This is a genomic window from Halapricum hydrolyticum, assembly GCF_025517535.1.
GTDB lineage: Archaea > Halobacteriota > Halobacteria > Halobacteriales > Haloarculaceae > Halapricum > Halapricum hydrolyticum.
In genome coordinates, this window is the sequence record NZ_JAOPKC010000007.1 from 57672 (window position 1) to 114094 (window position 56423).

The 56423-nt window shown below is 58.9% G+C and carries 59 protein-coding genes and 3 pseudogenes (2 of these 62 cut by a window edge); 23 read left to right on the forward strand and 39 right to left on the reverse strand.

The genetic code is table 11. The features are described from left to right. From OB916_RS08395 to OB916_RS08405, 3 genes are all read left to right on the forward strand, one after another. On the forward strand, positions 1 to 235 hold the 3' portion of the coding sequence (locus OB916_RS08395; protein ID WP_315908844.1) for a hypothetical protein. The gene continues 170 nt to the left of window position 1, outside the view; the window shows 235 of its 405 coding nt (coding positions 171–405); its start codon lies beyond the left edge, outside the window; its stop codon occupies positions 233 to 235. Positions 236 to 290: 55 nt separating this feature from the next. Continuing rightward, positions 291 to 689 (forward strand): hypothetical protein, encoded by a 399-nt coding sequence (locus OB916_RS08400; RefSeq protein ID WP_315908845.1) that lies wholly within the window; start codon positions 291 to 293, stop codon positions 687 to 689. Positions 690 to 767: 78 nt separating this feature from the next. After that, entirely contained in the window at positions 768 to 2300 is a 1533-nt protein-coding gene (locus OB916_RS08405; protein WP_315908846.1) for a potassium channel family protein, read from the forward strand. A 5-nt stretch (positions 2301 to 2305) separates the two neighbouring features. Here OB916_RS08405 and OB916_RS08410 read toward each other — a convergent pair whose 3' ends face one another. The 3 genes from OB916_RS08410 to OB916_RS08420 form a co-directional block, all read right to left on the reverse strand. After that, positions 2306 to 3538 (reverse strand): cation:proton antiporter, encoded by a 1233-nt coding sequence (locus OB916_RS08410; RefSeq protein ID WP_315908847.1) that lies wholly within the window; start codon positions 3536 to 3538, stop codon positions 2306 to 2308. Positions 3539 to 3581: 43 nt separating this feature from the next. Continuing rightward, positions 3582 to 5567, reverse strand: a complete 1986-nt coding sequence (locus OB916_RS08415) for a thiamine pyrophosphate-binding protein (RefSeq protein ID WP_315910557.1) — start codon at positions 5565 to 5567, stop codon at positions 3582 to 3584. 119 nt (positions 5568 to 5686) lie between these two features. Further along, positions 5687 to 6766, reverse strand: a complete 1080-nt coding sequence (locus OB916_RS08420; RefSeq protein WP_315910556.1) for a two-component system sensor histidine kinase NtrB — start codon at positions 6764 to 6766, stop codon at positions 5687 to 5689. Between the two features lie 109 nt (positions 6767 to 6875). Here OB916_RS08420 and OB916_RS08425 point away from each other — a divergent pair, with 109 nt between their 5' ends. Then, positions 6876 to 8111 (forward strand): MFS transporter, encoded by a 1236-nt coding sequence (locus tag OB916_RS08425; RefSeq protein WP_315908850.1) that lies wholly within the window; start codon positions 6876 to 6878, stop codon positions 8109 to 8111. A gap of 151 nt (positions 8112 to 8262) precedes the next feature. Here the strand turns inward: OB916_RS08425 and OB916_RS08430 are convergent, their stop codons facing one another. From OB916_RS08430 to OB916_RS17085, 5 genes are all read right to left on the reverse strand, one after another. Then, a complete protein-coding gene (locus OB916_RS08430; protein WP_390884067.1) occupies positions 8263 to 8619 on the reverse strand; it encodes a hypothetical protein in 357 nt (118 codons plus the stop codon). 169 nt (positions 8620 to 8788) lie between these two features. Continuing rightward, positions 8789 to 9280 carry an SRPBCC family protein gene (locus OB916_RS08435; RefSeq protein ID WP_315908852.1) on the reverse strand — a complete coding sequence of 164 codons (492 nt, stop codon included), beginning with the start codon at positions 9278 to 9280 and terminating at the stop codon, positions 8789 to 8791. Between the two features lie 158 nt (positions 9281 to 9438). Continuing rightward, a complete protein-coding gene (locus tag OB916_RS08440) occupies positions 9439 to 9837 on the reverse strand; it encodes a putative quinol monooxygenase (RefSeq protein WP_315908853.1) in 399 nt (132 codons plus the stop codon). A 78-nt stretch (positions 9838 to 9915) separates the two neighbouring features. Next, positions 9916 to 11337: a dihydrolipoyl dehydrogenase gene (locus tag OB916_RS08445; RefSeq protein ID WP_315908854.1), complete on the reverse strand. Its 1422-nt coding sequence runs from the start codon at positions 11335 to 11337 to the stop codon at positions 9916 to 9918. A 96-nt stretch (positions 11338 to 11433) separates the two neighbouring features. Continuing rightward, complete coding sequence (locus tag OB916_RS17085) at positions 11434 to 11586, reverse strand: DUF7837 family putative zinc-binding protein (RefSeq protein WP_449267323.1); 153 nt, start codon at positions 11584 to 11586, stop codon at positions 11434 to 11436. A gap of 284 nt (positions 11587 to 11870) precedes the next feature. Between OB916_RS17085 and OB916_RS08450 the strand changes: the two genes are divergently transcribed. Next, the gene (locus OB916_RS08450) at positions 11871 to 12173 is read left to right on the forward strand and encodes a HalOD1 output domain-containing protein (protein WP_315908855.1); all 303 of its coding nucleotides are present in this window, start codon (positions 11871 to 11873) and stop codon (positions 12171 to 12173) included. 30 nt (positions 12174 to 12203) lie between these two features. Here the strand turns inward: OB916_RS08450 and OB916_RS08455 are convergent, their stop codons facing one another. Then, positions 12204 to 13007: a TrmB family transcriptional regulator gene (locus OB916_RS08455; protein WP_315908856.1), complete on the reverse strand. Its 804-nt coding sequence runs from the start codon at positions 13005 to 13007 to the stop codon at positions 12204 to 12206. 388 nt (positions 13008 to 13395) lie between these two features. On the opposite strand from OB916_RS08455, the pseudogene OB916_RS08460 reads away from it, so the two are divergent. The 4 genes and pseudogenes from OB916_RS08460 to OB916_RS08475 all read left to right on the forward strand — a co-directional run. Further along, positions 13396 to 13887: pseudogene (locus tag OB916_RS08460) on the forward strand (TrmB family transcriptional regulator); the annotation flags it as partial. A 96-nt stretch (positions 13888 to 13983) separates the two neighbouring features. Beyond that, positions 13984 to 14703, forward strand: coding sequence for an NAD(P)H-hydrate epimerase (locus OB916_RS08465; RefSeq protein ID WP_315908858.1), 720 nt, complete (start codon positions 13984 to 13986; stop codon positions 14701 to 14703). 315 nt (positions 14704 to 15018) lie between these two features. Then, the gene (locus OB916_RS08470) at positions 15019 to 16239 is read left to right on the forward strand and encodes an RNA-guided endonuclease InsQ/TnpB family protein (protein WP_315908859.1); all 1221 of its coding nucleotides are present in this window, start codon (positions 15019 to 15021) and stop codon (positions 16237 to 16239) included. Between the two features lie 265 nt (positions 16240 to 16504). Beyond that, positions 16505 to 17113 carry a MarR family transcriptional regulator gene (locus OB916_RS08475; protein WP_315908860.1) on the forward strand — a complete coding sequence of 203 codons (609 nt, stop codon included), beginning with the start codon at positions 16505 to 16507 and terminating at the stop codon, positions 17111 to 17113. A 326-nt stretch (positions 17114 to 17439) separates the two neighbouring features. Here OB916_RS08475 and OB916_RS08480 read toward each other — a convergent pair whose 3' ends face one another. From OB916_RS08480 to OB916_RS08490, 3 genes are all read right to left on the reverse strand, one after another. Beyond that, positions 17440 to 18462, reverse strand: coding sequence for an NAD(P)/FAD-dependent oxidoreductase (locus OB916_RS08480; protein ID WP_315908861.1), 1023 nt, complete (start codon positions 18460 to 18462; stop codon positions 17440 to 17442). A gap of 153 nt (positions 18463 to 18615) precedes the next feature. Continuing rightward, on the reverse strand, positions 18616 to 19410 hold the full coding sequence (locus tag OB916_RS08485; RefSeq protein ID WP_315908862.1) for an iron-sulfur cluster assembly protein: 795 nt from the start codon (positions 19408 to 19410) through the stop codon (positions 18616 to 18618). Positions 19411 to 19413: 3 nt separating this feature from the next. Next, positions 19414 to 20466, reverse strand: a complete 1053-nt coding sequence (locus tag OB916_RS08490) for an amidohydrolase family protein (RefSeq protein ID WP_315908863.1) — start codon at positions 20464 to 20466, stop codon at positions 19414 to 19416. A 96-nt stretch (positions 20467 to 20562) separates the two neighbouring features. Between OB916_RS08490 and OB916_RS08495 the strand changes: the two genes are divergently transcribed. Continuing rightward, positions 20563 to 21603 (forward strand): NAD(P)-dependent alcohol dehydrogenase, encoded by a 1041-nt coding sequence (locus tag OB916_RS08495; RefSeq protein WP_315908864.1) that lies wholly within the window; start codon positions 20563 to 20565, stop codon positions 21601 to 21603. Positions 21604 to 21621: 18 nt separating this feature from the next. Here OB916_RS08495 and OB916_RS08500 read toward each other — a convergent pair whose 3' ends face one another. The 3 genes from OB916_RS08500 to OB916_RS08510 form a co-directional block, all read right to left on the reverse strand. Next, a complete protein-coding gene (locus OB916_RS08500) occupies positions 21622 to 22116 on the reverse strand; it encodes a cupin domain-containing protein (RefSeq protein ID WP_315908865.1) in 495 nt (164 codons plus the stop codon). A 75-nt stretch (positions 22117 to 22191) separates the two neighbouring features. Further along, on the reverse strand, positions 22192 to 23022 hold the full coding sequence (locus OB916_RS08505; RefSeq protein WP_390884068.1) for an alpha/beta fold hydrolase: 831 nt from the start codon (positions 23020 to 23022) through the stop codon (positions 22192 to 22194). Between the two features lie 144 nt (positions 23023 to 23166). Then, a complete protein-coding gene (locus tag OB916_RS08510) occupies positions 23167 to 23871 on the reverse strand; it encodes a bacterio-opsin activator domain-containing protein (protein ID WP_315908867.1) in 705 nt (234 codons plus the stop codon). A 298-nt stretch (positions 23872 to 24169) separates the two neighbouring features. Here OB916_RS08510 and OB916_RS08515 point away from each other — a divergent pair, with 298 nt between their 5' ends. From OB916_RS08515 to OB916_RS08535, 5 genes are all read left to right on the forward strand, one after another. Further along, positions 24170 to 24592: a hypothetical protein gene (locus OB916_RS08515; RefSeq protein WP_315908868.1), complete on the forward strand. Its 423-nt coding sequence runs from the start codon at positions 24170 to 24172 to the stop codon at positions 24590 to 24592. 77 nt (positions 24593 to 24669) lie between these two features. After that, positions 24670 to 25227, forward strand: coding sequence for a carboxymuconolactone decarboxylase family protein (locus OB916_RS08520; protein WP_315908869.1), 558 nt, complete (start codon positions 24670 to 24672; stop codon positions 25225 to 25227). A 146-nt stretch (positions 25228 to 25373) separates the two neighbouring features. Then, entirely contained in the window at positions 25374 to 26339 is a 966-nt protein-coding gene (locus tag OB916_RS08525; protein WP_315908870.1) for a sulfite exporter TauE/SafE family protein, read from the forward strand. 103 nt (positions 26340 to 26442) lie between these two features. Continuing rightward, complete coding sequence (locus tag OB916_RS08530; protein ID WP_315908871.1) at positions 26443 to 27306, forward strand: SDR family oxidoreductase; 864 nt, start codon at positions 26443 to 26445, stop codon at positions 27304 to 27306. Then, entirely contained in the window at positions 27299 to 28264 is a 966-nt protein-coding gene (locus OB916_RS08535) for a patatin-like phospholipase family protein (RefSeq protein WP_315908872.1), read from the forward strand. Before OB916_RS08530 ends, OB916_RS08535 begins: the two co-directional genes overlap by 8 nt. A gap of 175 nt (positions 28265 to 28439) precedes the next feature. Here OB916_RS08535 and OB916_RS08540 read toward each other — a convergent pair whose 3' ends face one another. The 8 genes from OB916_RS08540 to OB916_RS08575 form a co-directional block, all read right to left on the reverse strand. Continuing rightward, positions 28440 to 29324, reverse strand: a complete 885-nt coding sequence (locus OB916_RS08540) for a hypothetical protein (protein WP_315908873.1) — start codon at positions 29322 to 29324, stop codon at positions 28440 to 28442. Between the two features lie 72 nt (positions 29325 to 29396). Beyond that, complete coding sequence (locus tag OB916_RS08545) at positions 29397 to 30758, reverse strand: dihydrolipoyl dehydrogenase family protein (RefSeq protein ID WP_315908874.1); 1362 nt, start codon at positions 30756 to 30758, stop codon at positions 29397 to 29399. A 269-nt stretch (positions 30759 to 31027) separates the two neighbouring features. Beyond that, entirely contained in the window at positions 31028 to 31903 is an 876-nt protein-coding gene (gene epsC, locus OB916_RS08550) for a serine O-acetyltransferase EpsC (protein WP_315908875.1), read from the reverse strand. Between the two features lie 68 nt (positions 31904 to 31971). Further along, the gene (locus OB916_RS08555; RefSeq protein ID WP_315908876.1) at positions 31972 to 32226 is read right to left on the reverse strand and encodes a hypothetical protein; all 255 of its coding nucleotides are present in this window, start codon (positions 32224 to 32226) and stop codon (positions 31972 to 31974) included. A gap of 179 nt (positions 32227 to 32405) precedes the next feature. Beyond that, a complete protein-coding gene (locus OB916_RS08560; protein WP_315908877.1) occupies positions 32406 to 34382 on the reverse strand; it encodes a glycoside hydrolase family 15 protein in 1977 nt (658 codons plus the stop codon). Positions 34383 to 34602: 220 nt separating this feature from the next. After that, complete coding sequence (locus tag OB916_RS08565; RefSeq protein WP_315908878.1) at positions 34603 to 35205, reverse strand: helix-turn-helix domain-containing protein; 603 nt, start codon at positions 35203 to 35205, stop codon at positions 34603 to 34605. 79 nt (positions 35206 to 35284) lie between these two features. Next, positions 35285 to 35539 (reverse strand): hypothetical protein, encoded by a 255-nt coding sequence (locus OB916_RS08570; protein WP_315908879.1) that lies wholly within the window; start codon positions 35537 to 35539, stop codon positions 35285 to 35287. Positions 35540 to 35677: 138 nt separating this feature from the next. Further along, positions 35678 to 37063 carry a putative ATP-dependent zinc protease gene (locus tag OB916_RS08575; RefSeq protein WP_315908880.1) on the reverse strand — a complete coding sequence of 462 codons (1386 nt, stop codon included), beginning with the start codon at positions 37061 to 37063 and terminating at the stop codon, positions 35678 to 35680. A gap of 115 nt (positions 37064 to 37178) precedes the next feature. Here OB916_RS08575 and OB916_RS08580 point away from each other — a divergent pair, with 115 nt between their 5' ends. The 7 genes from OB916_RS08580 to OB916_RS08610 all read left to right on the forward strand — a co-directional run bounded on the left by OB916_RS08580 (position 37179) and on the right by OB916_RS08610 (position 43518). After that, on the forward strand, positions 37179 to 38201 hold the full coding sequence (locus OB916_RS08580; protein WP_315908881.1) for a succinylglutamate desuccinylase/aspartoacylase family protein: 1023 nt from the start codon (positions 37179 to 37181) through the stop codon (positions 38199 to 38201). Positions 38202 to 38427: 226 nt separating this feature from the next. After that, a complete protein-coding gene (locus OB916_RS08585; RefSeq protein ID WP_315908882.1) occupies positions 38428 to 39828 on the forward strand; it encodes an NAD-dependent succinate-semialdehyde dehydrogenase in 1401 nt (466 codons plus the stop codon). Beyond that, positions 39825 to 41411 carry an acetolactate synthase large subunit gene (locus OB916_RS08590; RefSeq protein WP_315908883.1) on the forward strand — a complete coding sequence of 529 codons (1587 nt, stop codon included), beginning with the start codon at positions 39825 to 39827 and terminating at the stop codon, positions 41409 to 41411. Before OB916_RS08585 ends, OB916_RS08590 begins: the two co-directional genes overlap by 4 nt. A gap of 50 nt (positions 41412 to 41461) precedes the next feature. After that, positions 41462 to 42097, forward strand: coding sequence for a DsbA family oxidoreductase (locus OB916_RS08595; protein ID WP_315908884.1), 636 nt, complete (start codon positions 41462 to 41464; stop codon positions 42095 to 42097). Between the two features lie 76 nt (positions 42098 to 42173). After that, complete coding sequence (locus OB916_RS08600) at positions 42174 to 42668, forward strand: redoxin domain-containing protein (RefSeq protein WP_315908885.1); 495 nt, start codon at positions 42174 to 42176, stop codon at positions 42666 to 42668. Between the two features lie 55 nt (positions 42669 to 42723). Next, positions 42724 to 42999: a glutathione S-transferase N-terminal domain-containing protein gene (locus OB916_RS08605; protein WP_315908886.1), complete on the forward strand. Its 276-nt coding sequence runs from the start codon at positions 42724 to 42726 to the stop codon at positions 42997 to 42999. A 3-nt stretch (positions 43000 to 43002) separates the two neighbouring features. After that, a complete protein-coding gene (locus OB916_RS08610; RefSeq protein WP_315908887.1) occupies positions 43003 to 43518 on the forward strand; it encodes a redoxin domain-containing protein in 516 nt (171 codons plus the stop codon). A 45-nt stretch (positions 43519 to 43563) separates the two neighbouring features. Here the strand turns inward: OB916_RS08610 and OB916_RS08615 are convergent, their stop codons facing one another. Next, positions 43564 to 43722 (reverse strand): DUF7559 family protein, encoded by a 159-nt coding sequence (locus tag OB916_RS08615; RefSeq protein WP_315908888.1) that lies wholly within the window; start codon positions 43720 to 43722, stop codon positions 43564 to 43566. 103 nt (positions 43723 to 43825) lie between these two features. After that, positions 43826 to 44242 (reverse strand): CoA-binding protein, encoded by a 417-nt coding sequence (locus OB916_RS08620; protein ID WP_315908889.1) that lies wholly within the window; start codon positions 44240 to 44242, stop codon positions 43826 to 43828. A gap of 132 nt (positions 44243 to 44374) precedes the next feature. Here OB916_RS08620 and OB916_RS08625 point away from each other — a divergent pair, with 132 nt between their 5' ends. Next, a complete protein-coding gene (locus OB916_RS08625) occupies positions 44375 to 44962 on the forward strand; it encodes an FAD-dependent oxidoreductase (protein ID WP_315908890.1) in 588 nt (195 codons plus the stop codon). 304 nt (positions 44963 to 45266) lie between these two features. Here the strand turns inward: OB916_RS08625 and OB916_RS08630 are convergent. The 14 genes and pseudogenes from OB916_RS08630 to OB916_RS08695 all read right to left on the reverse strand — a co-directional run. Beyond that, positions 45267 to 45734, reverse strand: a pseudogene (locus tag OB916_RS08630) (DUF6610 family protein); the annotation flags it as partial. A 50-nt stretch (positions 45735 to 45784) separates the two neighbouring features. Continuing rightward, complete coding sequence (locus OB916_RS08635; protein WP_390884063.1) at positions 45785 to 47023, reverse strand: RNA-guided endonuclease InsQ/TnpB family protein; 1239 nt, start codon at positions 47021 to 47023, stop codon at positions 45785 to 45787. Positions 47024 to 47079: 56 nt separating this feature from the next. Then, positions 47080 to 47190 (reverse strand): annotated as a pseudogene (locus OB916_RS08640) (DUF6610 family protein); the annotation flags it as partial. A gap of 230 nt (positions 47191 to 47420) precedes the next feature. Further along, on the reverse strand, positions 47421 to 47642 hold the full coding sequence (locus tag OB916_RS08645; RefSeq protein WP_315908892.1) for a hypothetical protein: 222 nt from the start codon (positions 47640 to 47642) through the stop codon (positions 47421 to 47423). A 122-nt stretch (positions 47643 to 47764) separates the two neighbouring features. After that, positions 47765 to 48424 carry a helix-turn-helix domain-containing protein gene (locus OB916_RS08650; protein WP_315908893.1) on the reverse strand — a complete coding sequence of 220 codons (660 nt, stop codon included), beginning with the start codon at positions 48422 to 48424 and terminating at the stop codon, positions 47765 to 47767. Between the two features lie 40 nt (positions 48425 to 48464). Then, positions 48465 to 48743, reverse strand: a complete 279-nt coding sequence (locus OB916_RS08655; protein ID WP_390884064.1) for a DUF7389 domain-containing protein — start codon at positions 48741 to 48743, stop codon at positions 48465 to 48467. A gap of 111 nt (positions 48744 to 48854) precedes the next feature. Then, the gene (locus tag OB916_RS08660) at positions 48855 to 49262 is read right to left on the reverse strand and encodes a DUF6166 domain-containing protein (RefSeq protein WP_315908895.1); all 408 of its coding nucleotides are present in this window, start codon (positions 49260 to 49262) and stop codon (positions 48855 to 48857) included. Between the two features lie 354 nt (positions 49263 to 49616). Continuing rightward, positions 49617 to 51086, reverse strand: coding sequence for a hypothetical protein (locus tag OB916_RS08665; RefSeq protein ID WP_315908896.1), 1470 nt, complete (start codon positions 51084 to 51086; stop codon positions 49617 to 49619). A 166-nt stretch (positions 51087 to 51252) separates the two neighbouring features. After that, positions 51253 to 51744 (reverse strand): hypothetical protein, encoded by a 492-nt coding sequence (locus OB916_RS08670; RefSeq protein WP_315908897.1) that lies wholly within the window; start codon positions 51742 to 51744, stop codon positions 51253 to 51255. Between the two features lie 105 nt (positions 51745 to 51849). After that, positions 51850 to 52290, reverse strand: a complete 441-nt coding sequence (locus OB916_RS08675; RefSeq protein ID WP_315908898.1) for a hypothetical protein — start codon at positions 52288 to 52290, stop codon at positions 51850 to 51852. Between the two features lie 89 nt (positions 52291 to 52379). Beyond that, positions 52380 to 52859 carry a hypothetical protein gene (locus tag OB916_RS08680; RefSeq protein ID WP_315908899.1) on the reverse strand — a complete coding sequence of 160 codons (480 nt, stop codon included), beginning with the start codon at positions 52857 to 52859 and terminating at the stop codon, positions 52380 to 52382. A gap of 75 nt (positions 52860 to 52934) precedes the next feature. Further along, a complete protein-coding gene (locus OB916_RS08685) occupies positions 52935 to 53315 on the reverse strand; it encodes a hypothetical protein (RefSeq protein ID WP_315908900.1) in 381 nt (126 codons plus the stop codon). Positions 53316 to 53596: 281 nt separating this feature from the next. Further along, complete coding sequence (locus tag OB916_RS08690) at positions 53597 to 54481, reverse strand: biosurfactant protein 1 (RefSeq protein ID WP_390884065.1); 885 nt, start codon at positions 54479 to 54481, stop codon at positions 53597 to 53599. Positions 54482 to 54703: 222 nt separating this feature from the next. After that, positions 54704 to 56423, reverse strand: partial view of a hypothetical protein gene (locus OB916_RS08695; protein ID WP_315908902.1) — the 3' portion only. Its footprint extends 77 nt past the window's final position; only the last 1720 of its 1797 coding nucleotides appear in the window; the start codon falls outside the window, past its right edge; it ends in the stop codon at positions 54704 to 54706.

Genomic DNA, 56423 nt, shown 5'->3' on the forward strand with positions numbered 1-56423 from the left:
CTTCAGCACGTACACCGACACGAGCCTCGCCGGCGGGAGCGGCGGGACCCGCGGCGCCGCGGTCAACGGCGCACTCGCTTCGATCCACAAGTGGCCCTCGACGCTGCTGTGGCTCAAACTCGGCGGCATCGGCCACATCCTCCTGGGCATCTTCATCGCTTTGGTGGCCATCGTCCGCGCGCTGAGCCTCATGCCCCACCGGCTGAGCTACGCGATGGAGCGCGCCCAGGAGTAACTCGAGAGACACAGACCGGAGCAACTACTCCGTCCCCGTTGAGGGTTATCACTGTATGGACACAAACGAAATCGGCGGCGCTGCACTCGTGGCCGGATTCCTGGTGGTCCTCTTCGTACTCTACCGGGACCCGGTGAGTGGGTTGGACGCCGCGACTAATGGAGTCGCGACAGTCGTCTACTTCGTCGTGCTCCCGGCCGCCGGCGTGCTCGCCGGCGTGTACGCCTACACTGATGGCCCCTACAGCGTCGTGCCGCTGTTTCTCCTCGGAAGCTACCTCGGGGTGTTCGGCCTCGCACTGACGCTCGGGAGCGTCTTGGGCCCGGATCCAATCGGGCTCCCCCTGGGATTCGGAATCGTCCTCCTGTCGCTCTCGCTGGTGGTGCTGGTGGCGAGCGTCCTGCGGTCGACTGCGTCCGTTCGACTCGACTTCCTTCAGTCCCCCTCCCGCTGACATGGATATGAACGATACACCGCCCCGACGACGGGCTCCTCCGAACACGCGTCGAGGCTGGCACGCGAGGGGAGTAACGTGACCTGCTGTACCGTTCGGTACACCGTGGACGGATCGGAGCGACGCTGTCCGCGGTCGGTGGCCGCCGACCACGACCGGTGCGTGTTCCACCTCACGCCCGAGGAGCGCGTGGCGGCGGACATCACCTCGTCGACGTTGCGGTCGGCATTCCTCGCGGACGTCGACGCGGACGACCCTGCTCGTCGAGAGTACGTCGACATCCAGCTCGACGAACTGGATCTCTCCGCGCTCGTCGTCGACGGGAGCGATGTCGGGCGTATTATATTCTGTGACGTCACAGTCGACGGGAGGCTCGATCTGTCCGGGGCGGTCGTTCGACACCCGGTCCACATCAGAGACTGTCACATATCGCACCTGGACACCACTACGGCGACCTTCGAGATGGACGTCACAATCGACGACACAGTGTTCGGGACGGCGTCAGAACCATTGACCTGTCTTCGGTCTCGCCGTGGGTCGTTTGAACGCAGTTTTCAGATCAGCAATGTCCGGTTCGACGGCAGCGTGGAGTTCGCTGCCTGCGACGTGGCTGGATGGCTAGGTTTCGACGACGTCACTGTCGCCGGCTCGGCACACTTTCCCAACCTCACCTTTGGAACTGTGCAGTTCGTGTCCACGACGTTCGAGGAGGGTGCCGAGTTCGTCGGTGCGGACGGCACCCGTGCGATATTCGAAGGCGTCTGTCTCGACGATGCCGACGGGACGCTCGATCTCTCGGAAGGGACGTTCGACCTGCTTCGTGTCCGTCCCAGCAGCGACCTGACGTGCCATCTCCAAGACGCGACCGTCTCAGCAGGACGGCTCGACCAACCGGAGGATGCTGTCGCCTGCTACGACCTTACAGATGTCACCCTCGGTGACGTGGATCTCGACTGCGAACCGGACACCTTCGACCGATACCGATTCTACCGAACGCGGTTCGACGGGTTCCCCTTCGCGTCCTACCGTGAGGTGTTGCGTTCGAACCGCTGGCGGCTCCACGAGTACGTCGGGACCCCCGCGGCGGCGGATAGCATTGAGGGACTGGAACACACATATCTCGAAGGAAAACAGGGGGCGACGGGGACGGGCGACAGCGAGACAGCGTCGATGTTCTTTGTCCGCGAGTTGCGATACCGTCGCCGGCGCTACGCCGCCCACGCCCGGGCTTCCGAGCACTCACTGACACATCGCGCGGACGCGGCGCTGCGCTGGGCCACGAACGGATTTCTCGATCTGGTCGCCGGCTACGGCGAGCGACCACAGCGGACGCTTGCACTTGCGCTGGGGGTCATCGTGAGCAGCGCACTCTTGTACCCGGCAGTCGGCGGACTCGTTGCGGGCGAGGAGGTGGTGCGCTACGGCACTCACGGTCTGCTCGCCGCGTTCGATGGGCTCTACTTCAGCGTCGTGACGTTCGCGACACTCGGACTCGGGGACGTCCATCCGGCTGGCGATGCCGGCCGTTTCGTAGCTGCATCGGAGGGACTCGCGGGCGCGTTTCTGACTGCCGTCTTCGTCTTCTCGCTCGGCCGCCGCGTGACGAGGTAACTGCGTCACCCGCCGCTCGAATCGCCCAGCCCAAGCCGCGTCAGGACGGGCGGCATCAACAGCCCCTGGACGACGATGCTGATCACGGCGACGCCGAACACCATCACCTGCAGTTGCTCGCGGAACGGAAACCCCTGCGGGAGCGACAACACCAGCGCGACCGGCACGACGGTATGCAGACCGCCCCAGACCATCACGTGCTGGCAGTACAGGGGAACCGGCTGGCCGCGTATGAGATTGGTTCCTGTGACCAGTGGGTAAATCGTGGCCGCGCGGACGACGACAACGAGAATAGCGGCCGAGACCACGAGTCCGGCGTTCTCGATGAACGCATCGATCCGGATTTCGGCACCGATGAGGACGTACAGCATCGTCGTGACGAGAAAGGCCGCGGTCGTCCAGAGTTCCTGGACGTGGGACTCGCTCGTGCTCATCTTGTGGTGGGTCTCCTCGTGTGCACCCATCAACAGTCCCGCACCCACAACCGCGAGAATCCCACTCACTCCGAGGAAGTGTTCGGCGAGCAGAAAGCTCCCGTAGGTGACCAGCACGGTGAGCAGGAGGATGCTCATCCTGTCGTCGAGCTGGCGCATCGCGATGTGGGCGAGGTAGCCGACAACCATGCCCAGGACGAGCCCTCCACCACCGACGAGGGCGATGTCGCCGGCGATGCCGACGAGAGAACGCGGTGTCGCAAGCGCCGCGACCGATCCGGAGGCTTCGAAGGCGGCGACCACCGCGGAGAAAATCACGATCGCGACGCCATCGTTGAGGAGGCTCTCGCCTTCGATGGTGACCGCGAGCTGTTCGGCGACGTCGAGCTCGTCGAAGATCGACAGCACTGCGGCAGGGTCGGTCGGGAGAATGATCGTCGCGAACAGCAGCGCGACAAGCAACGGAAATCCGAACGCAACCGAGCCGACCACGCCGAGAATCACGACCGCAAGTGGGAGTCCAATGACCGTGAGAACCACAATTAGGCTCGTGTTTCGCCACAGTTCTTGGACGTCGATCGTCGTCGTCCCGTGGAAAATTATCGTCGGCAAAAAGATTGTCAGGATCAGGTCGTCGGTGAGCGGGAGGTCAAAGGAGAGTCCCACTGCCGAGACGACCACGCCGATGAAGACAAGCGCACTCGCAAACGCGACCCGATCCTGGTTGCGGACCACCAATCGGACGACCAACGCCAGCGCGAATACTCCAAGGACGCTGAGTAGCAGCGATGTGAACCCGCTCACGCGTTCGCCCCGATGGAAGTTTCAGTCACGACCATACGATCGCTCAGATGGGGTCCGAGTCAGTGAGTATTTCGACGAGTGCGGGGCCATCGTGGTCGATCGCGGTTTCGAGCGCCTCGTCGAGGTCGTCCGGGTCGTCGACGAAGAGGCCGTGTCCGCCACAGTTCTCCGCGAATGCGGCGAACTCCGGGTTCACGAGGTCGGTCTGCCAGACGTCCCACCCGCCCGTACGCTGCTCCTTGCTGATCTTCCCGAGTTCGTCGTCGTTCAACAGGACGTGCGTGATATCCATGTCGTACTTGACGGCGGTCGTGAACTCGCTCATGTACTGGCCGAACCCGCCATCGCTGGACACCGAGACGACCTTCCGGCCGGCAAACTGTGACTCGGGTTCCTGCGTGGCTGCCCACGCCCCAAGGGCCGCCGGGAACGCGAAGCCGATCGACCCGAGATAGCCGGACATGAGCACGGACTGGTGTTCCGGTTCGAAATACCGGCCGAACGCATAGGTGTTGTTCCCGACGTCGACGGGAATGATGGCGTCGTCAGGGACGAGTCGGGTCATCGCTTCGAAGGCGGTGGCGTAGTTGACGCCACGCTCGGGCGTCCCGGCGCGTCGAGTTGCCTTCTCCTCGCGCCAGATCTCCCACCGATCGGCGAGTTCTTCGCGCTGGCTCTCTGCCTCGACGCCCTCAATTCGGTCAATGAGCTCGTCTACAGTGACGCCGATCTCGCCCCACACTGGAACATCGATGCTGTGGAACTTGCCCAGCGTCATCGCATCGTAGTCGACGTGGATTATCGGCTTGTACTCGGCAATGCCCGTGTGATTCGAGAAGCTCGCGCCGAAGACGGCCAGCAGATCCGCCTCGTTCATGAAGTGACTCGCGATCGGCGTTCCGCTCCGGCCGAGGACGCCCCCCGCGAGTGGGTGGGAGTCGGGAATCTGTCCTTTGCCCTTGAACGTCGTCAGCACCGGACAGTCGAACCGTTCGGCGAGGTCGACGATGCCGTCCATCTCGAAGCGAGCGCCGTGGCCAGCGATGATGACCGGACGCTCGGCGGTTTCGAGCAGGTCCACCGCATCTTGAACTGCGTCCTCGGGCGGGCTGATGTCGCGTTCCGTGATGCGCCCCTCGGGGTCGCCGGGCTCGACACCCTCGGCGGACTGCGTTTGTATCTCGTCCGGGAAGATCAGGTGCGAGACACCGCGTTCGAGGATGGCGGTTTTGGCCGCTCGGGTCGCGAGTTCAGCGTGCTGGCTGTCCGGCAGGACGGTCGCCTCAAACTCGGCGACGTCGCCGTAGGCGGCTTCGAGGTCGACTTCCTGGAAGTTCCCCGTCCCGAGGACTTGCGACTCGACCTGCCCCGTGAGGGCGATCGTCGGCGAGCGGTCGACGTTGGCGTCCCACAGGCCCGTGAGCATGTTCGTCGCACCGGGGCCTGCGATGGAGAAACAGGCCGCCGGACGCCCGGTGAGTTTTCCGTATGCCGAGGCGGCGAACGCGCCGGCGCCCTCGTGCCGAACGCCGTAGTACGCGAGGTTTCCCTGGTCGGCCTCACGGCGGAGCGCGTCGGCGAGGCCGAGATTCGAGTGACCCACGATCCCCCAGACCTGTCGGACGCCCCAGTTGACCAGCGTCTCGGCGATGACGTCGGAGACCGTTCGCTCGTGAGGTTCTTCTTCCGGAAATCCGACGTAGATTCCGTCCTCGCGTTCCTCGACCGGGAACGTCTGGACGCAGTCGTCGTGTGGACCGGGTGTCTCGCCGGTCAGCGGGTCGAAGTCCCACCCGTGCCACGGACATCGGAGATATCCTGTCTCGATGGATCCCTCACCGAGGGGTCCGCCCTGATGCGGACAGTTGTTGTCGAGAGCAGCATACTCACCGTCATAATGGGTTACAGCCACGGTCGTATCGCCACAGCTAACAGCCTTGACTCGACCTTCTGGTAGTTCACCAGGTGAAAGAGCTTTGTACCACGTCGTGTCTCCGTGTGGCGTGTTCGGGGAAGAGCTATCAGCCATGTCTTTGTAGAGCTTGGAGAACAGGCTTAATGACGCTGTGGGCGTTGAGACGCGTTCCATCTACCCGCAGTATTTATATACTGTTTGCTGAGTGAAGTCCCGTTCTCCCTCGCTCGAGGTTAGGAGACTTCGATCTCGAAGCGAGTTCCCCCTGCTTCGGCATCATAGACAGTAATTTCCCAGCCGTGCGCCTCGGCGATCTCGGCGACGATAGCGAGGCCGAAGCCAGTTCCGTCACTGGTCGTTGTATGTCCCCACTCGAATACGGTATCTTGTTCGTCTGCTGGGATCCCTTCGCCGTCATCTTCCACGTAGAACCCGTTACGATCGTCTCTGTCGAGCGTTCCGACACGGACAGTAACCGTCTCCCCACCGTGAGTGTGTGCGTTCTCGAAGAGGTTTGCAAAGAGTTCGTGGAGGCGGTCCCGATCCGCGTAAAGTGTCCTCGATGACTTGATTTCGAGAGTCGCTGGGTCGAGTTCACAGTCGATCCAGACCTCTCGTGCCAGGGGCTCCAACTCGATGTCCGTTCTCTCGCCGACGAGGTGTCCTTCCCTGGTAAGCTGCAAGAGTTCAGACAACATCTCGTCCATCCGGTCTACGGCGTCCTCGATGGCGTCGAAGTGTTCGGGATCGCCATTCTCCCGGGCAAGGGTCACATGGCCGTTGATGATCGAGAGCGGGTTCTTCAGGTCGTGTGAAACGATACTGGCGAATCGATCTAGCCGTTCGATCTTCTCTTCGAGGTCTCGACGGTGTTCGACGCGGTCGGAGATGTCACGGAGCATCGCGATCATCTGGGTCGGGTCGGTTCCATCTTCTCCGGCGTCGAGTGCGGCTCCGGAGATTTCGGTCGGAACCTCTTCGCCGTCCTTGGTGAGACAAGTCAGGTCGTCGGTGAAGCCTGATCCTTCCTGGTAGACTTGAGAGATGAACTCCTTTCGGACGCGCTCGACGTCATTTGGATGAATATCCTCCGGATGCATCGAGAGGAGTTCCTCGCGGGAGTATCCGAGCAGGTCGCAGGCTGCGGGATTGACATCGAGAAAGGATTCGGTCTCCAGGTCAACGACCATCACTGCGTCGTTGTTATATTGGAAAATCTTGCGATAACGCTCTTCAGGAGATGAATCCGGGGCTGCGGACGTCCTCGCCGAACGGTCACTCGGAGGGTCATCACGATCCTGATCTTCAGCCATTTTCCTAGCGTAGGTACAGATGTCTTCTATATATAATACGCGCTGCGGTGTGCAATACATCCGAACCCCTCCGTGGGTTTTTATTTACGCTGATTAGTACACCAACATAATGGATACGGAGTCACAGGAGCAGGAACAGCCGAAATCAAGTCGCTACCGTGTCCTCCTCATTCTTGCTGTTGCCGAACTGCTGGCGATGACGCTCTGGTTCAGTGCATCAGCGGTTGGGCCGGAACTCGCGGCGCTCTGGGATCTTTCGAGCGCTGAGACGGCATGGTTGACGAACGCGGTGCAACTCGGATTCGTCGTCGGTGCCGTGCTTTCTGCGACACTCACCCTGTCGGATACGATTCCGCCGCGGTACCTGTTTGCTGTCTCAGCCGCCATCGGTGTGGGAGCGACTGCCCTTATCGCCCTTGCCGTGTCGTCGTTCATCCCGGCCGTTCTGTTACGGTTTCTCACCGGTATCGCACTGGCCGGTGTGTACCCGACAGGCATGAAAATCATGGCTGGCTGGTTTCGGGAAGGCCGCGGGTTCGCTATCGGCACGCTTGTCGGTGCACTCACGATCGGGTCGGCGATGCCGCATCTGCTTCGGGCGATCGGTGGTGTCGGTCGTCCGCGACTCGTCTTACTTGGTGCGGCTGGGCTCGCAGCAGTCAGTGGTGTGCTCGTTCTCTTTGTGCGTCCAGGCCCCTATCAAGCTCCGGCAGCACCGTTCGATCCCGGAGCCGTTCGGCGGATGCTCGGTGACCGCGGAACGATGCTCGCCAATCTCGGATATTTCGGTCACATGTGGGAATTATACGCCGTCTGGGCGTGGATTCCCGTCTATTTGGCTGCAAGTTTCGCTACCAGCGGCGACCCGGCACCGACACTCGCTGCGCTGCTCGCATTCGGAACTATTGCAGTAGGGGGTATCGGTGCCGTCGTCGCCGGTGTGTTCGCAGATCGTATCGGACGGACAACCGTCACGAGCGGAAGTATGATCGTCAGCGGCACAGCCTGTATCGGTGCCGGCTTCGTGTTTGGTGGGCCCCTGCTCATCCTCATCCCCTTCCTGTTGATCTGGGGGTTCGTTATTGTCGCCGACTCCGCGCAGTTCTCGGCGGCCGTCTCCGAACTCGCCGAGGACAGTTACGTCGGGTCAGCCCTGACGCTCCAGACTGCCATCGGATTTCTACTCACGGTGGGGTCGATCCAAGTCACACCGATTATTGCCGATGCCGTCGGCTGGCAGTGGGCCTTTGCGCCACTAGTCATCGGACCGTTTGTCGGGACTGTTGCAATGCTGTGGCTCCGACGGCTTCCTGAGGCAACTGCACTGGCTGGCGGCCGCGGATGACCCCGCTCCACTTTCAGGCTGCGAGGATGACTCTATTATACAACAACCGACCAAGCGTGTTCGCGTAAGAGCGACATGGACCAGGGCGACAAGACTCACCCTGGATAATACTCGTATACTGATTCTGAGATGGGATTAGCTGTTCCGAACGTCAGAACGTGATGATTTCGTAGCCGTCGTCGACGAGCGAACGGATACTGGGGTGCCCGTCGTGGTCGTCGAGCCGAACTACGCCGGAGTCGTTCACTGCATCGTCGACACCGAACGCTCCGGAGCAGAAATCACACGCGGACGCATCATCTTTGACCGCCTGGTAGAGTTCGTGCTGGTCACTGTCCGGATCTTCGAGTTCAGGGATCCACTGAGTTCCTGCTCCGTCGAAGATGAGCTCTAGTTCGTCTCCGTCGGTCTCTGCGAACTCCTTCGCCGTCTCGAGACCGTTAACGATTCGACCCAAGTTCGCGTGTCCCTCGGTTCCAGCGAGAATCACAACTGCTGCTTTTGTCATTGCATCAGCTAGAACAGTCTCCGAAGATATAATCCGTCTGCGGCCGTGCAACGAGGATACGCTTGCGAACGTGATTTATATACCTCCTGCTATTCGCCGAGACCAACGGCAGCAAAATTCGCTCTGAGCTGCCGTCTCAGGATACACTATCCATTGGTAGGGGGACTGATTACTCATAAGCGACATCGGTTCGGCCTTCCTCTGTAACGTCCTCTCGCTTGAGGACGTACGCTTCCAGGCCATTGAGGACTTCCTCGAACGTTTTCCGGAATCGGGACTCCATCATCACTTTCGCCATTATCGTCCCGAGAAATCCGTACTTGGGTTCGAACGTGGCGGCCATCGTGACCGCTGCAGCCGTATCACCACGTTCCTCAACGCGGATCTGGACCCGATTCTGCTTCAGAGGCATACTGCCGACATCGATGAATTCCACAGTGTACTCCGATCCTGGACTGTATTCGATAATCTTCTCTTCGATACGGCCACCATCCTCGAATACGCACTCGCGGGTCGCACCGACACCAGTCTCCGGGCCGTCTATGATCTTCGACGTCGCAACGTGTGGATTGTACTCGGAGACGCGACCGAACTCGTCGAGTGCAGTCCATACGTCTGTCGCCGGGGCTGAAATCACCTTTTCAACGCTCACATTGTGCATATCTGAGGAGAGTATTCGCTCCGATATAGCGCTGTCTTGGGAGTGCAAAATACAAACACAAGGAGAGGCGACAGAACCGCGACACCGCTCACCCAAAGTAGAACGTTCTCTCTGTTGGGGATAATGCTGTGTGGGATAGTTTTACTTCGTGTCCTGGGTCAGAGTTCGATGTCCGTGGCCGATTCGACTTCGAAGCGGGTTACGGCTGGCTCTCCTGCAAGTAACTCCGGTAGTTCAGCCTCGAACTGCTCGAAGTGGTCGGACTCAGCGTGGGCTCCGAACGCTGCCTCGTCCTCATACTGTTCGAAGAACCGGAAGAGATTCTCGTCGTCCACGTCGACCGCGACTCGATATTCGATGATTCCCTCCTCCTCCCGTGAATTCTCAGCTAGTTCTCGAACCAATTCGGTCGCTCTCTCACGATGTTCCGCAGCGATCGGAAACGCCGCATGGACTACTAACATTCCAACCGCACCGAGGAGCGACTGCTGGTTATGTCTTGAGCAACTGTGCAACTGAAGCACACGGGTGTGACCGACCTTCCACTCACTGATCAATGCGAGGACTCCCAGTATACCGCACTTATGAGGCCGCCATACTGACGCCCGGACAGACAAGCGGGGACCCTGGCAAAATCAGTGTGAGTGACCTCCTTGGGAGAACTGTCCCGAGAACGCTCGCTGAACCACCTCGGAGAGTGCAGGATGGATGTGGATGGATTCGCGAATATCCGTGACTGTCCCCGTCCCGGCTTTCATCGCGACGACGACCTCCTGGATGAGATCGGAGGCTTCGGGTCCGATGATATGACAGCCGAGGATTTCGCCCTCCAAGTCGATGATGACCTTGACGAAGCCGTCGGCTTTCATTGCACTTCCACGTGCTGTCTGGTCGTACCGATAGGTTCGCGTCGCATACTCCGTGCCGGCTTCCTGAAGTTCAGATTCGTGTGCACCTACCCCCGCGACTTCTGGTGACGCGAACACAGCGAAGGGCATCGCAGTGTAGTCGACTGGCTTGAGGTCGTCGCCGAAGAGATTTCGAGCGACGGCCTGGGCTTCGTGGTTCGCGCTGTGCTTCAGGAGATACTCGCCGACGATGTCACCCAGTGCCCAGACTCCCTCAGCGGTCGTCCGGAGATACTCGTCGGTTTCGACGAAGCCTCGCTCGTCGGTTTCGACCCCTGCTGCGTCGAGATCGAGTAGATCGGTGTTCGGAGTACGGCCAGCGGCCACGAGTAGCGCGTCCCCGGTTACGGTCACTGATTCGTCTCCGCGTATCCCGCCGTCGTCTCCGTACTCGTAAGGGTGGGCTTCGACAGTCACTGAACCATCACTCTCTGAGGCAGCTGTCGCTGCATGTCCGGTGTGGATAGTGAACCGCTCGGCGTATCGCTCAGTGAACGCTTTGGCGACCTCCTCGTCGGCTTCCGGGAGGAGATTCGGTCGTCGCCCGATAATCGTCACGTCGCTCCCGAACGTGCCGAAGAAGTGACCGAGCTCGGCTGCGATGTAGCCGCCTCCGACGATCACGAGGTGGTCCGGTGGGGTTTCCAACTGCAACGCTTCGGTGCTGGTGAGGTAGTCCACGTCGTCGATCCCGTCGATATCGGGGATTGCCGGCCGTGTCCCGGCAGCGATCAGCACTGTCTCGGCTCGAATTCGGGCTCCTTCGTCCTCGCCACTGACGATTTCGACCGTTCGCTCGTCGACGAATCGGCCTTCGCCCTCGTAGAGATCGTGTTGCGCGGAGGAACGGAGCCCCTTCCGGATAGAGTCGGCGTCGCCACTCACGTCCTCGTTGACCTCGCGAACCATCTCCGCGAAGTCCACATCAGTTATTTCTGCGTCAATGTGGAACGCGCCGGCACTCTCGATCGTCTCGAATACGTCTGCATGGTAGAGCAGCATCTTGGACGGGATGCACCCACGGTTGAGACACGTCCCACCGAGCGGTCCTTTCTCTACGACTGCAACTGACTGGCCTCGGTTGGCTGCTGCGTTCGCGACATCCAAACCGGAGCCGGATCCGATGACTAGAAAATCGACTTCGTTCATACATCTGTTATCCGTCCCCGTGAGTAATAATCATCTGCGCCGCCGTTCGGTTCTTTCCCACACTCGAATCAGTAGAACGCGGGACAAATGGCTCCGCTACCGTGGGGCGATTACCGCTGTACACGAGGGGCACTCGGCGAACACCCCGATCGAGTTATCCGACCGTTCGTATGTGATCAGCTCGTCTATCGGCTGGATATCGTGACCACAGTTCGGGCACACGCCGAGGCGTGAATCGTCGCTCATCATCAAGGGGGCGGGAGCGTGTGACAGGACGCCCCGTTCAGTAGTCGGTTGAAAAAGGGCATAAGCATTGGCCGGGTCTGCAATCTCGTTCCACAACAGCACTGAGGAATGACTGACGCTTGGGAGTTGAGATCATACCGGGTTTAGCGGGGCTATGATGCGTTATTTTCGACTCCACCGACACGAGCAGTACCAACACGCGTATCCAACTCGTCCATCCGAGACTTGTTTTGATGAATTGGGTGAAAATCTCCGGGACTTTTCGTCGTCTAGCACGAATCAAATCTGTGGAGTACGAAATCGGGCCGGAGGAATCGGTCAGCACGGCCGTCGTACGCGCGGTGAGCGCAGTTGAAGGCCGTGAACCGTGTTTTCTTCGACCACTGGCGGATGTCGTCGATCCGACTGCGTTAGATTCGTTGTTCGACCCGCGGTACGGCGGAACTCCTCGGACAGGCGGCCGCCTCTCGTTCATATACAACAATTGTTGCATCACGATCGACAATGGCGAGTATCTCACGCTCCAGTTGCTAGAAGACCGTTTCAGCGACGAACGCGATCAGGAACACTCTGACAGTCGCGTCCGCTGACGGAGTAGCTAATAGTTGCTCGTCGCGAGATTACTGCTTGGGATCGTGGGCGGTCAGCAACCCTTCTGCCATGAGCCGCCGAGCGATGACGACCAGCCCATTCCCGAATCCTTCGCCGAATATCGCTTGTTCTTCCTTGGTGTCTGTCATGAGTGAACTCACGAGGATCGTCGAGCGGTCGACCAGCAGGAGCCTGCCGATTGCCGTCTCGTCTGCAGTAGCATTCTCACCGTGTAACCACTCTAACCCAGAGATGAATGTCATAGCGTCCGGCACGGCCGTCTGGATCTGCTCTTGAAGCGACTCCGTCAGCGCGCCGATGAGAAGGTCGACCCCATTGCCGACCTCGTTGAGGGTGGCAACGAGGTCCTCGGTCAGCAGTGACTCGTCGCCCAGGACCAGTACGACCTCCTCGGATGCGTCCTCGATGAGTTGGTCCGTCCGATTTTCGATCGCGTCCCGTCCGGACATCGCCCATATCTGCTGGACGGGAGTCTCGTCTTTGTGCTCGACGATTTCGACCGTGTCCAGCGCATCGTGGAGTCGCTCGACGCGGTTTTCGTACTGGTCGCGCAGGGTCTCGGTCGCCTCGTCGAGTGGAACCGCCCGGAATTGCTGGGGGCTCGAGTGCTGAATCTCGACCAGACCTTGTGCCTCCAGCACGCGAATCGCGTCGTACACCCGCGTCCGAGGAACCTCCGTCATCTCACTCAATTGCTTCGCTGTACCCGTGTGGAGACGGGACAAGCCGACGAAGCATCGCGCCTCGTACTCTTTCAAGCCGAGTTGCTGGAGGACTTCGATCGCTTCCTCCAGACTATTATTAGTGGTCATGTGTCCCAACCTCACGGGGAGTTCCCCGGCGATTCTCTGAACGTTCGCTCCCGACACGGATAGGCATTGTCACTCCTGTCATGACGGCTAGTGCGGATGAGACGTGACAGGGGGAATATAAGCGTCCGAATCCGCCGCAGAGACGCCCTTTCGAATTCGTTGTGATTTTTTCAGTTACAATAGATGGTCCAGGATTGTACCGCGTCAAAGCATAGATAAACTAGAAATCGAAAAGTAACCCGTTTAATCACAAAAGAGATATACCGGGTGGAAGCTAATCCTTCCATCGGCACGCAGTTCAGTTCAGTGTCCCAACCACCGTACTGTTGCGTGCCGGCCCAGCCACTCTCCGTGGCTGGGCTCACAATGACCCACATCCACCTGATCGATGAGCAGTGATCCGATCGAAGATCCACAGACCGCCGCGATCGAGCAACTCGAACGGTTCGGGTTGAGTGCCTACGCCGCGCGGACGTTCGTCGCACTTGCCAGCCTCGGCACGGGGACTGCCAGAGACGTCAGCCAGGTGTCAGAGGTGCCCCGCACCAGAGTATACGATGCGATCGACGAGTTACACGACCGGGGACTCGTCGATATCCTCCAAGCCTCGCCCAAGCAGTTCTGGGCGATCTCCGCCGAAACCGCGAGTCGGACGTTCGAACACGAACTCCAGCACCGCACGGAAATCCTCCAGACGGCGCTGAGTGAAATCGAACCCGTCGAACGTCGGGCCGAACAGCGCGGCGTCTGGACGGTCGACGGACAGACTGCGGTCACGGAACGCGTCTTGGAGTTCTTCGCCGGCGCGGACGATGAAATCGTCTACATGACTGTCGAAGACCTCCTCACCGAGGACCTGATCGAGGGTTTCAACAAGGCCTAACAGCTCTGAACAGCCGCATTGGAGGCAGGAGGGTTTCGCCCGCTTCGGACGCCACTGGCGAGGTATTTGTCCCTGCTCTACCATGACTGAGACATGTCCCGAAACTCGTTTCGCACGTCGACTGGGCGGTCGGTCACCGCGGTCACCGCCGACGAGATGCGAGACGTCGACCGTGACGCCGTCGAGGATGTCGGGTTACAGTTACTCCAGATGATGGAGAATGCAGGTCGTATACTTGCCTGGCACGTACGTGACGTTCGAGAGAGCGACGTGGTGGTTGTTGCTGGGAACGGTGGGAACGGCGGTGGTGGACTCACCTGTGCACGACACCTCGCTAATAGAGATGTCCCCGTTCGAGTGGTTCTGGACAGACCATCAGAGGAACTGAGTGGCGCGGCGGCTCACCAGTACCACATTCTCGACGAGATGGGTGTCTCAGTCACTTCCGGTGTCGAATCACTCGCCGACGTCGCCGAACGGACAACCATCGTCGACGCACTGATCGGCTACGGACTCAGTGGTGACGTCCGGCCACCGGCGGATGCGTACATCGACCGGATGAATGGCCTATCTGGTCCGACTGTCTCACTCGACGTTCCGTCCGGTATCGACGCTACTTCTGGCGAGCCACTGGGCGAGGCAGTTTCGCCAGCCCGCACGGTCACCCTTGCTCTTCCGAAAACGGGGCTCGATGCCCTTGCAGGGAAGCTTTATCTCGCGGATATCAGTATCCCTCGAACCGTGTACGAGCGGCTCGGAATAGAGTATGAACCGCCGTTCGGAGACGACGACTGGATTCGACTTGAACAGTGAGCAGGCGTCGCTTCTGTGTGACGTCGTTGCGGGGCCCTTCGCTTCTTGAAGTCCGTAGTTACGCTACTGGTTCGCATGATTCGTGTCGGCAGGGGGACACCGGATTTCACGCTCCCTGGAGCAGCCTCCGGGACAGTCGAAATGCAGGGATTCTCGGAATACACGGGTCAGGGCTGGACAGTGGTCCCAGCTATTCTTTCAATTTTCAAAAGAATACCGAGGCGGATTCCCCGCCCCACCGTGGGCGGGGTTGAAGCCGACACGCTGTGACACAAACCACTCGCTATTAAGTACCTCTCTTGTTTATTGAAGGGTGTGGCAGACGATGAGTATCTGAGACGTACCGCGATTACCCGCCCCATCCTTACCGACGAGCAACAGGAGTTGCTCGACGCGACAATCGGCGAGTGGAAGACTGCCTGCAACATCAGTAGCCGAATCGGATGGGACCACGGGGAAACGCGGAAAACCTATCTCCAGGACCTCACATACGATGACGTGCGCGAGGAGACCCATCTCGGGAGTCAGCACGTCATTCTCGCCACCCACCAAGCCGCAGCCGCGCTTTCGGGTGTCGAGGAAATCGAAGATCTAGACGAAGACTACAAAACATCCCGACCAACGTTCACTAGCAACACGGTAAAATACGACACGCGGACGATGACGCTGTTCGATGACAGCTCAGTCTCACTGACCACCGTCGATGGCCGGATTCGATGTGGCCTGAACCTCCCGGACGAAAAAGACGGCTATCAGCACGCCTACCTCGAAGACGACGACTGGGAGATGACAGAATCCACGCTCTCGAAGCGTGACGGGGAGTACTATTTGCATCTCGGTTTCCGAAAGGACAAACCGGCGAAGCAGGTTGCGGTGCAAGATGACGACGAGGACAGGACAGTTCTCGGCGTTGATCTCGGCATCGTCAACATCGCCACCACCAGCACAGCGTACTTCGCCTCCGGCAGAGAACTCCGGCACCAGCATCGAGAGTTCGAGCGGATTCGCGGCGAACTTCAGCAGACGGGGACACAGTCGGCCCATCGAACTATGCAGCAGATGAATGGCCGAGAGTCACGGTACGTCCGCGATCAACTGCATCAGGTTGCGAATCGGATTCTCCAAGAAGCACTCGACCATGACTGTGAGTACATCGCGTTCGAGAATCTGAAACACATCCGAGAGCGTGCGCCGCCTATCAAAGAGTTCCACCAGTGGGCGCACCGTCAACTCGTTGACCTCGTCGAGTATAAGGCCGAGGCCGAAGGCATCTGTGTGGAGTTTGTGTCACCTCGAAATACGTCGCGGCGGTGCCCTGAGTGCGGGCATACGAGTGAGGGGAACCGTGTACGGCAGGCCGAGTTCGAGTGTGAATCGTGCGGTGCGACGCAGAACGCGGATTACGTGGGTGCGAAGAATGTCGGATGGCGGTTTGTCCGCCGGGGCCTACAGTCGTCTCGGCGGACGGGCGACAGTCAACTCGCTCTGAAGTCAGGAACAGTGACGCCGAATCGGGGATTTGTCCCGTCCGACTGAGTGTTGGCAGAGGCCGAGTTCACTGACAAGCCCCGCGCCACCGTGCGCGGGGCAGTTGACCCGACTAAGTTGTCGTAGAACTATTCGTATGGCTTGAGTTCAGACGACTATCTGGTGACTCCTCCTGTACGTAGGTGCGCGTACGTATCGGCCACCGGTGCTGACGAACACACAGATTCGTCGTGTTGTGACTGTATTTACCAATACTATTAAATGGGTGACTATGGGGGTTGTTATAGTTCCACACAAAAATGAGGACTATTGTATGACACTCTCTTTATCAGGAAACGAACTACACCAATCCGCAGAAGATCCTGAAGAGGTGGCGTACGACCCGGAGTCAAGTCGATACGATCTCTACGAATGCTCAAGCTGTGATAACGTCGTCCTCGCGGTCGGACGCGACGAACCGGCGATGTCCTGTCACGACCAGCCGATGGAGCGCGTGAGGGACGGAGAGATGAGTGTGAAGCCCCCGGATATCGAACAGGTGTTGCTCCAGGCGTTCGGCCTTCCGAAGGCCGGCAACGACATCTGTCTGCGTGTCATCAGCGACGGGCCGCTATCCGCAAACGAGGTCGCCGAATCGATGGGCTACGACCGAAGTACGGTCACGCGGTATCTCAATAATCTCGTTGACCTGGGTCTGCTCCGGCGATCAGAGTTGAACCGCGAGGGTGGCGGCGTGGTCTACGTATACCACTCGGTTGATCTTGAACAGAGTCGACGCGAGACGCTGATTGGGTTATATATTTGGGCCGGTGAAGCAGCCGCACTAATCGAGGACGCCAACGCGACGAAACGGGACTCTCTCGACGAGAACCCTGACCAGAAGCCACCGGGCGTGTTCTGGGACTCGTCCGGCAATAAATAACAGAGAGTGTTGTAATCGGTCTCACACCTTGACAACGGTGCTCTTGGGGTTGTCTCTGCGTTCGTAGTTGACGAGTGCGATAACGAGGCGAAGACACAGTGCGAGAAGGTACTAACGGAGAAATCCGAGAACCATCGCGAGGTCTCGCGTCGGGCTATGTTCGTCGTCGATGCCGATCGTGTCATCCAGTGTGTGGGCAGTTCGCAGTCCTGACGAACCGCCTGGCCTCGACGTGTTGCGGAAGGCGACGAACTGTCGGGACGACGAGTGTGCTATCGACGAATCCAAAGAGTCAGTCTAACCGCTCTGCATCCGCTGGAACGGTTTCACTTCCCGTACGTGTGGAAGTCGACGGCCTGTTCGAGCAGTTCGTCCGGAATCCCGGGAACCTCTTCAGAACGCACCGGTCCCTGCTCCTCGAGGAGTTCGGGGTCTCTCGGGAAGTCTCGGAGCTGGAAGTGGACGTCGATTCCGGCTTTTGCGCCCTGACCGAGGGCGACTGGAATCTGATTGTGGCCCGGCGTACAGTCGCCGACGGCGTAGACGTGGTCGACTGACGTCCGCCCGTGGTCGTCCACCTCGATCGTGCCGTCGTCGTTGATGTCACACCCGAGCTCCCTGGCGAGCCCGTTGTTGTATTCGGCGCCGTACATTGCGAAGCCGCCTTTGTACTCCCGGACAGTCCCGTCCTCAAACTCGAGGGCTTTCAGCCAGCCGTCCTCGCCGTTCTGGATCCCCGAGACATCGTCGTGTATGACGTCGATCGGGTGATTCTCGAGCATCTCGGCGGTCTTCTCACTCCACTCGGGATCGTTACCGCGAGTGAGCAGGTCGACCTCGTCGGTGAAATTCAGCATGATGCCCGCGACGTGTGCGGCGCTCTCGGCATGTCCCATTACGTACACCGGTTCGTCGACGAACATGTGGGCGTCACAGTGCAGACAGTAGTGGAGGCCGCGGCCGGTTCGCGGCAGTGGCGGCTCCGGCCGAACGTCGTTGAACCCGGTCGCGAGAACGACACGGTTCGCCTCGTACTCCGCGCTGTTGCCGGAGAGCCGAATTCCGTCCGAGTCGGGTCGCGAACAGCTCGTGACCATGTCGCGGTGGATATCACACCCGTACCCCGTAAGCTGTTCTTGCCCGATGCCGAGAAACTCCGCCCCACTCGTCTCCTCTTTCACGCCCAGGAGGTTGTGGACCTCCTGCATCATCGCCGCTCGTCCGCCACCACGGTTGACGACGGCCGTATCGTGTCCGAGTCGCGTGCTGTAGAGTGCTGCTGTCATTCCGGCGGGCCCGCCGCCGATCACGACGACTTCGTACTCGTGGAGTTTGGCCTCGTCGCTCATGCACTGAACGATGCAGCCGACAGTAAAATAGCTACGCTCGGCGGCAGTCTCTCGTCGGTTCGCTGTCCGAGAGACAGATCCCAATGAGTACTATTCCGGATCGATCGCCGGATGACAGGCGATCGCGCCGACGAACCGGTACAGCAATCACTCTCAGTCGCCGGGTTCGTCGATAGTGACGTCGTTGCGGGACTCGTGGAGCGATGCACAGATCGTCGCCTGGCCCTCGATGTTCGAGACGGCGAGGCGGGCGTCCCGAAGGGAGAACTCGAACGCCTCGGGCTCCGGGTCTAGCGGCGAACCGTCTCGGTCGGCGAACAGGCGGTCGGTCCCGTCCGTGACGAGACCGGTCGCCCTGGCCTTCTCGAGGTACTCGGATAGCGGTTCGCGCGGAGCAGTGACCGTCAGCACCCCGTCCCGAACCGAGACCGCCACCGCAGCTGATCGGAATTCGAGGTCGATGTCGTCCCGCGTCAGCGACACAATCTGGTCGGGGTCGAGACCGGAGTCCCGGAGTGCCCGGATCGCGTCGTACTGTCGGGCGAACCGCGCCTTCTCGTCCAGCTTCCGCCGAACGTCAGCGATGCCGTCTTCGGCGTCCTCGAAGATCGATTCGAAGGACTGTTCCCGGTTAACGCCGGTCGTGATCTGCTCGCCGTGCATGTGGTCCGGCAAGCGAACGGTGACGTCGGTGACGCCCGGGAGCGCCCGCACTTCGTCGCGGATACCCGTCGCCATCATCCACGCGAACGCGGGCGAACACCAGGCCGTCGGCAGGACGAACGTGACGGTCACCGATCCGCCGTCGATGTCTATGTCGTCGATGTACTGTAACTCGACGATCGAGCGGTCGAGTTCGGGATCGTTGACCCTGTCGAGACGTTCGCGGATGGCGTCGGGATCGACGGGCGTCTCCGTCGCGTCCGCGGGTGAGTCTGTCGTTCCCATGGATCAGTCCGCCGAGGCCTCCTCGTAGGTATCTCCGAGATCGAACTCCCGACTGATCGCGTCGTCCTTGAACTGTTCTTTCTTCGCCTCGATGTCGATATCGTACAGTCGCGCAGCGTTCTCGCCCATGAACTTGCGCTTGACCTCCGGGGAGAGTTCGACGCCATACTCGGCGCGTTCGTCCTGGGTCAGTTCGGCGTCCATGACTGCGGGGATGAGCCAGTCGGGCTCCCAGATGGCGTAGTCGCTGCCGAAGAGAATGTTGTCCTCGCCGACCCAGAACAGCAGTTCCCCCATCATCTCGGCGAACTTCCGGGGACGGCTCTGGGCAAACGGAGCCGCGACGGCGAGGCCGCCGTACACGTTGGTCTCCTGGGTCGCGATGTGACAGAAGTCGTCAACCCGCGGGAAGCCGATGTGCTCGACGATGAAGTTGAGTTCCGGGAACGAGGACGCGGCGTCGTCGACGTCGCCCACGTCGAAGGCGTCGCGGTTCAGCGGCCGGATGGTCGGCCCCTTGTGCGCGTGAATGTTCTCAATGCCGAGTTCGACGCACTTATCGAGGAAGCGAAAGGCCTCGTCGCTGTCGAGGCGCCAGCCCTTCGAGTCGCCGCGCCACTCCGCCGTGTAGAGCTTCACGCCCTGGATGTCGTAGTCATCCTTGAGCCGTTCGAGGTGCGCGATGCCCTCGTCGCCGTCCCGGGGGTCAAAACTCCCGTTCAGCACGAACCGCTCGGGATATTCCTCGGCGAGCTCGGCGTTCTGGCCAGTCGTGTTGAACCCCTCGTCGTAAAAGTCCGTCAGGTACGTCGGCTGGAAGATGCCCATGTCGACGTAGCCGTCACGGAAGAGGTCCTCGACCATCCGTTCGGCCCCGTAGTTCCGATACGTGTCCATGTCCCACTGCTCCTCCTCGGGCGTGAATCCCGTGTGATAATCGTGGAAGCACTGGATGAACTGTTCGCCGCCCTCGTGGATGATGTTCTCCTCCCTGGCGTCCCAGAGGTGGATGTGCCCGTCGATCACGAACACGTCCTCGCCATTGTGTGTGTACATGGCTTTTGTACCATGGTAACACACACCGATAGTCGTTTTACCAATACTCATAGGCAGACCGCTTAGGCCGGTCGACAGCGTCGTGACAGACGGACCATGGACGCAGCCAGATTACACGAGTACACCGACGACATGAGAGAGGGACTCACAGTAGAAGCGATCGACCGCCCCGAGATCGACCGCTCGGACCACGTTCTCGTCGAGGTCGAGGGTGCGGGCTGGTGCCAGACGGACAACCACATCATCGAGGGGATGTGGGAGCAGTACGTCCCACAGCCACTCCCGATGACCCTGGGCCACGAGAACGCCGGTGAAGTCGTCGAAACCGGCGAAGAGGTCCAGCTAGTTTCGGAGGGCGACAAGGTGATCTGCCACCCCGTCCAGACCTGCGGTACCTGCCGGCCCTGCCGCCAGGGAGAGACGATGTACTGTGAGAACCAGTCGTTCAACGGGCTGACGACCGACGGCGGGTTCGCCGACTACCTCCTCACCAACGAGCGGGCGGTCATCCCGCTCCCCGGCGATGTCGATCCCATCGACATCGCGCCCCACGCCGACGCGGGGATCACCGCCTACCACGCAGCGAAGAAGGTCGTCGACGAACTCAACCCGGGGGATCACGCCGTCATCATCGGCATCGGCGGCCTCGGCCACATCGGCCTGCAGTGTGTCGACGCCATGAGTGCGGCCCAGATCACCGCCGTCGACCTCAAAGACTCCGCCCTGGAACTGGCCGACGGCTACGGCGCGGATCATCTGGTCAACCCCTCCGATGACGACCTGCGGGAGGTGGTCGACAGCGTCACCGACGGCACGGGCGCGGCCCAGGTGATGGACTTCGTCGGGGCTGACGTCACCACCGAATACGCGCCAGACATCACCGCGGCCGGCGGCGACCACCACATCATCGGCTACGGCGGGCACATCCACGAACCCGCCCAGGCGCTGGTCAACGGCGAGTTCTCCTTCGTGGGCAATATCGTCGGGCGCTACGCCGAACTCCAGGAACTCGTCTCGCTGGTCGAACAGGGCGAGGTCGACCTGCACACCAGCCGCTACGATCTTGAGGAGGTCAACACCGTCGCCGAGAAGCTCGAACACCGCGAGATCGACGGCCGCGCCGTCATCACGCCCTGATCGGGTTCGGAATCGGGGTCAGGGCACCTCCCCGTCCATCGACCCCTCGTACCACCGTCCCGTTTCAGCCCCGCAGCGCTCGCAGTACGCGACGACTGCCGCGTCGTCGTCGGTTCGAGCGAGCCGGTTGTCGGTCTCCTCCTCGCAGTCCGGGCAGTATCGCAGTTTCGGCTGGGTGCCGTACTCAAGCGGCGCGCCGAGCGCGAGCGCGCGGACCCGTTCGTCGCTCCGGTTCCAGCCGCGCTGGAACTCCTCGGGACCGAACCGGACGACTTCGCCCCCCGCGACCTCGACGGGGCCGTCCTCGGTCTCGAAAGTGGCTGTTCCCTCCTGGACGTAGAAGACCTCCTCCTGGATCTCGTGGCTGTGGTAGGCGAACGCGAAACTGTCCCCGGGTTCGAGTTCGTAGTAGTTGATCGCGAGATCGGTCGCGCCGAGGGCGTCGGTGAGCGGACGCATCACGGCCGCGGGCTGAAGGCTGTTTTCGACCTCGTCGATACGGACCTTCTCCATACGCACGCTCCGTCGCCCGGATGCAAAAACACGAGGGCATCGAAGGCGGTGCACGGACAGGCCGCCGGTGGCCGGCTACAGCAGGAACCCGGTCAGATGGTCGGTGAATTCGACCGTCCGGTCCTCGGGGACCCAGTGGTTGGCCTCGAGACCGATCAGTTCGCAGGTGGCGATGTCGCCCTCGAGACGCTCGGCCCACTCGATCGGCTGGAACTCGTCTTCGGTCCCCCACAGCAGGAGCGTCTCGGCGGTTACGTCGCTCGGGTCGACCTCGGTGGTGTGGCTCGTGTTCGTCGCGCTCGCGTTGCGCACGACGGAGGTGACGCTCGCCTCGGAGGACCACGGCGTCTTCATCCCGTCGAGGAACGCCTCGTCGTGATCGTCGCCGAACAGCGTCTGTCGGAAGAGGCCGTCGAGCATCTCCTGCAACTCCTCGACGCTGGTCTCGCGGGCTGTCTCGGGCAGTCCAAGGTCGGTGATCGTCTGGATCGGCCAGGAGTCGTAGGCGACGGAGTTCGACAGCACTAGTCGATCAATCGCCTCGGGCGTCCGGGCAGCGTAGCGCAGGCCAACACCACCGCCCAGGTCGTGACCGACGAAATCGATCGTGTCGAATCCCAGCTGGTCGACGAGGTCCCGGACCGCCAGCTCCTGGGCGCGGATCGAACGGTCGAACCCGTCGGTCATCTCGGAGTTCCCGTAGCCGACCATGTCCGGTGCGATGGCGCGTCGCTCGGCCGCGACCGCCTCGAACTGCTCACGGAACAGGTACGAGTTCGTCGGGATCCCGTGCAGGAAGACCACCGGATTGCCCGCTCCCTCGTCGCGGTAGGCCATCTCGACCTCGTGGTCGTCGACGGTGACTGTCGCGCTGTCCTGTGCTGCCGTCCATTCGTCGTAGGGTATTGTCATCGGAACAGGCACTCCTTGGAGAACATTGTACAGTTGCGCCCAAAGGGGTAGTGCCTATGGTAATAGGGAGCGTACGGCGAGCAAGTGTCTGTCCTCGAATAGGACGGCAGGTCCCCGGCTGCCTCGTGGGGGATCGGACTACCGCTCGGGTGCGTCGACGAACAGCCGATCCAGGAGTTTCTCCTGCGCGGTTCGGATGTGCTGGCTAAACGTTGGTTGGGAGATTCCGAGGGCCTCGGCACATTCCTCTGCGGTCGTCCGCCGCGGCCAGCTGAAATACCCGCTCAGGTAGGCCGTTCGGAGCACCTCGTGTTGCTTGTCGGTGAGCCGGTCGGCCAGCATCGCGTGGACGCCGCGCTCGCTCCGGACCGGGATGGGTTCCGCCGTGTCCCGGCACGCCAGGAGTTCAGAATTCGGATGCCTGTCCCGGAATCGCTCGACGACCCGCCTGACCTCGATGTGACCGGGGACGTCGGCCAGGACCGCACCGACGCCGCTCTCGGCCGACACCGACCGGGCGATAGCCCCCGTATCGGCGAGCGTTCGCGTCACGCAGGGGCCCGAGACGACAAACTCGAACAGCCCGCCGTCGGGCCCGCGACTGACGAGCCGCGCTTCGTCGATGGCACTCGACGCCTCGGCCATCGACAGGACGCGATCCGGCGGCGTCCCCTCTACGGTGAAGAACTCCAACAGCCGGTCGTCGGAGCGGTCGACCATGTGTTCGAGTTGGACCCGACAGTCAGTGACTGCGGACGCGTGGACGAACAGACAGTTGTGGTCGCGGATCTCGAACTCGAGTTCGACCGGCGATCCAGTGGTCTCTGTCGTCGTAATATCCATGATAGTTAATGACACTCGATCGGATTAATCGTTCGGGGTATTACCGTGAGCCACACCAAACGGGTCGGATATCGCACCGCCGGGCCGTATGTCCGTCGTCGTACGGGCCGGCAACGATCGGTTCCGGGGATAAGAAAACGAGGTATAGCTATGCACACGATAGCCGCTTTCATTTTCTCCAGGTCTTAGATTCCGCACGGTACCCGTCCTCCTCACGGCTGTTTGTGCGGGTGTGTGACTCTGTTCAACGACCGCATCGTGGTTTAGTAGTCATCGTGCGTCTGATAGAACTGAACACATGGCATCAGTTATTGCCGGTCTCGCTGGCGGCGTGGTTGCAACGATCGTTATGACCATCGCGATGATGATGGGCGATGGGGGGCCGCCGCCGACGGCGGCGCTCGTCGCGAAGTTCGCTGGCGGTGAGCCAGAGGACTACGCGATGCCGGGAATGGTGTTGCACTTCGTCTACGGCATCGGCGCTGGCGCGGTGTTTGCGGTCGGCGTTCCGCTGATTGGGCTCAGTCTCGACTCCATCGCTGTTGCCGTCGGCCTCGGCCTCGTCTACGGCATCGTCCTCATGATCGGAGGGATGATGTTCTGGATGCGGATGATCATCGGGATGGAGCCCGATAAGGGCATGATGATGATGTTCGGCACCGTCCACGTCATCTACGGCGTCGTTCTCGGCGCCTTCCTCGGCGCGGGCATCCTCGCGTAAGGGAACACCGACTTGCGAGCCGAAGCGAACATCCCCGCAAGACCCACGATTACACCAATCATACTACACAGACACACATGTCACGACTCCCGCTACTCGAATTAGACGACATCCCAGAGGAGTATCACCACCTGTTCACCGACGAGTACCTCGGCGATCGCCACATCTTCCGGGCGTGGGCGCACAACCCGGAGGTCCTTGAGGCGACGCTGGAGTACCTGAACGTCCTGTACGACCAGCTCGGCCAGCGACGCAAGGAGCTGGTCATCCTGACTGTGGCCCGCGCCCGTGGGGCTCGCTACGAGTGGCACCAGCACGTCGACATCGCCCGCGACAAGGGCGTCACGATCCAGGAGATGCAAGCCATCGGCGGGGGCGACCTCTCCATGTTCGACGACGCCGAGTTCGTCCTACTCCAGTACGCCCGTGCCGTCGAGTCGGGGACCGTCACCGACCAGATTCACGACGCCCTGACCCGGCACTACTCGTCTGGCGAGATCGTCGCGCTCGGTCTGCTCGTGGATTTCTACGTGGGGCTGTGTAACTACATCGCCTCCGTCGATCTCCCGTTCGAAGGCGGCGAGTTCGTCGGCTGGACCCCTGAGGAGGAAACCGTGTCGGCACTCTTCGAATAGATGGAGACGATGGAACATACTGATAGAACTGATGGGAGGCGGAATTCTGGAGGTCAGAATCACCAGTGACGCGGGCTGACCGTGCGTCCGGACGAACGAGTCTCCCCCTGGAGTCTGCGAGGATGATTCGGTCAAAGGTTCTCGCAGTGGGTGGAGTAGTTGGACTGTCGGGAGTGTTCGCCCTCCCGATACTCGGAGCGGGCAATGGTCTCGGTGTCGGGACGGTCGCCTTACAATCGTTACCTGTGCCGGCGGGATTCCCCGTCGATCAGTTCCTTGCCCACTGGTGGGTGTTCCCGGCTTCGATCCTCTTCTCGCTGGTCGCGCTCGCTTCGGGCGTCTCCGGTGCGTTGTTCTTCAGTCCATTCTTCATGTTGCTCGTCGGGCTGTCCCCCTCGCAGGCAATCGGAGCGGGGCTCATGACGGAGGTGTTTGGGATGGGCAACGGATTGCTGAACTACGTCCGACAAGGGGTCGTCGATTACGCCACGGCGAAGTGGCTCCTGATCGGTGCGGTCCCGGCCGTCGTGGTCGGGGCGCTCGCCGCCCACGTCGTGCCGACGGCGCTCCTCACGATCGCGTTCGGTGCCGGGCTCCTCCTCCTGGGCGCGTTCCTCGTCTACTACGACCCACCAGAAGAATGCGTCCCGGGCGAGCGAGAAGGTGAGTTCCTGAAACGGAAGAACACCAGACGCGGCACGACGACCATCGAGACGACGGACGGCGAGACGTACACCTACGACACCTGCTGGCGCCCGCCCGGCCTCGGTCTGGCGACCGCCGGCGGGTTCATCACCGGGTTGATCAGCGCCGGCCTCCCGGAGATCACGACAACCCAGCTGATTGTCCGGTGTCGCCTGCCCCCACGGGTGGCAATCGCGACGAGCGTGTTCGTCCTCGCGATCGCCGCGATCGCCGGCGCAGCTGTCCACGCCCTCGCTGCTACGCCCGTCTGGTACGTCGTTGCGTGGTCGATTCCTGGGGTTCTCATCGGCGGGACGATCGGCACCCGGGTCGGGAAATACGTTCCCAGCGAGATCATGGAACCGGCACTCGGTGTCGTCTTCGCCATCGTCGGCGTGATTGTGCTCGCAAGCGAATTCCTTGCATAGGGACACATAACCCGTTAACTCGGGGGAATACTGACTGGCGTTGCTCCTGCGTTACACGCTCGGCGCACCTCTTTACGCGCTGCCGGCGTACTCCTGAACGAGTATGTCTACCAATACGTTCGACCTCTCAGAACCGGAGGTAACCGCTGGCGACCTCCTCGTGCTGGATGACCCCCACTTCGGCCCACACACTGTCGCGGTCGTCACGGGCGCAGCCTCTGGAATCGGTCAAACGACGGCAGTCGCACTGGCGGCAAATGGACTCTCCGTCGTCGGGGCGGACATCGACGAAGACGGTCTTGGAGAGACCGTCGATCTCGCCGACGAACTCGATGTACCTGGCACGATTCACCCCGTTCTGACTGACCTCACCGACGACGACGACGTCGAGTCGATGATCGATACCGCAGCCGACTACGGAGAGCTGCGGTACGTGGCGAACATCGCCGGGATGCAACACATCGCGTCGATTCCCGAATTCCCGATGGAGAAGTACGACCTCCTCCTGGACATCATGCTTCGGGCCCCGTTCCTGACCGCGAAACTCGCGATGCCCCACATCCGGGCCACCGACGACGGGGTCGGCGCGATCGGCAACATGTCTTCAGTCCACGGCCACTACGCGACCCAGGATAAACCCGCGTACATCACCGCCAAGCACGGCCTCAACGGCCTCACGCGGTCGATCGCCGCCGAGGGCGAGGGGACGCTTCGGGGATTTTCGGTCAGCGTCGGGTACGTCCTCACGCCGCTGATGGTGAACCAGATCGAGGACACCGCCGAGGAGCGTGGCATCTCCAAGCAAGCGGTCGTCGAGGACGTGATGCTCGGACAGGCCCGCACGAAGGAGATGATGACGCCTGTCGAGGTGGCGAACCTCTTCGTGTTCGGCTTCTCCGGTCACGGCAAACACCTCAATGGTGGCGACCTGCTCTGGGACGGCGGCTACACCACGACCTATGAGTGAGCAAAACCCGACGAAGGTCGCCATCGCGTGTCAAGGCGGTGGCAGCCACACGGCATTCACTGCCGGCGTACTGAAAGAGCTCCTCCGAGAGTGGGACGACGAATACGAACTGGTCGGCATCAGCGGGACCTCCGGCGGCGCCTTCAACGCGCTTGCGGCCTGGTACGGGTTGGTCACGGCCGACGAGGACAGGGCGATAGAACTGCTCGACGCGATCTGGGAGGACCTGTCAGCATCTAGCTTCTTCGATCGATTCATGAACAATTTCGTCGTCGGCCTGTCGCGGCTTGGGAGCACTGGCGTGCCGATGCTTCAGGTCAGCCCGTACGATATCCCCGGCTCGGAAGTGGGCAAGGACGAAATCCGGGAGACGCTCGAACGACACATAGACTTCGACTCGGTTCCGGACCTCTGTAGCCGGAACACGCCCGAACTCGTCGTCGGAACGGTCAATATCAACGCTGGCATCTTCGAGACGTTCGTGAACGAAGAGGTGACACCCGAGGCCATCCTGGCGTCCGCAGCCGTTCCAGCCATGTTTGAGGCCGTCGAGATCCACGGTCACTACCACTGGGACGGGCTCTTCTCGCAGAATCCCCCCGTCGACGATCTGATGACGGTCGGCACAGACCGGAAGCCCGACGAGCTGTGGGTGATCCAGATCAACCCGCAAGAAAGCGAAGGCGAACCGACCTCGCTCGAGGAGATCGCCGACCGGCGCAACGAACTCGCGGGCAACATCTCGCTGAACCAGGAACTGCGGGTGATCGAACGAGTCAACGAATGGATCGATGCCGGCCACCTCCCAGAGAGCGACTTTTCGAAGACCAAGATTCGACGAATCGAGATGGGACGGGCGTACCACTGCTCGACGAAGGTCGACCGGAGCCCCTCGTTCCTCCAAGAGCTGATGGACCTCGGTGAGCAACGCGCCACGGAGTTTCGAGCCGAGATGTAATTCGTGCCCGACAAGGACAGGCCAGGAACGTACGCGTGGGTATTTGGATATGTATTTTTCGTAACGGCTCGATGACCCTCGTAGGCCAGTCCTCACCTTGCTCCACTGATTCGAGAGGTACCGTCACCGAGACCACGAAAGCGATAAACCCGCATCGAACTGTTTTCACTGACTGTTATGGCACCATAACAACTCGCCCGGTTGCTGCCGTGACGACCAGTAAATAGAACGTGGTGCCCAGGGCTGCACTCGCCACGACGACGGAATCGGGATCGCGTCGGGGGAGCGTGTGATGGAGAAGGGGGATCTCGGTGAGTTCAGGGCGCGTAAGGACGTGGTTCAGGAACACCCCAAACATGCCCACTAGCAGGGGGCCGAAGAGTAGGCTATTGACCAGCCGAAGGAGCCACTCCGTGGCCCCATCTCCGAGGGCGAACGTCGCGACCGGTCCGAGGACCAACTGGGGTTGCGGTAGCACCGTCATCGCCTGCCCGTACTTTGCATACAGGAACAGCGCGACACCGAGTACGATCGCGGTGAGTTTGACGAATTTCCCTCGCCGGGCGGAGAGCGGGCGTGGCAGGACGAACAGGCCCAGAAGGTACGCGGTATTCATTCCCAGCCATGGGCCGAAGTCCTGTAGGGCAAGCGGAAGCCCTGTCGCGAGAATCCCCATGCTGAACCAGTCGAGGCTCAACAGTCGGGCGTTTGGACACGATCCCCCCAGAATCTGTTGCCGGTGCGTCGGGTGGAGCAGATGGATACTGACCCTCACGAGAAAGAACGTCGGGATCAGCAGGACGTATGCGAGCAGTCGTATCTGTAGGCCGGCGGGTGTGGCGACCGCACCGATAGTGATGGCGGTGGAGAAGTCGATGAGGCCATTGACGAACCAGAAGGTGAGCAGCGACGGCGCGAACAAACAGCCGTTCAGTATTGTAGCGAAATACCCCGTCGAATAGGAGAACTCCTGTGAGAACAGGTCGATAGCTGCGGCTCGAAGATTCGTTCGGAGTTCGAATAACGAATCTAGCCGCTCGTGAAACGTTTTCAACGTCATCCAGTCATCGATTGAGATGGCATAATATCACCTACAAGTGGGTACTGAGATGGTGTCTTCTGACGAGGCCGTTTAGAGAGGGACATCCTGGAACGCCGCCTCGACCACCTTGCTCAGCGTCGGGTGAGCGTGAATCGTCCCGGCGACGTCGTCGACGGTCGCACCAGTACGCATCGCGAGAACGGCCTCGTGCAATAGCGTCGAGGCCTCGTACCCGATAGCGTGGGCACCCAGGATCTCGCCGTCCGGCGACGCGAGGACTTTCACGAAGCCGTGGTCGAGCTTCTTCGCCCGACCCATCGCCGAGTCCGCGTAGTCGGCCCGCCCGACGACGTACTCGGTGCCCTCGTCGTCGAGTTCCTCCTTGGTCTCCCCGACGCCGGCGATCTGTGGCTCGGTGAAGATCGTGTGGGGCATCGCCGAGAGGTCGATCGCCCGCGACTCCCCGTGGACGACGTTCGCAACCGTGTGGTGGGTCTCGTAGTCCCCAGAGTGTTTGAACAGGGCGTTGCCCGCGATGTCGCCCTGCGCCCAGACGTTCTCGGCGGTGGTCTGCAGGTACTCGTCGGTCTCGATGAAGCCTCGATCGTCGACGTCGATGCCTGCAGTCTCGAGGTTGAGCGTGTCGCTGTTGGGGCGGCGTCCGAGTGCAACCAGTACCTCGCTCCCCTCGACGGTGGTCTCGTCGCTGGTTTCGGTTTCGGCGTGGACGGCATATCTCTCGCCCGTTTCCTCGACGGCAGTCACCCGGTGACCGGTGTACACGTCGTGGCGGTCGGCCGCGATGTCGGTGAACGCCTCGGCGACATCGCCGTCCTCCCGGTGGACCAGCGAGTCCACCATCTCGACGATGGTCACGTCCGTTCCCATCGCGTCGAAAAAGTATCCCAGCTCGACAGCGATGTATCCTCCCCCGAGAATAACGAGGCTCTCGGGCGTCTCTCGGAGGTACAGGGCATCCTGACTCGTGAGGTAGTCCACGTCATCAAGGCCGTCGATCGGTGGTACGATGGGGCGGCTCCCAGCTGCGACGACCACTTTCTCGGCCGTGACAGCTTCACCCTCAAGACGAACCGTCCGCTCGTCGACGAACTCCGTGCGTTCTTTGAACAGCGTGAGATTCTCCTTATCGCGGTAGCGTGCCTCCATGTCTTCCGCGATTCCCCCGAGCAAGTCGTCCATCTCGTCCACGACTGCGGCGTGGTCGATGCCGTTGAGGGTGGCGTCGACGTGGAACTGCTCGGCGGCACGAACGTGGTTCACCGCGTTGGCAGCTTGAATGAGCATTTTCGAGGGGTTGCATCCCCGGTTGAGACACGTCCCACCGAGTGGACCCGGTTCAACGAGTGCCGCCTTTAGTCCGGCGTCGGCTGCCGCTGCAGCCACGTTGTTGCCTGTTCCGCCACCGATCACGAGGACGTCAAAGTCGGCCATATTTATTTTGACAACGTCGACGACAATGAAGCTCCTCCGGCGGTTCGGTTTGATTGCACGGACGGGCTACAGGCATAAAAACGGCCTCGGATACGCCGTTCGATTTGATCCGATTCAGGCATTGACGGCAGTGAAGATTATCGACAGAACGCGAGAGTTCCACGTTTCTCCTTTCTTTCCAGTCCCGGTCCTCGTAGTAGTGGCCGTGTCCGGTGATTCTCACAGTCAACTAGGTTCTGGTTCGACGTGTCGATCAGTTTGTGGTCGAGCTACCTGTTCGATTTTTGCTTTTGCTTGGGGTGATCAGCAATGAACACGCTCGTGTTGTCGGGCACATCGTCAGTCACCCAGGAGTTCGCACCGATACTCACATGATCGCCAATCTCAATCGTCCCGAGTACGTTGCTTCCAGCGCCAATAACGACGTGGTCGCCGATGTCGGGATGGCGATTATAGTCTTTCGCAAGCATGTGTTCCTCGCTTTCTTCGTCTTCTTCGAAGTGGAGAGCGCCAAGAGTGACGTTCTGGTAGATCCGGACCCAGTCGCCAACCGTCGTCGTCTCGCCGATGACGACTCCGGACCCGTGATCGACGAAAAAGTACTCGCCAATCTCCGCACCTGGGTGGATGTCGATGCCTGTCTCGGTTTTCGTGTACTCAGCGAGTTCCCGGGCGTAAGAGAAGATATCCTCCTCGTAGAGGATATGCGCAATACGGTGAGACATGATCGCGTGGAATCCGGGATACGATCGGATGATCTCACAGTAGCTCTTTGCTGCGGGATCGCCTTTATACGCGGCCTCAACGTCTTTTTTGAGGGCACGTCGAACCGCCGGCAACCGGTCAAGCGTTCCGTCGACGATCGCAGTCAAGACCTCCTCGTCGTGGTCCGAATAGGCTGTGATGCCGTTCTGTATGCAGCGACCGAGCGCCGTCAGATGGGTGCGAGTTTCATCGGGATCATTCAGTAACTCTGTCGCGTTCCAGCACCGAGGGAACATGAGCTGTTTGAGAAGCAGGGGTTCGTCACGCAGGAAATCGCGACGAGGATAGGTCCGTGAGGAGTACGTTGGAAACGGAGATTCGTCTGCTCGATATGATTCGACAAGTTCTCTGTGGATGTCGCCGGTGTACTCGTATTTCATTTTCTGGTCGTATCAGTGGACACAAAATCAGTTACTGTACGTTATATCTCGATGAACTCCCCGAACTGTTACTCTTTCGGAAATGACTCCCAGAAGACGTCCACCGGTTCTTGATCAGGATTCGCTTCGAGGTTGGCTTGGTTCGTCAGATTTGGGTCTTCGATTGGGGAGGCTGCCTCCCCGGCCCAGGCGTAGAACCCGACGAGTGTCTCGTCGAGCGGACCCGGTTCGACGAGTACAATCTCTAGTCCGGCGTCGGCTGGCGCTGCAGCCACGTTGTTGCCTGTTCCGCCGCCGATCACGAGGGCGTCGAAGTCGGGCATATCTATTTCGATAACGTCGACGACAAAGAAGCTCTCCCGGCGGTTCGGTTCGATCGCATGGACGCTTTCGACAGCGAATACGATCACCTGCCTGAATCGATTGGTGCGGACAGTCACTCCACTGATCGACAGAACTCGCTGAATCGGATAAATCCCTACAACAGTCGGTATGAGTCCACCTACTCTCCAGGAGCCATCCCGTACGGCTCGTTTCGGCGGTGACTCTCGACCAAGAGGACATACATCGCCTGACTCCACTGAAGATTTGAATTCCAGGTGACTGTCCCGTCGCCGTCGACTCGCTCGGGGAGTAGTCCTGCCGAAGTCGTCCACTCTCCAGCGTGGTCGGTCACAAAGTCCTCAACTGCGCCCGGATCGACCCCCGAGCGCCAGCGAACCACGTCGGCATACGCCTCACACAGGGGCCAGCCGCCGTCCTCGGCGGTCCGACTCGGTGTGTAGACGTCCCCGGGATATCGCCCGACACACGGCGTGCCATCGGCCTTCCAGACCGGATCATCGGCGAGTTCGACGGTCGAGACGAGAGTGTCGTCGTCGCTATCGAGTACGTTCCACGGCCAATAGGCCATGAACGCGGCCGCGTCCGGTCGACCGTCGGGTGCCGGCGTCCCGTGCTCGGGTTCGCCCGCAGTCACGTAATGATCGCCGTACGCCGTCCCTTCCCGATAACAGTACTGCTGGAAGTTTTCGGCCCAGACGCTCGCCCGTTCGCGACAGTCGATAGCGAAATCCTCGTCATCAACCGCGTCCGCCATCTCGGCCATACAGCGTAGGCCGGCGATCGCGGCAGCGCTCCCTTCGGTCGAGTAGCCCCAAACCTCTTCCCACGGATCTTGATGCTTCTCCGGGAATCCGTACCCATTATCCCACTCTAAGAGGAACTCCGCCGCGAGTTCGCTCATCTCGTAATGGGAGTCGAGAAGTTCCTTGTCGTCGGTTTCCTGCCAGAGTAGCCAGTGGGCGTAGATCGGTCCGCCGACCTGATCCAGTTGGAGGGCGCGCCAGTGGGGTTCGCCGGTGGTGTAGTAGTTCTGCCACCACGTACCGCGCCGGTCGATTCCTCGATCGTCGGCGGTCTCCTCGTCGGTGTCGGTGATCTGTACGCGGTCGAGCCAGTCGAGCGCTTGCCGGGCCTCATCGAACGCCCCAGCGGCGACGAGCGCCTGAATGATGATCACCTGATCCCGTGGCCAGATGAACTTATACGTCATGTCCGTCGGCTTGAATGCCCCGGCGATCATCGCCTGACAGTGGTCTTCTGCACACTTCAGGCTCGTCAGTGACCGTTCGTACAGATTGTCGACGAACTCGTCGCCAGTCGGCCCTGTCGTGATCCCGTCGTTCCACTCATTCCACGCGTCGGCAAAGTCGTCCCGTTCTGCGTCGTAGCCTGTGTCAAGTGCATCCAGTGCGTGTTCGATGGCGCGGTCTTCACTCTCCTTTGCGAAGCCGATCGCGGTGAGCCACTCTATCGACTCGGCATCTCCCACATATAATCCGAACCCAGCGTCGAGATTCCCGATACCGGAGGCTGTCGAGTCGATCCATCCATCGTTTTCCTCGTACACGTCCGCCCATGCACTGCGTTCTGGCCCCTGTGATTCGCCGGTGGTTCCGATTCGGTGGCCGTCGAAGCGACGCCGATTATCGTAAGATTGCACGAACGCGAGATGTCGGTTCCCGTCCGTGGCCGTCAGTGCGTCATACTCCTCGGCGTGGACGACGTGGGCCGACTGGACGGCATTCGGATCCTCGTGGCTGTGCCCCTTGATCCCAAGATTAAACACTGTGAACAAGGTCCGTTCGTGTGGTGTTTCAAAAGTCGCGGTGTTTCGAACGAGGATCGAACACTGATTGGAACTCGCGACGATGTCTTGTCGGACGACACCCTCGGTTCCGTCACCAAATCGAAGCTCATTTTCCAGTTTCAGTTCCGGAACGGTCGACGACGCCCAGTCGAGTGCGCTCTCGATAGCGTCGTTCCGTCCATCGTGCGTTTCCCCGAGATCTCGATCCCACACGAGCGTGTGCAGATCGTAGAACAGTTCGACGTCCGATCGAAACGCTGAGGTCTCTTCGATGATTGCTCCGTCGTACTCGACTCTATGGTTGTCCGCGTACCGATTCGCGGTCACCAATATGTGTTGGCTCTGACCGGCCGGTGTGCTCGTGATGGCATCCTTGTCACTGGGTACTGCGAAGTCGGTTGGTGGCTCGGTCATCGGTGACAAATTCTATTGGCTGAATGATGAATTCGCCGCATGTGTGCAACGATGTCACACACCGGAAAACAGTCTATCATCCCTACTACTCAGTGGATAGTCGGATATCGCTCGGGAGAATGGTGGGCCCAGTTTACTTTTCGTTGAAATTCTCCCAGAAGACGTCCGGCAGCTCTTGATCGGGATTCGCTTCAAGGTAGTCTTGTTTCGTCAAATTTGCGTCTTCGATTAGGGAGGCTGCTTCCCCGGCCCAGACGTAGAACCCGATGAGCGTCTCGCGGCGCATTCGTTCGAGATCGACCGAATGATACACCTTCACGACGCCACCACCTTCTCGATTGAGCTCGGACCGTCTGAGCAATCCTAGTTCGACGAGTTTGTTGAGATACCGCGTGACTGTACTTCGGTCGTACCCGAGCTGCTCGGCGACTTCGTTCGCTGAGAGAGGGCCCTCACCAATAACGCATAGACAGATATCCAGTCCGGCCTTCGGAAGACCGAACGCCTGGAGGAGAACCTGCCTCACGTCCGGGGGTTTCACACTCATATCCAACTCTGTAACCCGCTCCATAGGTTCATCGTGACAGGACATCGGTGGATCGTCATTTCCAACGACGAGAACGACGTTGTCACAATCGGAGACGGTGCATTCGTAGATATCGTACCGACCTGAATTCGGGTCGTACTGGACCTCGGCACTCTCGTCGTCGGACTGGGTTGTACTTCGATCAGACATCGATACCGTGTACCTCCATTTATATCGACTGTTATGTGGGGAGCCGATAAATACTGGCCTCTCAATCTGCTCGAATCTCCTAATTCGAATCCACGATCACTATCTCATCGGTATCGAGAGCCAGTAGCTCTTCGCCGGTAATCGTTATCCTGACCCGACCGTCCGGGTACGTTCGGACTAGTTCGCACGCTGCGAGTCCATTCAGATGAGATTCGATCGTCCCTTCGTTGGTCTCGAGCATCGCTGCGAGCGCCGCCGTTGTCGTCGTCTCTCGCTGGTCTGCGTCGCTTGCTGTGGCGAGTTGTTCTAGGACGGCTCGTCTAGTTACGGACATGGTTGAAGGGCGTCTGTGTGTCTCTCCCGGGTCAACACGCCCGGCTGTTCTGGAAGTGGCGGGTTGGGAGCGAGCGCTCGCTCAGGAGGAGGTTCATCGCTTCGATTTTTGTCGACGGGTGGGCTGCTCTGCATGTGATTACTCCTCAACTGTCTGGCTGATATGGAGCTTATACGCTTCGAGTACGTCACGTCCAAGAAGAACTGGATAGGTCATCTCAGACCGGTCGGCAATGCTGGCTGTGACCGTCCGCCAGCGGCCGTTCAGACAGAGATCGACGTCGACGAGGGGGCGAGTTTCGGTGTCACTTCCCGTTCCTGACCGCACGTCGGTTGTCCCGACGAGGGGCCCGGCACCGATTCGACCGGCGAGGTCGGTGTCGATGCTCGTTCGCTTCGCGCCCGTGTCCGACTTTGCGATCGCCTGTTCTGCCCCGTCACGACCATTGATTCGGATTCGTGAGGTATAGCCGAGGACGCCGTCGTCACTCTGTTCTTGAACGAGCGGTGGTTTACAATCGGGAACTGAATCGTCCAACGTTGATTCCAATTCACCGACCTGAGATGGATCAACGTTGCCACCCGCTCGCTCGATAGCGAGGCGTGCGATGTGTGGTGCCGCTGAGACACCCGTCGCCGAAAACAGGCCTTTGAATCCGGCAGTAGCGTTAACCTCGAGGATGTACCATTCGCCGTCGATTGGCATCAGATCGACCCCGGCCAGATCCAAACCAAGGATATCCGTGGCCTCCTTCGCTAGTCGGCGAGGCTCCTGACCAAGTTCGTCAGTTACGCCCTCCACTTCACCACCGAGCGCGACGTTCGTCCGCCAGTCGCCGTCCGGTGCGTGGCGTCGCATCGCCCCGACGATCTCTCCACCGACGACGTAGACACGCACGTCAGAGGGACGGTCATCGGTGTTTTCCAGGAACTCCTGAACGAACGCGTGTTCGTCGTTGATCATCGGGCCGACGGGATCGTTCGGCGAGACGACCGACATATCCTGCCCGTTCGTTCCAATGGTATGCTTGTGCGCGGCGGCGTCCGGGAGGTACTCCGGCCACTCCTCGAAGGTTCGCGGAGAGCGGCCGAAGAAGGCGTCCGGCACCGGCAAGTCGGCCGCGGCGAGCTTCGCACCAGCGCGATACTTGTGGAGCGTGCTCGCGACGGCCTGCGGTGGGTTCACGACGGGCGTCGTTTCCTCGTAGAGCGCAGCGAGCTGGAGATCTTCGAGTTGGTGCTCACTCTTGGTTAGGAGCATCCGGTTTACGAGGACATCGACCCGTGGCGAAAGTTGGACAGTGCCGTCCTCGATCCACGAGGTGACGTTCTCGTCGCGGATCCAGACGGGTTCGTGCCCCAGCACCCGAACCGCATTCAGGATCGCTTTGGTCTCCTTGCTGTTGTGGGGGTTCAACACGCCAACCTGCTGTGTCCCCGCAGCGGTCTGCGCACCGTCGATGCTCGAAGACCGTGCCGAGTCCGTCGCACCCTCTGGCCCGGGCGAATTGGAAGAGGCAGTCATTAGCGTTGCTCTGGTACTGATTGGGGATAGCTGTCATTACGGGTTCTGCGTGCGTGTGACACAGTTACAACTGCTCTTTCGATTTAAGCCGTTAGGACCCACCACATAGGGACTGATGACCGCGCAACAGGCAGAGGCGTTCACCTTTGATGGCGGCCGAGTGGAGCCGGGCGAAACTGAGGAACTCCGGTATTCAGTGAGCGAAACCTATCTCGGCGATCCGGTTCGTATCCCAGTTACGATCATCAACGGGCCAGAGCCCGGGCCGACTGCGTTTCTCTCAGCTGCGATTCATGGTGACGAACTCAACGGAATCGAAATCGTCCGGGAAGTCGCCCAGGAGTGGGAACATACCGAGGTCTGTGGAACGCTCGTCTGTCTCCCCGTCCTCAACGTCCCGGGGTTCACAGCACAGGAGCGATACTTGCCGATCTACGAGCGGGACCTGAACCGGGCGTTCCCGGGAAGAGAGGACAGTACGAGCTCGAACCGGATCGCCTACCAGATCTATCACAACTTCATCGAACCATGCGATTTCGGGCTCGACTTCCACACGTCGACACGGGGGCGGACGAACATGTTTCACGTCCGTGCGGATATGGACGACGAGGGCGCCGCCAGACTCGCCCGCGCGTTTGGGACAAATCTCATCATGGCAGGCGAAGGGTCGGAGGGGATGTTGCGCCGCGAGGCGACCGACGACGGCATCCCCACCATTACTCTCGAGATGGGCGAGGCCCACCGCTTCGAGCGGGAACTGATCGACCACGCGCTCGAGGGTGTACGGAGTGTGTTCGCTGAGTACGGTATCTATCAACAGGAAACCGTTCGCTGGCCGGGCTGGCAGACCACTATCGAGAAGAGGGACGAGAAGACATGGCTCCGGGCGGATGCCGGCGGCATCGTCGAGATGTTCTACGAACGAGGCGACCTCGTTCACGAGGGAGAAACGATCTGCCGGATCACCAACCCGTTCATGGCCGACGAGACTACCGTGGAGGCACCGTTTACCGGGGTTCTCGTCGGGGTCCTCGAAAACCCGGTAGTGTACCCCGGGAATCCACTCTGTCATTTCATCAAGATCGAGGAAATGCAGGAGGAGATTATCGAGGAGCGAACCGGCCGCACTCACGAGTGAACTACCCGTTTTCTGGGTCTTCGTCGACGGATCGGAACGCTCCGATATCGACGGTGACGCCGGAGTCGTCTACAGAGAGTTGCGGCTCGCGATGGCGTTATCCGTTCGGCGCGCCTTTTTTCAATCCGGAACCGAAGGTAACTGTTCCAATTTGCTCTGGAAGGGAACATGATCGTACCGACATCACGACCGACTCGACACACGAACCGTCTCAGTTGAGATCCTAATGAAAAGCACTAATCCAACGACCGGCGAGACGATCGAAACGTATGACGACCACACCGAATCCGAAATCGAGGAGCGGCTGTCGAATGCGGAAACGGCGTTCGAAGCCTGGCGAGAGCGACCCGTAGCGGAACGCGAAACGAAACTCGCAGCGGTTGCTACCCTGCTCCGTGAGCGTACTGAGGAGTACGCGGAGCTGATGACCCGGGAGATGGGCAAACCGATTGCCCAGGCCGAGGCGGAGGTCGAAAAGTGTGCGTGGGTTTGTGACCACTACGCCGAGCACGCGGGACGCTATTTGCAGGATGAACAGCATGCGAGCCCCCCGGGATCGAAGGTGAAGACGATTTACGAGCCACTCGGGCCGGTCCTTGCGATAATGCCGTGGAACTTCCCGTTCTGGCAGGCGTTTCGATTCATCGCCCCCTACCTGACGGCGGGCAACGTCGGGCTGCTCAAACACGCCTCGAACGTGCCGGGCTGTGCGCTCGCGATCGAGGAGGTGTTCCGCGACGCTGGCTACCCCGAAGGGACGTTCCAGTCACTGCTGATTCCCTCGGATCGCGTGGACACGGTCCTCTCGGACTCCCGTGTGAAGGCAGCGACCCTGACCGGGAGCGGTCCGGCGGGACAGGCGGTCGCCGCAACGGCCGGTGAGAACCTCAAGAAGACCGTCCTCGAACTCGGCGGGAGCGATCCGTACGTCGTCCTCGATGACGCGGACGTCGAGGCTGCCGCAACGACTGGCGCATGGTCGCGCAACCTGAACGGCGGCCAGTCCTGTATCGCGGCCAAACGGTTCGTCGTCCACGATGCCGTTTACGAGGAGTTCATCAAACGGTTCGTCGCCGAGATCGAGTCGTTCACTGTCGGCGACCCGATGGAGCAGGACACGGACGTCGGACCGCAGGCCCGACAGGACCTCATGGAGGGGATTCACCAACAGGTGGCCGAAAGCGTCGATGCCGGGGCGACGGTGCTCACGGGCGGCGAACCACTCGACTGCGAGGGCGCGTACTATCCCCCAACGGTGCTCGCGGACGTTCCACCGGGCTGTCCCGTCGACGCCGAGGAGGTGTTCGGCCCCGTGGCTGCCGTCTATCGGGTTTCCGACGAGGATGCCGCCATCGAGAAGGCAAACGACACGGAGTTCGGGCTCGGCGCCAGCATCTGGACGGACGACCTCGACCGTGGCGAGCGAATCGCCGGTCGCATCGACGCCGGCTGTACGTACATCAACGAACTGGTGAAGTCCGATCCGCGGGTCCCGTTCGGCGGCGTGAAGGAATCCGGGTATGGCCGCGAACTCTCGGAAGCGGGGATCAAGGAGTTCGTCAACCCCAAGACGGTCTGGAGCCAGCAGCCCCAGACGAACGACGAAGACGAGGTAACGATCGAATGAAAGCCTCTGATCTGCTCGTTGGCTGTCTCGAACGCGAGGCCGTCGAATACGTGTTCGGTGTGCCCGGCGAGGAAACCGAAGACCTGCTCTTCTCGCTGCGGGACTCGGATATCAGGTTCATCCCGGTCCGACACGAGCAGGGTGCCGCATTCATGGCGGACGTCCACGGCCGGCTTACGGGCGAGGCAGGCGTCTGTCTTGGGACGCTCGGCCCCGGTGCGACGAACCTCCTGACCGGCGTCGCGGACGCGAACCTGGATAAAGCCCCTCTCGTCGCGATCACGGGCCAGGGTGGCTTGGAGCGCCTCCACAAAGAGAGCCACCAGGCGCTGGATATCGTCCAGATGTTCGAGCCGATCACGAAGTGGAACACCCAGCTCAACGATCCTGACGTCATCACCGAATCCGTCCGGAAGGCGTTCAAAGTCGCCGAATACGAGAAACCCGGCGCGACCCACCTCGAATTCCCCGAGGACGTCGCCGGGTCGGACGTTGACGCCAGCCCGATGGACGCTCGTGAGCGTGTCCGACTCGCATCACCGGACTCGGACCTGCTCCAACAAGTCCAAGCGCTCCTCGAAGAAGCCGACCGGCCGCTGATCATCACGGGGAACGGAGCGGTTCGAACGGGTGCCGCGACACAGCTCCGTGAGTTTGTCGAAACGACCGGCATCCCCGTCGCGTCGACGTATAGCGGGAAAGGGGCGATTTCGGATCGATCGCCACAGTCGTTGTTGACCCTTGATTCCGGCGACCACCAGGAGGCGTCGGACGCGATCGAGATGGCCGACCTCATCCTCACCGTCGGATATGACATCGCCGAACACGACCCGGCCGGCTGGAATAAGGGCGCGGACACCGTTATCGTGCACATCGATAGTGAGCCGGCGGAGGTGTACGAGGCGTACAACCCGAACCTCGAACTCGTCTGTGATCTCTCGACGGCACTCGAGAAACTCACCGAACGGATGAACGAGAGCGAGACGCAGTTCGACGAGACGTGGTACAGCGATCTCAGGGACCACATCCTCGAAGATGTCGCCGCCGACCCATCCGGAGACGATCCGTTCACCGTCCGGACGGTACTGCCGGTGTTACGGGAAGTGATGGATGATGAAGACGTCCTGATCTCCGACGTCGGAAGCCACAAGATGCAGATCGCACAGAACTTCCCCACCTACGAACCGAACACGTGCATTATTTCGAACGGGCTGGCGTCGATGGGCATCTCGGTTCCGGGAGGGATCGCGGCGGATCTCACGACCGATGCGGAGGTCGTTGCGGCGACTGGCGATGGCGGGTTTCTGATGAACGGTGCCGAGATCGAGACCGCAACGCGGGTGGGGTGTGGCTATACGATCCTCCTCTTCAACGACGACGATTACGGGCTGATCTCCGAAAAGCAGCACGCTCATCGCGGCGAGTCGTTCGGAACGAAACTCACGAATCCCGATTTCATGACGCTCGCCGAGAGCTTCGATATCGAGGGGTATCGCCCCGAAGACTGGGACGAACTCGAGGAGACGTTGCGGGATGCACTCGCGACAGACGAGATGTCGCTTGTCGAAATCCCAATAGAGTAACCCCGAACTCACTGTAGGTGTTTTCCGACTCGCCCACATACTACCGAGCGATGGCTCAAAACGAGGACCACATCACGGTATATTCCGACTACGTGTGTCCGTTTTGCTACCTTGGCCGACGCTCCCTCGAAGAGTATCAGCAGACGCGTGATGGTGATCTCGAGATTGACTGGCACCCCTTCGATCTTCGGAGTCAGAAGCGCGGACCAGATGGCGAGATCGACCACTCGGTCGACGACGGAAAAGACGAAGCGTACTTCGACCAAGTGCGACAGAACGTCGCCCGGCTGAAAGACGAGTACGACGCCCACGAGATGCTCGACCTCGACGACCTTCCGGAGAACGTGGATTCGTTCGAGGCGCAAGTCGCCTCGTTCCACGTGAACGAAAAGTATCCCGAGCAGTGGTTCGCCTTCGACGAAGCGATTTTCGAGGCGCTGTGGATCGATGGACGAGACATCGGCGATATCGATGTTTTAGCCGATGTTGCGGACGCAACTGGACTGGACGGTGACGAGATTCGAACTGCGGTCGTGGACGAGCAGCTTCGCGACCGCCTCCGGGACCAATTTACTGAAGCACAGCAGAACGGTGTGACGGGCGTTCCGACGTTCGTCTACGATGGATATGGCGCCCGGGGTGCAGTGTCGCCGGAACAGTTGGAGCGACTCGTCGAGGGCACGTGATTTTGCCACTCGCGGGTGTGTTCCGTTTTTGCACGCCTCCCTGTCGTTTACTGCCGAACTCCCCATACCAGAACTAATGTCTGTGAGTGTCACGACCTTCGAGTTAGAAAATGCCGGGGCGGGGATGTCGCCGTTTCGGCTCAAAGACACGCTTTCGAATCCCGATATCGACGCGGTCGTTCTGTTACTCCAGCGTGACTATCACTGCCGGAAATGCCGACAACAGGTGCAGGATGTCGCTGCGCGCTACGACGAGTTCGAAGGCGAAAACGCCCTCGTCGTTTCAGTTCTCCCCGAACCTGTCGATCAAGCCCGCGGTTGGCAGGAGTCGTACGACCTGCCGTTCCCACTCCTTGCGGATCCGGCGAAGCAACTGGGTGACGACCTCGACCAACCGTCTCGATTCGGTGTCCTCGGGAACCTCCACGACATGATCGGACGAATGCCCGAGGCACTCGTCGTCGATGTCCGCGAAGACGACCCAACCGTGACATACGTCCATAAAGGTACGTCACCAGCGGATCGGCCGTCGATAGACGAGCTACTGGCGGAGGCTCGGCAGCTTTCGTAGACTGCTGCCAGCACAGTGTTTACCCACACGTCACCCCAATTCAACCTGAGTCACAATGAGCGAATCTACACCCACCACCGACCCATCGATAACGTTGTATCGGCTGCAAGCCTGCCCGTTCTGCGAACGCGTCGTTCGGAAACTCCACGAGTACGACCTCGATTACCGCTCGCGGTTCGTCGAGGCGATGCACACCGAACGTGACGTCGTCAAGCGCATCAGCGGCAAGCGCACCGTCCCGGCGATCGTCGATGAGAATACTGGAGTGACGATGTCCGAGAGCGCGAACATCGTCGACTACCTCGACAACACCTACGGGGCGGAGGCGTAACCAATGGATCTCGATTTCGACGTTGTAGATCTCGACGAGTCGAACCATCCTGACGAAGGATCCCAAGCCCCGGATTTCGTCCGTCCCCTGGTGAATGATGAGTACTGGGAGGACGTTGCCCTGTCGGAACTTACTGCCGGTGGACCGGTTCTCCTCGTGTTCTACACAATGGACGGGGATTTTCCGGCGACGTACATCTGGAACGAGCTGCGAGACCGTGCGTGGGACGACGATTACGACGTCACGATTGTCGGGCTCTCGATCTCGTCGCCCTACGAGCACAAGACGTTCATCGACGAGCGCGAGATGTCGTACCGACTGTTCAGCGATCCACAGAACGGCGTCGCCGAGGAGTACGGAATCGTCAACGATCTCGATGGGATGGCGGGAATCAGTGAGCCACGGCTCGCAGTGTTCCTTATCGACGAGGAACGGGCGATTCAGTACGCCTGGGTGGCTCAAGAATGGCCAGAATTCCCCGACTACGACGAGATCGAGGACGAACTTGCAGAGCTCTGAGCTGATTGCGCTTCGATCTGCGAATGGGAGAACGAATACCCGGGCTCAGAGTTCTATTTCTCGCAGCGTGTCTGACTGCCCGCAGTAGGGACACTGGAAATCATCGACTGTGACGTCGTCGGACATATCGTACGTGTAGTGGAGTTCGGCCATATCTAGTTCACAATCGCCGTTTTCGCACGCGATTTCAAGCGTCGCAGGCATGCCATTCTATACTCGTCGATGTCGGATAAACCGGTGGGTCGAGGCAGGCATCCTGTGGTATTGGTACACCGTTATCGTCTGGCACTCCTGAATCTCTTTATTATTACGCCGAGGCGACCAGTCGCTGATGTTCTGGTTTCATACACCGGTCCTGGACGACGCGTCGCCCGGCTGCTTCTGCCCGAGTAACAGCTTCGTCGTCGTGAATACCGAGCTGGAGCCAGATAACCTCGATGTCGTCACGGGCGAGGGCTTCGTCGACGATTCCAGCAACCTCTGGACTCGGTCGAAAGACGTCCACGATGTCGACCTTCTCCTCAACATCGGAGAGCGAATCGTAAGCCGGCCGTCCAAGAACCTCATCTGCAGTGGGATTGACCGGAACGATTTCGTAGCCCTGCGCTTGGAGATATTTCGGGATCTCGTGGGCGTCCTTGCCGGGCGTTGACGAGCAACCGACGACAGCGACTGTTTTGTAATCGAGGATTCTTCGGACTTCAGTGTCTGTCTCGACAGGCATACTGTTCCTACGGGCTCGCCTAGGAAAAGGTCATTGTCGCATCGAGACGGACTCCGCTTGAGTTCGAACACCGCATCAACTATTTATTCGGCTGTCCTCCACGCTTATCCCTCTGTAACTGTATATCTCTGTATGGGAGACGTACTAATTGTCGGCGGCGGGCCGGCCGGTCTCAGTGCCGCACTGTTCACTGCAAAGAATGGCCTCGAAACGACCGTCTTCGACACTGACGGGACGTGGATGCACAAGGCTCATTTGTTCAATTACCCCGGGATTGGGTCAATAGACGGCTCGAATTATATCGAGGCGCTCCGCGACCAGGTCGACGATTTCGGGGTCGATCGACACCAAGAAACCGAAGTCACTGCTGTCGAATCAACTGACGGCGGCTTCACCGTCACGACCGACGATGGCGAGTACGAGTCGTCATATGTCGTGCTCGCGACGGGTGCTAATCGAGATCTCGCGGAAGGTCTTGGCTGTGCACTCACCGACGAAGGAATCGTCGATGTGGACGTGACGATGGAGACATCCATTGAGGATGCCTATGCGACGGGTGCGATGGTTCGAGCGGAGGAGTGGCAGGCCGTCATTTCAGCTGGAGATGGCGCTGCTGCCGCGCTCAATATCCTCACCAAAGAGAAAGGAGAACACTTCCACGACTTCGATGTACCAGGGGATGCTGAGGAACTATTCGGCTCTCTCGTCGACTCCTCATAATTCACCTCTCACCTCTTTAAACTGCTCACATACCACATCTTCGCGCTTTTCGAACTGAGTCACTTCTTGCAGCCGTCTCTAATATGCTCGATGCCCACAAGTATTCGGCCAACCCGGGTAATCGAATGAATTTCAACGGGGGCTTCTGCTTAGTCTACACTGAGTGATTGAGTGTTCGGTAGGTTGATTGGAATCTGGTCGATTGAGATGTCACTCTGGTTCTGTTGTTAACTCATGTAGAATCACTCTCTCATACGCTCTTTTTCGAGCCCTCAACCCTTCCAAGGGAAAAACGACTCGCTGCTCAGGCTGGCGGGAAGTAGACGCTTTCTTCGCCGGCTAGCTCTTCGAGCTGATTCTGATGCCGATGCGTGAAGTAGCAGTCGTAGCTACAGTACCCACAGATCTCTCCCGTATCATACTCTGCTACGAAGGGACCTCGTTCAGTCGTCCAAACGTTCACATCGCACTCAGTACACGCTGCACTCTCGATATCACTCGGTGACGGGCCGCGATACTCGAACTCGACGCTGTCTTTCTGAGTTGTCGATTCGGGCCATACGCCTCGTGCCTGCCAGAATTCTCGAACCTTCGCGAGACTATATCGGACCGTTTTTCGGATCGTCATGTGCTCGGCGTCGCGACCACTGTCGTCCCACCCGCTAGCTGTCCAGAACTCGCCGAACTGTGCGCCACGGTGAAGACCATTCCAGTCGAGGCCGACGATATCTGCGGGTGGATCCTCCGTCAACGTGGGACGGGTGAGCTGCTTAGTAAGCTACTACGCCCTGAAGAGCGTGGCATTCAGCGTGGACTCCCGTTCTAACTGCTGAGAGCAGTAGGCGAATACTCGCCGTTCACGTTCAACATCCCGCTGTTCAAGCGCACGCCTACGGGTGCGCCTCCACGCCCAGACTTTTGCTGGTCGCGGAGATACTTCAGACCGATATTCTTCGCCGCGTTGTAATCCGCGTGAACATCGTATCCGCACTTCAGACAATCGAACTCGTCCTGACCGGTGTTGTGTGAACGATTATCCTCGTGGGTAAACCCACATTTCGAGCACCGTTGACTCGTGTACGCTGGATTAATCTGCGTCACCTCGAGTCCGTTTGATTCGGCTTTGTACGTGACATACTCGAACAACTGGTGGAACGCCCACTTGTGAACCGCTTTCGCGTGCGGCAAGCGTTCGCGGATTCCCCTGAGTTGTTCGAATACGATATGCGTACAGTCGTTTTCGAGGGCTTCCTCAACTACTCCGTTCGAGATGGTGTGAAGCATCTGCTCGAAACGCCCGGTTTGCTTGCGGCCGACTCGCTGGACGTTCTCGTGTGCCCACCGAGTTCCTGTCTGCTGGAGATCGCCACGGCGTTTCTCGTATTCTCGATGCCAGTGGTTGATTTCACCACCGCTCCAAAAGCGTCCGGTTGAGGTGGTTGCGATGTTTGTGATACCGAGGTCAACACCAAGGACGGAAACGTGCTTAGTGTCGCCTTGTCCGGCATCATCGTTCTCCACAGCGGGTTTTGTCCGCACGTGAAGGTAGAAACAGTCCTCAACTTCGTCGTAATGGAGTGTGGCCCCTTTCACGTCGTAATCGTCATTGAACAAGTACGCCGAGTGAGGTGTGTCTCGCTGGTCGTCGGGGAGGACAAATCCTGCGGTCACTCGTCCGTCGATGGTGGCGAGGGTTGCGTGGTCGTCGTTGACGGTGACGGTTCGTGCGTCGTAGCTGGCGAACCGTGACGTGAAGTGTGGTCTCGAGGCTTTCTTGCCTTCTTTCCAACGTTCGACACAGCCTTTGACTGCTTCTGCGGCGCGGTTGCGTGCGGCTTGTACGAGGTTGGCCGGAAGCGGTGAGCCGTCTCGAACGTCATAGTAGGTGCGGTCGTGGAGTTTCTGTTTGCTGGTTATTTTCCAGTCTGCTTCCCACGCTACGTCTACGACATAGTTGGCGGCGTCGAGGAAGTGGTCGGTTGTCTGGTGGAGGAGGTCAGCGGCACTCTCGTCCACATCGAGTTTGATGGGAACGGTTCGAGTGCGTGAGCCTTCCACCATCTGTATTTCATATATAGATGCTTGTATTTAAAATGGCTCGGGTTGGTGTTGGGAGTCGGACTCCCTCCAAGTATGTGGACGCGACGACCACGCCAGTCGCTCGGCTCTGAGAACTCGTGAGCGAGCCGATCGGCGTATCCCCGGGAGTACCCGACGACGAGGGGATCGTAAAACCCTTTCCAGCTGTTACTATCCGGCGTTACTCATCGGCTCTACTCTCGAGGACGGCAACGATCTCGGAGAGATAGAAAAGACGGAGATTATCACGCTCGTCCGCAGCTTCTTCGACCGAGCGTCTGAACCCAGAGCGGCAGAATAAGGCGACTTCCTATGCGTCCAGAGTTAGGAATCAGACTATAATAGTCTGAGCTATAATATTCTCGCCTCTAACGTTGTGTCACTCCTCTTGTGAGCGGATTTCTTGTGCCTGATGTTCGAGACGCCGGAGAATTTGAACACGTCCCTGATTCGCATTCTCGTAGGCAACGCAGGCTCGCAGCGTCTCCATGTCGTTGATCGTCACGATACCGGCGTTGATGAGTCGAGTGTTTGGTGGCTCGAGACGCTGTTTTGGCGTAAGACCCTTCGATTCTACAGATTGATCTGCTGACTCACTCACTGATGTTCGCCTCCGCGCTTTTGAGGCGAAAAAAAAAACGGCTCTAAGTTGACCTGCTTTCGTGACCGGCTATACGTATTCAGGCCCCACCGAATATCGTCTTCGACTGCAGGCAACCCAGGTTAGTTTGGGCGGTAATTCGCGTCAGTGTCGACCTCGTCGTACATACGGTCGAGCATGTCGAGGGCTGACTGGAAGTGTGCGTAGTGCTCGTTTGCGAACGCTACGGTTTCTTGGAGGGAGATAACGGGCCGTCCGTCGACCATCTCGGCCTCGATCTGTGCCTCCGACTCGAGTACCACCTGTATCGAACCATCGAGGTCGTCAGCGGGCTGGCGCTCCTCTGCAGTCGAGATTCCGAACCGATCGAAGAACGCCACCCAGGCGTCGAGTTCGGATTCGTGGACGGCGATGAACAGCGGATAGTCCTCTGGGTCGCGAGCGACCTGATAGCCACCACGGGTCCAGACGTAGACCGCATCGATGCCAGTGAATGCATACTCCATTCCCGCGAACTGCGGGAGGACGTACGCCTCCGAGATCGACGGCGGCGAGATGCCTGCTGCCGCCGTCAGGAACTCGAGACCGGCGTCTCGGATCGTCTGGTCGACGAGCTGGAGGCCATCATCGTACACGACGTATCCCGCCTCTTCGAGGCGATTCACGACGCGCCGAATCGTCTCCCGGTTCTCGTCGATCTTCCGCGCGACGCCGGAGATGGAATCCCCTGGGTCAAGCGCGAGAATGACCTTGAGTTCCTTCTCACCGCACACTTCGTACATCCTATGGTTACACAATTCTGTGCAACAGACAAAAGAAGTACTATTCGTGTGGGTCTGCTGGCTGGATCTGGCGAGCGTCTTCGGCGAGGTCGTGGATGTATTCGCGAAGCGTCTCCATATCCTTGCGGGCGTCTTCCAGCGTTTTCGCCTTCACCTTGGCTTTGATCTGGTCTTCATCTCGTGTCCCGGTTCCGCGTTTGAGCTTCACGGTCAGCGAGACACCAACATCAGTGCGCTCGACGTGCTCTGTTCGCTCCGTTTGATCTCCGTTCATTGCCGATTCTGCCGAGCCGGTGGCTGGTTGCTTCGAGTCAGACATTTTATTCCCACGAGGACTATTGGAAGGTCCTCGCACCCCTCCCGAGGGCAAAAAACACGATTCTATCAGACGCCGTCCTTGGGTTATCCGTGCAGCCTGTAACAGGCAATATCACTGTCCTGCAGACGCTGCGAGAACCTCTGGGCCGTTCACACCAAGGGCGGACTCAATCTCGCTACCGGGGAGTCGCCAACGCTCTGTGGGACCGGCGCACTCCAGTTCACTCACAACCTCGTTCTTGAACTGGGTGTAATGCGTTAGCGCAAATTCTTCGTCCTCGGTGTAGTCGAGCAGGAGAGCGAGTGCGAGCTGCGCTGGCCCACTCCCACTGTATCCCCATTCGAACCCCGAGGGACTGTGGTTTACCAGCTTGAGGCTTCGGTCTGGAGTGAGGCGTTCTTGTTCAGGTAGCTTCTCCACGACGGCACGCCCTCGCTGTCGGTAGCCGATGTAGACGATGTTGCGGTCACTTCTCTGGCTTCTTTGTTGGAGCGACTGTGAGTCGATAGTTCTACTCATGGGTCTGTTCGAAGGTACTCGTTCGAGCACCCCCGCACCCCTCAGGGGGTGAAAAACTCTCTTGAAGCAGTAGCTTACAGCAGCATAGAAACCACGTTAACCAACTTTACGAGGAATAACCCGTTTTGTTGGTTAATCACTGGCTGTGCCCCAGAGCTAATTTGATCATTCTCCTGCCCTATTCCCCTTCGGTTCGATGGAAGGTCTCCCAACATAGATCCGTATATACTCTGTGCGGGTAATCCATCACGAGGACACGCATGTTCATCGGTCTACCTTTCGATCTCCGGTCCCAAAATCAATTTAATTTGGTCTAGCGGGGGACAATGTATCACTTCCCTCATTTCTAATCTCTCAACTCATCTGCCGAATTTCCTCAACCATGTCAATATCAGACTGGCGGTCATCCTCTAGGTGCTCCAGCGCCGCGTCACTCTTATCTGCATGTTCGAAGAAAAACAGGAACTCCTCATGTCCCCATTCACCACTCTTATCGACGTAAAGGCGAATGAGGACCTCCAGCATATCCTTCACCGTATTCGTATCATCAGTCGTAATCTCTACTGAGTCACCTTCATGCACCAGTTTGTTCCGTTTGTCGCGGACCGTCGACTGGCTTACTACATTCGATGATCTGGCCACCGTTCTCGCTCGCTGCACAACGGTCGATGTCGTGTCCGTCTCAGTGGTCAATGTGAGCCGTTCAGCACCTCGCCAGTAATCTAGGAATGCGTTTTCTCGGTCAGTATTCGTCACTCCATCTTGGAACGAAGACATTGATTTGACGAGCCTGGCTTCCATTTCGTTTAGACTTCCGTTCAACGAGAGAATCTCATCAAAATATTCTGTATAACGGGAGGCATCGTGTCCGGCCAATATCGTTGAACGGCGTGGTGTCGGATCCGTACTGTACGAGAACTTCAAATAATCACTGTCCTCAAAAACCAAATAAATAAAGGGGAGACGTAAGTCCTGCCACCGTGTGTTCCAGACACTGCTGTTTATCTGCATACCCTCAAGCTGATTTCGAGTTAGCGCAAAATTGATCCGGCCTAGCAGATATTGGAGTGCCTCTACACACCTATCGCTTGCATATCTCGGATCCAGTGCATCAATTTCCATCAACCAGTAGGTTTGCCCCTGCCGATCTAACTGATTCGGCGAGTCGCTAAACCACTCCTCAAGTTTATTTCTGTCATTGATTACGTCTGATTCTTCAGCCCTCTCCTGCTCTGCCTCATACGCCCTGTCGCAGTAGTCGTCCCACTCATCTGATGAAATAGCCTGTACTGAGTATCCTAAACTGTCGTACTCATCTGGTCGCTCAACCTCGTCAAATACTACATTGAGTGGGAACACGATGGTATACGTGGTACGGTCCTGTGTTCCAAGAGTTCGATGAATGTCATCCATGTCCGACCAGAATAGGTCTGCTGTATCACCATTCTCGGATTTCGCTTTCCAGACAGATTCCTTAATCTGCTTTCGTAGTCTTTGTTCACTAAGCCGGAACTGGTCCGTATCAACGTTTACCCGCTCAATAATGGCGCTAATGCCTTCCTCAACCTGCTTCTCATCAGAGTGACTGTACTGATATCCGTCACCGGTGTCCATCTCATGGAGACACTCAGCAACGTTCTCAACGATTTCTTGCTTCGAAGGCTCTCTAACTGCAATATCGTGTTGTTCTAAAATATCACGAAACACATCCGGAGCGATCGAGAGTTCGATTGCCGCCTCAACGACCCCCACATTCCCAGCCGTGTACCGACCGAGCACTTCAAACACTTCGGCCTCGGTCGCTGTCTCTATCTCATCAAACATCTCTGAACGTTCTGACAATATAGCCAGTAGATTGTCTTGTAGCTATTGAAATCGTAGAACTTCTCCCAGGAGCTGAAGCTTCATCTTGTACCGTGTTTCGACACTGCACACACGTTGTTCGATTCTATAAGATTCAGTAGAGGATCCGTAGCATATCGGGCACTCCTCAGAAGTGAACGTCCGCCGGAACGACCCAGAGGTCGTCACTCTCGTCGATGATGCGATCCAGCTGGTCTCGGTGGCGAATCCCGCAACCGTGTTGGTCGTACAGGAAAATCGAGGGACCGTCGTAGGCACCGACTTGATGGAAGGCATGCCGGGCGAGGTTCTCATCACGCATTATCTCATCATCGCTAAGCTCGTCGAGCGCCTCCTGTACTCGATTGAGATTCCGCTGGAACTCGCTATTCGTCGCGCCCCAACCGCGCTCCAGGAGCTCCTGGCCTTCGTCAGAGTCTACGCGCGCTGCAACTGGGAGGCCGCCCCAACGGGCTTTCCCTGCCACCGTGGTGCCTTCTTGATCGAACGTGACGAAGTAGTCGAATACGGCGCCAGCGTGCGAATCGGCTCCAACCAGCCGATCGAACACTGCTTTGCCGGTGGCCACTGCGTCGTCTCGCGTCGATGCCTCTACCAGAGTGTATATGACCATGTGCATCGGTTTTCACCTTTGTCTGCCGACGCACGCGACTGCACACCGCGTCACTACGTGATGCGCCGGCACCCATCGCCGGCGCTCAAAAAATAGTACTGACGATGCTGGCTAGACGTTCTCGATCTCCGACTGGCAGTCCTCCTCCACGACGGTGATCGTCAGGTCTCCACTCTCGTAGTCGGCCTCGAACTCAACTGAGAACGTATCCGAGTTGTAGGCGGCGTGGTACGCACGATGTCGCTTGAGCGACCCGGTCGCCTTGAAGTGGAAGAAGGCAGCAGCTGTGTACGGCTTGCTTGCTGTTTCGACCTGTGCTTCGACTGACGCCGGGAGTGCGATGTGCGGTGTGTCACTGTCGATTCCCGCGGCGAAGGATCGAGCTTCGTCTACGCTTGCTTGCGAATGTGCTGGTGTCTCACCGGTCAACACATTCACGGGTGTTTCCGTCTCATCTGTGAATAGTACGTCTTCGAAGGTACGAGTGCCAAGAATCGCGTCGGGGCTCAGATCACAATCCTCAAACGGATCTTTCGATGGTTGTTCAGACATTGAATCACGAAGCCCTGAGGGCTCAGTCATTCAGCCATCGAAAAACATCCTCTGGCGCTCTTGTACCAACATAGAGCAATTACCCGGGGTCAGTTGCCATCAATCTCGATCTTGACCGTCACGTCATCGAGTGTTTTGTCCGAGTCTTGCAGATGGACGAGAAGACTAAATTCGAGGATTTTGCTGACTCGTTCGGTTCCTGCAGCTGTAAGCATGAATCGAAATGGGCAGGTCAACCGAGCGAGCTTCTCGATCTCTTCCCAATCATCCGGTGATATCTCCTCATCAGGGAGATCTCCGAATAGGGCCTCAGTGTTGTCGAACGCGTCCCACCGATTCAACAGACAAAAATCAGCGAGCGCGTGGCGTACTGTCTCGTGCAACCGGTCGTGATACTCGGGCGGGAGCGACTCATTTCCATCAATCGCCTCTTGGATATGGCCGCGGTCTACGATCGAGAGGAATCCGTCAGACCAATCCTTACGGGTTGGCTTGAGTTCTGAGCCACACTCTGGACAGTAGTTCGCTGTTGGCTCGACTGCGGTGCTACAGCTATCACAGATCGTCATACTACTCGGTTCGACGCGCTCGTCAATCAAATCGACTTGACGAAATACTAGTACTCTGGTCGAGAAATTCGACCGCTATTGTTCGACTGGACTGGGTTCACTGAGGTCTGCGTATAGGACGTCCCCCTCACGAATGACGTACCGTTTCGCCAGAACCGGGAATCGACATTTCGTGTACCCCGCGGTCTGGATGTCGAATTCCTCACCGGGTTCGAGATAGTTGGTCAGCTTTCGGAGGAACTCGTGAGTGGCGAGACCACCTTCGTAGTCAGGAAGCCCGTCCTCACGAGTTTCGTAGATCTCGAAGGTATCGTATCCCCATATGACGAGCTCTCCTTCTTCGTCCACCTCCCAATTCAGGGTCCCGAAGCAATGTGCTTCGCAGAGATGGCGTACTGACTGTGCATCGGTTACGACTGCGCCGGTCGATGTCGTCGCTGCTTGGAGTGTTGCCATTGTTTGCACCCGAGGGCGTTTTCCTGCCCCCGCACCCCTTTGGGGTGACAAAATCGACTGGAAGAGAAGCTGAATCGATGCTGTTGAGATTGCTGAGCGTGCGATACACCCGGTATCCTAGTGTGTCTCGTGAATCCATGATGTACGCCTCTACCGACGTCGGGCGCAGAAGAACGAAGCAGGTACGCTGATGTCTCCCGCTGAAGCCCTGCACTAGGCTTAACCAACAAATTTTCGCACCGACGGTATACGTTGGTTAAGTCCTTGTTCAACCGAGTATCCTACTGAGGAGTTGGTCCGTGACGAGGCGACTGACACACCTGACACTCCCACATCGGCTGGCCCGACCACTCGTCATCTGGGAGAGACTCGAACTCCTGGAACTGATGTTCAGTCATTCGACCGCACTTGCGACATTCAAGCCGTGTTTTCGAGGGAACACTGGGTTGACGATTCTCGGACTGGTCGTCGTCGACGGAACGCTGGAGTGCAATCGACGGCACCAGCCAGACGTCGTCCTCGGCGCTCTCAAGTAGCTCTGTAAGCCGATCTTCATCACGAACGCCGTGCCCTCCCTCCTCGTAGAGGAACGTTGTGTGCGCCCCCTTACGCTGCGACTGCGTCAACTCTGTCTGCCCCGTCCGCTCACGAACGGCTACGAGAAGCTGTTCACCATCTTCGGAGGTGACCCGAACTGCTTCGGGGAGCGAGGGCCACTTGTCGGACAGCTGTGTGGCAGGCTCCGTATTGAGGTCGTAGATCAGTTGGCAGTCGTTGACCGCTGGATCCCTGTCAGCCTTTGTGAGGAGCGTGGCCGCAGCAGCACCCTTCGCGACGGCGGCGTAGAACGTCGACGCCTCGACAAGCAGATGGACGATGTGAAGGAGGTTCCACTCACCCTCAGAGGAATGGTAGTCGCTATTGGTGTCGCCAGGATGGTTGGTAAGGCAGAACTGGCACTTTGTCTGGCAGGCGTGAACTACTGCTCCACAGGAAGAACACTCGTTCTTTGTTGCTTTCGCGTTGTTTGGATATCCTGTACAAGCGTTATTTATCCGTCGATACCTCGGCTCGTCATCATCACAACTTAAGAGTTCTATGTCGGGCATCTGGGTTGCCTCTCCATGCGGTCGAAGTTCCTCGAAATCAGAATGTCGTCCACTCATAGAGTTCTTCAAGTACAATTTCTCCCGTTTTCACGTTTAAACCTCAGTCTGCAGAGACCAAGTGGAACCTGATTTACTCACACATCGGCTATTCATAAGGGGACGTCAGTCCTGAAGCGTTCAATTTCCTCTGTGGTGAACGGATTATTCGCACTAAATGTGAATAGGTTCGTATCACTATGCCCAGAGATACCTTGGTTCAGTCTGTAGAGGCTGGTATGGTCATTCAGGGGGTTCCAACCACGATACAGATGCGAGCGAATTGTTGTCTATCAGATAATTATCAACTTCCGTTCTGAACCCTGCGATACTGTTCAATACCTCTGTATGGTCCGATTCAGCTAGATTTTCGACGGCTTCGAACGTCGGACGCAGGCTACCACGTTGCGTATAGAACCCAAGGAAATCAAGTTCGTCATCCGTCCTGAAGAATCCCTTATCACTTGCATGGATACGATCTCGGACGTATTGTACGAAATCGGCAGGGGAATCAAGTACTCGCGCGATGAGCTCCAGATGGTGTGCGCTCACGATGTACGGGATGGGTTCGCTGTCTAGCAACCGGGTGTATTCGGTCGTCGCCAGATTTCCGTATGTTGTACTCATTACTCCTATCGGTAGATATTGTTCGATTTGACTGAAATCCATATCAAGCTCAAGCGATAGCTCGTCATCATCCTGCTCTTGGAGATACTCAATTCTCTGTTGCAACTGAGATGTTGCGCTGCCAATACCATTCTCAAAATCTGCGCGAATAGCGTCCGGATCTCCCTGAAATGCTTCTTTAGTCAACTGCTTCGATTTCATCTCGAAGAGCAACAGGGTATCACCGTATCGGACCACTGCATCAGTCTCCAGATCTCCCAGTTGGACACTAGTTAAAACCGCCGCATTAGGGAACAAGCGTTGAATACTATCGATAGCCCAGTGTTCGATGACATCGCCCCAGCGCTGACTTCTATCACCTCGGATTCGGTCGTCCATGTTGAGCAGATCGAAATAGAAGGTGTTCAGCATCGTCTCAGCAAAATGGGTGGGCAGTGGCACGAGATATTGCCCTTCAGATTCTACGATTGGGTGTTTCTCTAGAGGATTCAGATGTTCGGACAGCCTGCTGAATTCTGTCTCACCAATGCCGATACTGATCCGGTCGAGAAACGAATCAAACCGGGATTTGTTCTGAATCCCTGCCCAGCACCGCAGGGTGTCCGCATCAAACCAGAGCAGTCGCTCTGCACTATCAAGAACGTGTGCCCATTGCATTTTTTCAGCGAAGCGGCGCTCGCGCCCGGGAACTGATGTGGTGAATTCTTCTGGCGAGATATCATCCCGGTTTCGCCAGTAACTGCCGATAACGCGGAGAGCATCGGCTTGGTACCACCGTAAAGCCTGATAAAGCATTGCTCGCCGATGATAGAAAAACTGCAACATTGCGTCCGCATAGTGTCTTGCGTCGCGAGTCTCGAAGTCAAATTCGTCGAAAAAAGCCAACGTAAACGGGGAGTACAACCGCTCCATTGTCGCCAGTGAATACGCAGGATCGAGGTGATCACTCGCAGAAAGTTTCGCTCGTCGAACGGTCGCCCGCACTCGGTCGAGATCATCCATTGGGTCGAAGCTCTCAAAATTCTCATACAGGTCGTTGTATGCCTGGAGGAGAATACCAAGCAAATCAACCAGGCTGTGGAGGTCCACGCCATATAGTCGCTCAGCTGTGATTGATTCCGTAGGAGGTCCACTGTACACGCCAGAAGGGTCTGGGTAAAAATCAGTAAGTCGGGTAGTGGTTTGGTGCTCGATATGTGAGGATGTTGCGAGACCCAAACCGATCTTGATCGTTTCAGCTGGAAATCCAACTGTCGCTCCACCAAAGTCAGTTTGTGCCCATAATTCCCCCATCGCATGGAATAGATGCAGATAGGTCAGCGCCGAGCGTTGTCCA

Bases quoted from the DNA above. Each gene is read 5' to 3' on its own strand.
- OB916_RS08400 (WP_315908845.1), top strand. From the start codon at position 291: ATGGACACAAACGAAATCGGCGGCGCTGCACTCGTGGCCGGATTCCTG.
- OB916_RS08415 (WP_315910557.1), bottom strand. From the start codon at position 5,567: ATGGCTGATAGCTCTTCCCCGAACACGCCACACGGAGACACGACGTGG.
- OB916_RS08420 (WP_315910556.1), bottom strand. From the start codon at position 6,766: ATGGCTGAAGATCAGGATCGTGATGACCCTCCGAGTGACCGTTCGGCG.
- OB916_RS08425 (WP_315908850.1), top strand. From the start codon at position 6,876: ATGGATACGGAGTCACAGGAGCAGGAACAGCCGAAATCAAGTCGCTAC.
- OB916_RS08430 (WP_390884067.1), bottom strand. From the start codon at position 8,619: ATGACAAAAGCAGCAGTTGTGATTCTCGCTGGAACCGAGGGACACGCG.
- OB916_RS08435 (WP_315908852.1), bottom strand. From the start codon at position 9,280: ATGCACAATGTGAGCGTTGAAAAGGTGATTTCAGCCCCGGCGACAGAC.
- OB916_RS08445 (WP_315908854.1), bottom strand. From the start codon at position 11,337: ATGAACGAAGTCGATTTTCTAGTCATCGGATCCGGCTCCGGTTTGGAT.
- OB916_RS17085 (WP_449267323.1), bottom strand. From the start codon at position 11,586: ATGATGAGCGACGATTCACGCCTCGGCGTGTGCCCGAACTGTGGTCAC.
- OB916_RS08455 (WP_315908856.1), bottom strand. From the start codon at position 13,007: ATGACCACTAATAATAGTCTGGAGGAAGCGATCGAAGTCCTCCAGCAA.
- OB916_RS08465 (WP_315908858.1), top strand. From the start codon at position 13,984: ATGTCCCGAAACTCGTTTCGCACGTCGACTGGGCGGTCGGTCACCGCG.
- OB916_RS08475 (WP_315908860.1), top strand. From the start codon at position 16,505: ATGACACTCTCTTTATCAGGAAACGAACTACACCAATCCGCAGAAGAT.
- OB916_RS08480 (WP_315908861.1), bottom strand. From the start codon at position 18,462: ATGAGCGACGAGGCCAAACTCCACGAGTACGAAGTCGTCGTGATCGGC.
- OB916_RS08485 (WP_315908862.1), bottom strand. From the start codon at position 19,410: ATGGGAACGACAGACTCACCCGCGGACGCGACGGAGACGCCCGTCGAT.
- OB916_RS08490 (WP_315908863.1), bottom strand. From the start codon at position 20,466: ATGTACACACACAATGGCGAGGACGTGTTCGTGATCGACGGGCACATC.
- OB916_RS08495 (WP_315908864.1), top strand. From the start codon at position 20,563: ATGGACGCAGCCAGATTACACGAGTACACCGACGACATGAGAGAGGGA.
- OB916_RS08500 (WP_315908865.1), bottom strand. From the start codon at position 22,116: ATGGAGAAGGTCCGTATCGACGAGGTCGAAAACAGCCTTCAGCCCGCG.
- OB916_RS08510 (WP_315908867.1), bottom strand. From the start codon at position 23,871: ATGGATATTACGACGACAGAGACCACTGGATCGCCGGTCGAACTCGAG.
- OB916_RS08515 (WP_315908868.1), top strand. From the start codon at position 24,170: ATGGCATCAGTTATTGCCGGTCTCGCTGGCGGCGTGGTTGCAACGATC.
- OB916_RS08520 (WP_315908869.1), top strand. From the start codon at position 24,670: ATGTCACGACTCCCGCTACTCGAATTAGACGACATCCCAGAGGAGTAT.
- OB916_RS08530 (WP_315908871.1), top strand. From the start codon at position 26,443: ATGTCTACCAATACGTTCGACCTCTCAGAACCGGAGGTAACCGCTGGC.
- OB916_RS08535 (WP_315908872.1), top strand. From the start codon at position 27,299: ATGAGTGAGCAAAACCCGACGAAGGTCGCCATCGCGTGTCAAGGCGGT.
- OB916_RS08540 (WP_315908873.1), bottom strand. From the start codon at position 29,324: ATGACGTTGAAAACGTTTCACGAGCGGCTAGATTCGTTATTCGAACTC.
- OB916_RS08545 (WP_315908874.1), bottom strand. From the start codon at position 30,758: ATGGCCGACTTTGACGTCCTCGTGATCGGTGGCGGAACAGGCAACAAC.
- epsC (WP_315908875.1), bottom strand. From the start codon at position 31,903: ATGAAATACGAGTACACCGGCGACATCCACAGAGAACTTGTCGAATCA.
- OB916_RS08555 (WP_315908876.1), bottom strand. From the start codon at position 32,226: ATGCCCGACTTCGACGCCCTCGTGATCGGCGGCGGAACAGGCAACAAC.
- OB916_RS08565 (WP_315908878.1), bottom strand. From the start codon at position 35,205: ATGTCTGATCGAAGTACAACCCAGTCCGACGACGAGAGTGCCGAGGTC.
- OB916_RS08570 (WP_315908879.1), bottom strand. From the start codon at position 35,539: ATGTCCGTAACTAGACGAGCCGTCCTAGAACAACTCGCCACAGCAAGC.
- OB916_RS08575 (WP_315908880.1), bottom strand. From the start codon at position 37,063: ATGACTGCCTCTTCCAATTCGCCCGGGCCAGAGGGTGCGACGGACTCG.
- OB916_RS08580 (WP_315908881.1), top strand. From the start codon at position 37,179: ATGACCGCGCAACAGGCAGAGGCGTTCACCTTTGATGGCGGCCGAGTG.
- OB916_RS08585 (WP_315908882.1), top strand. From the start codon at position 38,428: ATGAAAAGCACTAATCCAACGACCGGCGAGACGATCGAAACGTATGAC.
- OB916_RS08590 (WP_315908883.1), top strand. From the start codon at position 39,825: ATGAAAGCCTCTGATCTGCTCGTTGGCTGTCTCGAACGCGAGGCCGTC.
- OB916_RS08595 (WP_315908884.1), top strand. From the start codon at position 41,462: ATGGCTCAAAACGAGGACCACATCACGGTATATTCCGACTACGTGTGT.
- OB916_RS08600 (WP_315908885.1), top strand. From the start codon at position 42,174: ATGTCTGTGAGTGTCACGACCTTCGAGTTAGAAAATGCCGGGGCGGGG.
- OB916_RS08605 (WP_315908886.1), top strand. From the start codon at position 42,724: ATGAGCGAATCTACACCCACCACCGACCCATCGATAACGTTGTATCGG.
- OB916_RS08610 (WP_315908887.1), top strand. From the start codon at position 43,003: ATGGATCTCGATTTCGACGTTGTAGATCTCGACGAGTCGAACCATCCT.
- OB916_RS08615 (WP_315908888.1), bottom strand. From the start codon at position 43,722: ATGCCTGCGACGCTTGAAATCGCGTGCGAAAACGGCGATTGTGAACTA.
- OB916_RS08620 (WP_315908889.1), bottom strand. From the start codon at position 44,242: ATGCCTGTCGAGACAGACACTGAAGTCCGAAGAATCCTCGATTACAAA.
- OB916_RS08625 (WP_315908890.1), top strand. From the start codon at position 44,375: ATGGGAGACGTACTAATTGTCGGCGGCGGGCCGGCCGGTCTCAGTGCC.
- OB916_RS08635 (WP_390884063.1), bottom strand. From the start codon at position 47,023: ATGGTGGAAGGCTCACGCACTCGAACCGTTCCCATCAAACTCGATGTG.
- OB916_RS08650 (WP_315908893.1), bottom strand. From the start codon at position 48,424: ATGTACGAAGTGTGCGGTGAGAAGGAACTCAAGGTCATTCTCGCGCTT.
- OB916_RS08655 (WP_390884064.1), bottom strand. From the start codon at position 48,743: ATGTCTGACTCGAAGCAACCAGCCACCGGCTCGGCAGAATCGGCAATG.
- OB916_RS08660 (WP_315908895.1), bottom strand. From the start codon at position 49,262: ATGAGTAGAACTATCGACTCACAGTCGCTCCAACAAAGAAGCCAGAGA.
- OB916_RS08665 (WP_315908896.1), bottom strand. From the start codon at position 51,086: ATGTTTGATGAGATAGAGACAGCGACCGAGGCCGAAGTGTTTGAAGTG.
- OB916_RS08670 (WP_315908897.1), bottom strand. From the start codon at position 51,744: ATGCACATGGTCATATACACTCTGGTAGAGGCATCGACGCGAGACGAC.
- OB916_RS08675 (WP_315908898.1), bottom strand. From the start codon at position 52,290: ATGTCTGAACAACCATCGAAAGATCCGTTTGAGGATTGTGATCTGAGC.
- OB916_RS08680 (WP_315908899.1), bottom strand. From the start codon at position 52,859: ATGACGATCTGTGATAGCTGTAGCACCGCAGTCGAGCCAACAGCGAAC.
- OB916_RS08685 (WP_315908900.1), bottom strand. From the start codon at position 53,315: ATGGCAACACTCCAAGCAGCGACGACATCGACCGGCGCAGTCGTAACC.
- OB916_RS08690 (WP_390884065.1), bottom strand. From the start codon at position 54,481: ATGAGTGGACGACATTCTGATTTCGAGGAACTTCGACCGCATGGAGAG.